Annotated in this window: 52 protein-coding genes and 5 pseudogenes (1 of these 57 only partly in view); 20 read left to right on the forward strand and 37 right to left on the reverse strand. The window is 68.5% G+C overall.

What is annotated here, in order from left to right; translation table 11 throughout:
• Positions 1 to 449 precede the first annotated feature (449 nt).
• A pseudogene (locus ACH4FX_RS37900) lies at positions 450 to 918 on the forward strand (leucine zipper domain-containing protein); the annotation flags it as partial.
• Between the two features lie 258 nt (positions 919 to 1,176).
• Here ACH4FX_RS37900 and ACH4FX_RS37905 read toward each other — a convergent pair.
• The 6 genes from ACH4FX_RS37905 to ACH4FX_RS37930 all read right to left on the reverse strand — a co-directional run bounded on the left by ACH4FX_RS37905 (position 1,177) and on the right by ACH4FX_RS37930 (position 5,061).
• The gene (locus ACH4FX_RS37905) at positions 1,177 to 1,449 is read right to left on the reverse strand and encodes a hypothetical protein (RefSeq protein WP_398486044.1); all 273 of its coding nucleotides are present in this window, start codon (positions 1,447 to 1,449) and stop codon (positions 1,177 to 1,179) included.
• Entirely contained in the window at positions 1,446 to 2,888 is a 1,443-nt protein-coding gene (locus ACH4FX_RS37910) for a PP2C family protein-serine/threonine phosphatase (RefSeq protein WP_398486045.1), read from the reverse strand. The genes ACH4FX_RS37905 and ACH4FX_RS37910 overlap by 4 nt, the downstream gene beginning before the upstream one ends.
• Positions 2,889 to 2,907: 19 nt before the next feature.
• The gene (locus ACH4FX_RS37915; protein ID WP_398486046.1) at positions 2,908 to 3,534 is read right to left on the reverse strand and encodes a hypothetical protein; all 627 of its coding nucleotides are present in this window, start codon (positions 3,532 to 3,534) and stop codon (positions 2,908 to 2,910) included.
• Positions 3,531 to 3,911 (reverse strand): STAS domain-containing protein, encoded by a 381-nt coding sequence (locus ACH4FX_RS37920; protein ID WP_398486047.1) that lies wholly within the window; start codon positions 3,909 to 3,911, stop codon positions 3,531 to 3,533. The genes ACH4FX_RS37915 and ACH4FX_RS37920 overlap by 4 nt, the downstream gene beginning before the upstream one ends.
• Before the next feature lie 297 nt (positions 3,912 to 4,208).
• Entirely contained in the window at positions 4,209 to 4,487 is a 279-nt protein-coding gene (locus tag ACH4FX_RS37925; RefSeq protein WP_398486048.1) for a hypothetical protein, read from the reverse strand.
• 7 nt (positions 4,488 to 4,494) lie between these two features.
• Positions 4,495 to 5,061, reverse strand: a complete 567-nt coding sequence (locus ACH4FX_RS37930) for a DUF5994 family protein (RefSeq protein WP_398486049.1) — start codon at positions 5,059 to 5,061, stop codon at positions 4,495 to 4,497.
• A gap of 472 nt (positions 5,062 to 5,533) precedes the next feature.
• Here ACH4FX_RS37930 and ACH4FX_RS37935 point away from each other — a divergent pair, with 472 nt between their 5' ends.
• Positions 5,534 to 5,920 carry a DUF5994 family protein gene (locus ACH4FX_RS37935; protein ID WP_398486050.1) on the forward strand — a complete coding sequence of 129 codons (387 nt, stop codon included), beginning with the start codon at positions 5,534 to 5,536 and terminating at the stop codon, positions 5,918 to 5,920.
• A 729-nt stretch (positions 5,921 to 6,649) separates the two neighbouring features.
• Here ACH4FX_RS37935 and ACH4FX_RS37940 read toward each other — a convergent pair.
• Complete coding sequence (locus ACH4FX_RS37940) at positions 6,650 to 7,138, reverse strand: Asp23/Gls24 family envelope stress response protein (protein ID WP_398486051.1); 489 nt, start codon at positions 7,136 to 7,138, stop codon at positions 6,650 to 6,652.
• Positions 7,139 to 7,336: 198 nt separating this feature from the next.
• Positions 7,337 to 8,410, reverse strand: coding sequence for a fatty acid desaturase family protein (locus ACH4FX_RS37945; protein WP_398486052.1), 1,074 nt, complete (start codon positions 8,408 to 8,410; stop codon positions 7,337 to 7,339).
• A gap of 1,568 nt (positions 8,411 to 9,978) precedes the next feature.
• Here ACH4FX_RS37945 and ACH4FX_RS37950 point away from each other — a divergent pair.
• Positions 9,979 to 10,131 carry a hypothetical protein gene (locus ACH4FX_RS37950; RefSeq protein ID WP_398486053.1) on the forward strand — a complete coding sequence of 51 codons (153 nt, stop codon included), beginning with the start codon at positions 9,979 to 9,981 and terminating at the stop codon, positions 10,129 to 10,131.
• A gap of 238 nt (positions 10,132 to 10,369) precedes the next feature.
• On the forward strand, positions 10,370 to 11,857 hold the full coding sequence (locus tag ACH4FX_RS37955; RefSeq protein WP_398486054.1) for a UDP-N-acetylmuramoyl-L-alanyl-D-glutamate--2,6-diaminopimelate ligase: 1,488 nt from the start codon (positions 10,370 to 10,372) through the stop codon (positions 11,855 to 11,857).
• Positions 11,858 to 12,536: 679 nt separating this feature from the next.
• On the opposite strand, the gene ACH4FX_RS37960 is transcribed toward ACH4FX_RS37955, so the two are convergent.
• The 5 genes from ACH4FX_RS37960 to ACH4FX_RS37980 form a co-directional block, all read right to left on the reverse strand.
• Entirely contained in the window at positions 12,537 to 12,857 is a 321-nt protein-coding gene (locus tag ACH4FX_RS37960) for a hypothetical protein (protein WP_398486055.1), read from the reverse strand.
• 771 nt (positions 12,858 to 13,628) lie between these two features.
• A complete protein-coding gene (locus ACH4FX_RS37965; RefSeq protein ID WP_398486056.1) occupies positions 13,629 to 14,447 on the reverse strand; it encodes an acetylxylan esterase in 819 nt (272 codons plus the stop codon).
• Between the two features lie 150 nt (positions 14,448 to 14,597).
• On the reverse strand, positions 14,598 to 15,248 hold the full coding sequence (locus tag ACH4FX_RS37970; protein WP_398486057.1) for a 3-oxoacid CoA-transferase subunit B: 651 nt from the start codon (positions 15,246 to 15,248) through the stop codon (positions 14,598 to 14,600).
• A complete protein-coding gene (locus ACH4FX_RS37975) occupies positions 15,245 to 16,003 on the reverse strand; it encodes a CoA transferase subunit A (RefSeq protein ID WP_398486058.1) in 759 nt (252 codons plus the stop codon). Before ACH4FX_RS37975 ends, ACH4FX_RS37970 begins: the two co-directional genes overlap by 4 nt.
• Positions 16,004 to 16,198: 195 nt before the next feature.
• Positions 16,199 to 16,999 (reverse strand): esterase/lipase family protein, encoded by an 801-nt coding sequence (locus tag ACH4FX_RS37980; protein WP_398486059.1) that lies wholly within the window; start codon positions 16,997 to 16,999, stop codon positions 16,199 to 16,201.
• Positions 17,000 to 17,530: 531 nt separating this feature from the next.
• Between ACH4FX_RS37980 and ACH4FX_RS37985 the strand changes: the two genes are divergently transcribed.
• The 5 genes and pseudogenes from ACH4FX_RS37985 (at position 17,531) to ACH4FX_RS38005 (ending at position 23,816) form a co-directional block, all read left to right on the forward strand.
• Positions 17,531 to 18,439: a 3-hydroxyacyl-CoA dehydrogenase family protein gene (locus ACH4FX_RS37985; RefSeq protein WP_398486060.1), complete on the forward strand. Its 909-nt coding sequence runs from the start codon at positions 17,531 to 17,533 to the stop codon at positions 18,437 to 18,439.
• A gap of 134 nt (positions 18,440 to 18,573) precedes the next feature.
• Positions 18,574 to 20,451, forward strand: a complete 1,878-nt coding sequence (locus tag ACH4FX_RS37990; RefSeq protein ID WP_398486061.1) for a helix-turn-helix domain-containing protein — start codon at positions 18,574 to 18,576, stop codon at positions 20,449 to 20,451.
• 124 nt (positions 20,452 to 20,575) lie between these two features.
• Positions 20,576 to 21,949: pseudogene (locus ACH4FX_RS37995) on the forward strand (tannase/feruloyl esterase family alpha/beta hydrolase); the annotation flags it as partial.
• A gap of 4 nt (positions 21,950 to 21,953) precedes the next feature.
• Entirely contained in the window at positions 21,954 to 22,235 is a 282-nt protein-coding gene (locus tag ACH4FX_RS38000; protein WP_398486115.1) for a tannase/feruloyl esterase family alpha/beta hydrolase, read from the forward strand.
• Between the two features lie 204 nt (positions 22,236 to 22,439).
• The gene (locus tag ACH4FX_RS38005; protein WP_398486062.1) at positions 22,440 to 23,816 is read left to right on the forward strand and encodes an MFS transporter; all 1,377 of its coding nucleotides are present in this window, start codon (positions 22,440 to 22,442) and stop codon (positions 23,814 to 23,816) included.
• A gap of 528 nt (positions 23,817 to 24,344) precedes the next feature.
• Here the strand turns inward: ACH4FX_RS38005 and ACH4FX_RS38010 are convergent.
• Entirely contained in the window at positions 24,345 to 24,476 is a 132-nt protein-coding gene (locus tag ACH4FX_RS38010) for a hypothetical protein (RefSeq protein WP_398486063.1), read from the reverse strand.
• Between the two features lie 129 nt (positions 24,477 to 24,605).
• On the opposite strand from ACH4FX_RS38010, the gene ACH4FX_RS38015 reads away from it, so the two are divergent.
• On the forward strand, positions 24,606 to 24,851 hold the full coding sequence (locus ACH4FX_RS38015) for a hypothetical protein (protein WP_398486064.1): 246 nt from the start codon (positions 24,606 to 24,608) through the stop codon (positions 24,849 to 24,851).
• 6 nt (positions 24,852 to 24,857) lie between these two features.
• On the opposite strand, the pseudogene ACH4FX_RS38020 reads toward ACH4FX_RS38015, so the two are convergent.
• The 6 genes and pseudogenes from ACH4FX_RS38020 to ACH4FX_RS38045 all read right to left on the reverse strand — a co-directional run.
• A pseudogene (locus ACH4FX_RS38020) lies at positions 24,858 to 26,015 on the reverse strand (IS110 family transposase); the annotation flags it as partial.
• A 113-nt stretch (positions 26,016 to 26,128) separates the two neighbouring features.
• Complete coding sequence (locus tag ACH4FX_RS38025) at positions 26,129 to 26,734, reverse strand: hypothetical protein (protein WP_398486065.1); 606 nt, start codon at positions 26,732 to 26,734, stop codon at positions 26,129 to 26,131.
• 216 nt (positions 26,735 to 26,950) lie between these two features.
• A pseudogene (locus ACH4FX_RS38030) lies at positions 26,951 to 27,292 on the reverse strand (hypothetical protein); the annotation flags it as partial.
• 255 nt (positions 27,293 to 27,547) lie between these two features.
• Complete coding sequence (locus tag ACH4FX_RS38035; RefSeq protein ID WP_398486066.1) at positions 27,548 to 28,213, reverse strand: hypothetical protein; 666 nt, start codon at positions 28,211 to 28,213, stop codon at positions 27,548 to 27,550.
• A gap of 49 nt (positions 28,214 to 28,262) precedes the next feature.
• Positions 28,263 to 29,180, reverse strand: a complete 918-nt coding sequence (locus ACH4FX_RS38040) for a hypothetical protein (RefSeq protein ID WP_398486067.1) — start codon at positions 29,178 to 29,180, stop codon at positions 28,263 to 28,265.
• 2 nt (positions 29,181 to 29,182) lie between these two features.
• On the reverse strand, positions 29,183 to 30,847 hold the full coding sequence (locus ACH4FX_RS38045; protein ID WP_398486068.1) for a hypothetical protein: 1,665 nt from the start codon (positions 30,845 to 30,847) through the stop codon (positions 29,183 to 29,185).
• 170 nt (positions 30,848 to 31,017) lie between these two features.
• Between ACH4FX_RS38045 and ACH4FX_RS38050 the strand changes: the two genes are divergently transcribed.
• Entirely contained in the window at positions 31,018 to 31,740 is a 723-nt protein-coding gene (locus tag ACH4FX_RS38050; protein WP_398486069.1) for an NUDIX hydrolase, read from the forward strand.
• 351 nt (positions 31,741 to 32,091) lie between these two features.
• Here the strand turns inward: ACH4FX_RS38050 and ACH4FX_RS38055 are convergent, their stop codons facing one another.
• From ACH4FX_RS38055 to ACH4FX_RS38065, 3 genes and pseudogenes are all read right to left on the reverse strand, one after another.
• Complete coding sequence (locus tag ACH4FX_RS38055) at positions 32,092 to 32,352, reverse strand: hypothetical protein (protein WP_398486070.1); 261 nt, start codon at positions 32,350 to 32,352, stop codon at positions 32,092 to 32,094.
• Positions 32,349 to 32,554 (reverse strand): annotated as a pseudogene (locus ACH4FX_RS38060) (DUF5999 family protein). The gene ACH4FX_RS38055 and the pseudogene ACH4FX_RS38060 overlap by 4 nt, the downstream one beginning before the upstream one ends.
• Before the next feature lie 241 nt (positions 32,555 to 32,795).
• The gene (locus ACH4FX_RS38065) at positions 32,796 to 33,539 is read right to left on the reverse strand and encodes a LuxR C-terminal-related transcriptional regulator (protein ID WP_398486071.1); all 744 of its coding nucleotides are present in this window, start codon (positions 33,537 to 33,539) and stop codon (positions 32,796 to 32,798) included.
• Positions 33,540 to 34,363: 824 nt separating this feature from the next.
• Between ACH4FX_RS38065 and ACH4FX_RS38070 the strand changes: the two genes are divergently transcribed.
• The 4 genes from ACH4FX_RS38070 (at position 34,364) to ACH4FX_RS38085 (ending at position 38,646) form a co-directional block, all read left to right on the forward strand.
• Complete coding sequence (locus ACH4FX_RS38070; RefSeq protein WP_398486072.1) at positions 34,364 to 34,651, forward strand: CBS domain-containing protein; 288 nt, start codon at positions 34,364 to 34,366, stop codon at positions 34,649 to 34,651.
• 285 nt (positions 34,652 to 34,936) lie between these two features.
• Entirely contained in the window at positions 34,937 to 35,341 is a 405-nt protein-coding gene (locus ACH4FX_RS38075; protein ID WP_398486073.1) for a hypothetical protein, read from the forward strand.
• 15 nt (positions 35,342 to 35,356) lie between these two features.
• Entirely contained in the window at positions 35,357 to 37,567 is a 2,211-nt protein-coding gene (locus ACH4FX_RS38080; RefSeq protein WP_398486074.1) for a hypothetical protein, read from the forward strand.
• Positions 37,567 to 38,646, forward strand: a complete 1,080-nt coding sequence (locus ACH4FX_RS38085) for a hypothetical protein (protein WP_398486075.1) — start codon at positions 37,567 to 37,569, stop codon at positions 38,644 to 38,646. The genes ACH4FX_RS38080 and ACH4FX_RS38085 overlap by 1 nt, the downstream gene beginning before the upstream one ends.
• A 476-nt stretch (positions 38,647 to 39,122) precedes the next feature.
• Here the strand turns inward: ACH4FX_RS38085 and ACH4FX_RS38090 are convergent, their stop codons facing one another.
• Together ACH4FX_RS38090 and ACH4FX_RS38095 are read right to left on the reverse strand one after the other, a co-directional pair.
• Positions 39,123 to 40,232 (reverse strand): SPFH domain-containing protein, encoded by a 1,110-nt coding sequence (locus tag ACH4FX_RS38090; protein ID WP_398486076.1) that lies wholly within the window; start codon positions 40,230 to 40,232, stop codon positions 39,123 to 39,125.
• A gap of 30 nt (positions 40,233 to 40,262) precedes the next feature.
• Positions 40,263 to 40,700, reverse strand: a complete 438-nt coding sequence (locus ACH4FX_RS38095) for an NfeD family protein (RefSeq protein WP_398486077.1) — start codon at positions 40,698 to 40,700, stop codon at positions 40,263 to 40,265.
• Between the two features lie 338 nt (positions 40,701 to 41,038).
• Here ACH4FX_RS38095 and ACH4FX_RS38100 point away from each other — a divergent pair, with 338 nt between their 5' ends.
• The gene (locus ACH4FX_RS38100; RefSeq protein ID WP_398486078.1) at positions 41,039 to 41,524 is read left to right on the forward strand and encodes a hypothetical protein; all 486 of its coding nucleotides are present in this window, start codon (positions 41,039 to 41,041) and stop codon (positions 41,522 to 41,524) included.
• Positions 41,525 to 41,674: 150 nt separating this feature from the next.
• Here ACH4FX_RS38100 and ACH4FX_RS38105 read toward each other — a convergent pair whose 3' ends face one another.
• The 4 genes from ACH4FX_RS38105 to nhaA all read right to left on the reverse strand — a co-directional run bounded on the left by ACH4FX_RS38105 (position 41,675) and on the right by nhaA (position 45,785).
• Positions 41,675 to 42,040, reverse strand: a complete 366-nt coding sequence (locus ACH4FX_RS38105; RefSeq protein ID WP_398486079.1) for an STAS domain-containing protein — start codon at positions 42,038 to 42,040, stop codon at positions 41,675 to 41,677.
• 138 nt (positions 42,041 to 42,178) lie between these two features.
• The gene (locus ACH4FX_RS38110; RefSeq protein WP_398486080.1) at positions 42,179 to 43,618 is read right to left on the reverse strand and encodes a flotillin family protein; all 1,440 of its coding nucleotides are present in this window, start codon (positions 43,616 to 43,618) and stop codon (positions 42,179 to 42,181) included.
• A gap of 69 nt (positions 43,619 to 43,687) precedes the next feature.
• Entirely contained in the window at positions 43,688 to 44,191 is a 504-nt protein-coding gene (locus tag ACH4FX_RS38115; protein WP_398486081.1) for a hypothetical protein, read from the reverse strand.
• 277 nt (positions 44,192 to 44,468) lie between these two features.
• A complete protein-coding gene (gene nhaA / locus ACH4FX_RS38120; protein WP_398486082.1) occupies positions 44,469 to 45,785 on the reverse strand; it encodes a Na+/H+ antiporter NhaA in 1,317 nt (438 codons plus the stop codon).
• A gap of 401 nt (positions 45,786 to 46,186) precedes the next feature.
• On the opposite strand from nhaA, the gene ACH4FX_RS38125 reads away from it, so the two are divergent.
• Positions 46,187 to 46,516 (forward strand): hypothetical protein, encoded by a 330-nt coding sequence (locus ACH4FX_RS38125; RefSeq protein ID WP_398486083.1) that lies wholly within the window; start codon positions 46,187 to 46,189, stop codon positions 46,514 to 46,516.
• A 113-nt stretch (positions 46,517 to 46,629) separates the two neighbouring features.
• On the opposite strand, the gene ACH4FX_RS38130 is transcribed toward ACH4FX_RS38125, so the two are convergent.
• The 4 genes from ACH4FX_RS38130 to ACH4FX_RS38145 form a co-directional block, all read right to left on the reverse strand.
• The gene (locus ACH4FX_RS38130; RefSeq protein ID WP_398486084.1) at positions 46,630 to 47,487 is read right to left on the reverse strand and encodes an HK97 gp10 family phage protein; all 858 of its coding nucleotides are present in this window, start codon (positions 47,485 to 47,487) and stop codon (positions 46,630 to 46,632) included.
• Positions 47,484 to 47,888: a DUF6093 family protein gene (locus ACH4FX_RS38135; RefSeq protein ID WP_398486085.1), complete on the reverse strand. Its 405-nt coding sequence runs from the start codon at positions 47,886 to 47,888 to the stop codon at positions 47,484 to 47,486. Before ACH4FX_RS38135 ends, ACH4FX_RS38130 begins: the two co-directional genes overlap by 4 nt.
• Positions 47,881 to 48,249 carry a hypothetical protein gene (locus ACH4FX_RS38140; protein ID WP_398486086.1) on the reverse strand — a complete coding sequence of 123 codons (369 nt, stop codon included), beginning with the start codon at positions 48,247 to 48,249 and terminating at the stop codon, positions 47,881 to 47,883. Before ACH4FX_RS38140 ends, ACH4FX_RS38135 begins: the two co-directional genes overlap by 8 nt.
• Positions 48,250 to 48,681: 432 nt before the next feature.
• Positions 48,682 to 49,170, reverse strand: a complete 489-nt coding sequence (locus ACH4FX_RS38145; protein ID WP_398486087.1) for a MarR family transcriptional regulator — start codon at positions 49,168 to 49,170, stop codon at positions 48,682 to 48,684.
• A gap of 240 nt (positions 49,171 to 49,410) precedes the next feature.
• On the opposite strand from ACH4FX_RS38145, the gene ACH4FX_RS38150 reads away from it, so the two are divergent.
• From ACH4FX_RS38150 to ACH4FX_RS38160, 3 genes are all read left to right on the forward strand, one after another.
• Positions 49,411 to 50,907, forward strand: a complete 1,497-nt coding sequence (locus ACH4FX_RS38150) for an MFS transporter (protein WP_398486088.1) — start codon at positions 49,411 to 49,413, stop codon at positions 50,905 to 50,907.
• Between the two features lie 1,526 nt (positions 50,908 to 52,433).
• Entirely contained in the window at positions 52,434 to 53,423 is a 990-nt protein-coding gene (locus ACH4FX_RS38155) for a hypothetical protein (protein ID WP_398486089.1), read from the forward strand.
• The gene (locus ACH4FX_RS38160) at positions 53,416 to 53,907 is read left to right on the forward strand and encodes a hypothetical protein (protein WP_398486090.1); all 492 of its coding nucleotides are present in this window, start codon (positions 53,416 to 53,418) and stop codon (positions 53,905 to 53,907) included. Before ACH4FX_RS38155 ends, ACH4FX_RS38160 begins: the two co-directional genes overlap by 8 nt.
• Positions 53,908 to 53,978: 71 nt before the next feature.
• Here ACH4FX_RS38160 and ACH4FX_RS38165 read toward each other — a convergent pair whose 3' ends face one another.
• The 4 genes from ACH4FX_RS38165 to ACH4FX_RS38180 all read right to left on the reverse strand — a co-directional run.
• A complete protein-coding gene (locus ACH4FX_RS38165) occupies positions 53,979 to 54,410 on the reverse strand; it encodes a hypothetical protein (protein ID WP_398486091.1) in 432 nt (143 codons plus the stop codon).
• Between the two features lie 442 nt (positions 54,411 to 54,852).
• A complete protein-coding gene (locus ACH4FX_RS38170) occupies positions 54,853 to 55,470 on the reverse strand; it encodes an ATP-binding cassette domain-containing protein (protein ID WP_398486092.1) in 618 nt (205 codons plus the stop codon).
• On the reverse strand, positions 55,389 to 55,568 hold the full coding sequence (locus ACH4FX_RS38175) for an ATP-binding cassette domain-containing protein (protein ID WP_398486116.1): 180 nt from the start codon (positions 55,566 to 55,568) through the stop codon (positions 55,389 to 55,391). Before ACH4FX_RS38175 ends, ACH4FX_RS38170 begins: the two co-directional genes overlap by 82 nt.
• Positions 55,492 to 55,989, reverse strand: partial view of a hypothetical protein gene (locus ACH4FX_RS38180; protein ID WP_398486118.1) — the final stretch only. It continues 867 nt past the right edge of the window; only the last 498 of its 1,365 coding nucleotides appear in the window; the start codon falls outside the window, past its right edge — the gene reads right to left on this strand; the stop codon is at positions 55,492 to 55,494. Before ACH4FX_RS38180 ends, ACH4FX_RS38175 begins: the two co-directional genes overlap by 77 nt.

Consider the following 55,989-nt stretch of genomic DNA (forward strand, 5'->3'; position numbering starts at 1 on the left):
CGTCTTCGATGCGGGCCACGACCTCGCGGAGGAAGTACCTGACGAGATGGCCGCCGTCATCCTGCCGTTCCTGGCCGCGCACCGGTAACCGCCGCTCCTCCCGGCCGCCGGGGCAAAGACCCCGGCAGCCGCAACGGCGACCGCAAACAGCCTCCTCGCCCCGGGAACACCACCAAGACACACCGTCCGATCCTGACCACCCATGAAACACGCCGGAGGCGAAACCGACCGGGGCACTATTGCCGCCGACCTCCGTGTTCCGTCGGCTGATCAGCGGTGGGGCCAGGAATCGGGCTGGCTCCGGGCGGTGTGGAGGGAACCGAGCAGATCGAGGGACTGGGCACCAGGTGTATTGATCACGAGCGTTGTTGACACTGACGGGGCTTGATCATGGCGAAGACCCCGGTGTGGTGGAGGTGTCTAGGCTGCACCGCACAACGGAGGTTTTCGTGTCCCACCGTAATGTCCGGCTGACGGTTTTCGGCAGGCGGCTGCTGGTCGAGCGGGTCCGCTCCGGTCGGCCCGTGGCTCATGTCGCCGCGGAGATGGGCGTCTCGCGGCCGACGGCTCATAAGTGGGTCCGCCGCTGGCGGTTGGAGGGCGAGGCCGGTCTTCAGGGCCGCTCCAGCCGTCCGCACACGACACCGCACCGTACCCCGGCCCGGACAGAGGACCAGGTCTGCCGGCTGCGGACCGAGCGCAAGCTGGGGCCCGCCCGCATCGGCCCGAACCTTAAGCCTGCCCGTCTCGACCGTGCACCGGATTCTGGCCCGTCACCGGCTGAACCGCCTCGCCTGCATCGACCGGCCCACCGGCCAGGTCATCCGCCGCTGTGAACGGGCACAGCCCGGCGAGCTGGTCCATGTCGATGTGAAAAAGCTCGGCCGGATCCCCGACGGCGGCGGACACCGCACCCTGTACTACCTCCCCGCCGGGCCCCAGCGAACATTCTCAGCGACCCGGTTGAACGCCTTCTCGTTCTCGATGGTCTTGAGCAGGTCATCGCGGACGGGGGCGCGGAGGAGGGCCCGCCTCGGCACCGTCGTCGGCCACCCGCATCAGGCCGGGCTTTAACTCTGCCTGTAGTGCGTGGGGTGGCGGCGACTACCCTGTCTTCCAGCAGGCGGGAACATTCCCGGGGCAAGCGGCCGACTCCTCCTGGGCCCCGCGTACTCGTCAGCGTTTGAATGCCTTCCTGGCCTTGGCGGCGGCTTGCTTGAGGTTCCCCATCGAGCGGTCCGACCGGCCTTCGCGCTGCGTCTGCCTGTTGCGGGCGGTCCGGCCGAGGGTCTCCTTGATCCTGCCTTTGGCTGTCTGGGCTTTGTTCCTGATGGCTCGTCCCATGTCCATGGTGGTCCTCGTCTGTGGTGTGGTGACTGTCGCTTCGGGGATCGTGGATGTGCGCGTTGCGGAGAAGCGGTCCGTGGCCTCGTCCGGTGGCGAGTTCATGTGTGCTGTTGTGGGCGGGGGCCGCTGGTGTGGGTGGTGCCCGACGCGCCGACGGGTGCACCGTCGGCTTCCAAGAGGGTGGCGCTGAGAGCGAGGAGGGCCACGTCGTCCGCCGGGCCGACGGGGAAGGTCGCCACCAGGGCGGCGAGGTCGTCGATGACGGCGGCTGCGCGGGGTGCCGTACTGGTGGCTGCGTGGTGGGCGAGGTGCGCGGCCAGGCTTTCCTCGTCGAAACGGGCGCCGTGGGAGGTGCGCGAGGCGGTCAGGCCGTCGCTGTGCAGCAGGAGTGCCTCGCCCGGTGCCAGGCGCAACGTCCGGGAGACGATCGGGGCGCCGTCGAGTGCACCGAGAAGCATGCCGCCGGACAGCTGTATCGGTTCGGCACGGGGGCGCAGTCCCTGGCGGGCCGGACGCAGGTGGTACGCGGGAGGGTGGCCGCCTCCGGACAGGGTGATGGTGAACCCGCCTGCGGGGTCGGGATCCAAGGTGCCGAAGATCAGGGTGCACAGGCGGACACCGGCGGTCGGGTCCGCCAGCAGAGCCGTGTTCAGCGTCTCCAGCACGGTGCGCGGGTCGGGCTCCAGCAGCGCCGTGGAGCGAAGAGTGTGGCGGATCATCGAGGTGAGCGCGGCCGCCGTCGTACCTCTGCCGCTCACGTCACCGAGGCAGAACGCCCACCGGCCGGCGCCCAGGGGGAAGATGTCGTAGAAGTCGCCGCCGATGTCGTGGACGGAGGCAGTCGTGTAGTGGCAGGCGGCCTGGAGGCCCGGTACGTGGGGCAGGGCCGGGGGCAGCAGGGAACTCTGCAGAGCCGTGGCGAATGCGGCGGTCCGGGCCCGGTCCTGCTCGGCCCGGTCGCGTACCGCGCGTGCGACCTCCAGTACTTCGCGTTCCCTGCGCAACATGCGCAACGCTGACAGTCGCAGCTCCAGTTGGTCCATGACCAGCGTGGCCAGGTCGGTCAGCGCGGCGGCCTGCTCGGGGGTGATCCGGCGGGGCCGGGTGTCCAGGATCTCGACGGCGCCGAGCCGGTGGCCGTCGGCAGTGGTGATCGGTGCCGCGGCGTAGAAGCGGGTGCCGGCGGGGCCGGCCACCATCGGGTGCCCCCGGGTCAGGGCATCGTGATGGGTGTCGGGGATGACCAGGGGAGCGTCGGAGAGGATCGCCGAGCTGCTCAAACTCGCGTCCCGGCCGGCCTGGGTGGCGCCTTTGAGCCCGTAGGCGGCCTTGAACCAGACCCGGTCGGTGTCCACGATCGTCACTGTCGCCATCGGCACGTCGAAGAGGCGTCCGGCCAGCGCGGCGATCCGGTCGAACGCCCCGTCCGGTGGGATGCCCAGGATGTCGTAACGGCGTGCCGCCGCGATACGTCGCGCTTCCCGTTTCCGGCTGCCCTCGGAGGCGGCTTCGGGCTTCCCAGCCTGTTCGTCGTCCGGCATGCGCCCACCTCGCTTCGGGTCACTCGGGGCGCTGCGTACGGGCGTCGTGCGCGAGTCCGTGGCGCTCCCCCAGGGGCAGCACCAGTGCCCGCAGCGCCGCGGGGCCGGACGGCCTTCGGACCTGTCCGATGTCCTGCCACCCCCATGCCCGGAAGGCACTGTGGGTGGCGTGGTCGGCCTGATCCACCAACGTCGCGCCGAGCGAGGCGTGGTTGTCCGCGAGCAACCGTGCCTGCAGCCGCCGGGCGAGGCCGGAGGCGTGTCCGTGCGGGTGGACCACGATCTCCGTAACGGCGAAGGTGTGCCCGGAGGAGGTCAGCTGCTCGACGGACCGGGGAAGGCCGCCCTCGAAGCCGATCCACCAAGCCCCGTCGCGTGCGACGGGGAAGCCGAAGGCGCAGCCTGCCAGGGTGGGTGTCTCGGCGACCAGGAGGGAAAAGCCCGGGCGTCGCCCGGAGTCCGCGAGGCGGCGAAGGAAATCCTCCCTACGGCGGTACGTCTCGCCGGACGCGGCCTCCGCAGACTCCACGTACAGGTCCGCCAGGTCCTCCCGGAGTGCCTCGGCCTGCCAGCGGCTCAGGTGGCGCAGGCGCACCGCCTCCGGGGCGGACCGCTCCTGGCCCGGCCCGGGGCCGGAGGCCGTCACGGTGCACCTGCCGGAAGGGGAGCGGGCCAAGGCGCCGACGTGTTCTCGTGGTGACTCGCGGGAACACCGCTCAGCAACAGGCCGGAGTCACTGTGCGAGAGGATGCGTCGCAGAGCGAGCGGCGGATGATGCAGTCGCAGGGTTCCGCCTCTCCGCTTGGCCTGCGCGGCAGCGTGCAGGAAGGCGTTGAGGCCGCTCACATCACAGAAGGTGACGGCAGTCAGGTCGACATCGATGGTGCGCATACCGCCGTACAGGCATTCCCGCAGGGACGCGCTGACCAGAGGCGCCGTCGCCAGGTCGATCTCACCGGCCAGCGTGAGCAGCGCACGGCTTTGCTTGTCGTGCCGGTAAACGTTCAGAGCGGGCAGGGACATGGCGCCTCCGGTTCCGGGCGTCCTGGCCGGGACGGGTGGCGGCGGTGCGGGCCGTGGTCCCGGCAGGTGTGTGCGCTCAGCAGCAACGCGCCGTCGGGGTCTGGAACGTCGACGTCCTGATGTGAGGGTAGCCCCGGGCCCAGCGGCCCGGGAGCGGGGAGGGGCATCAAAACCCGTACGCCGAGAGGAGGTGAGGCATGACGGTGACGGGGCGGTCAAGGCCGGGCAAGCGGTCGCTGCCGCGAGAACGGCACGGCAGGCCCGGTCACGGCCCGCCGCGTTGCGCTGTTCTTCCTGTCAGGGCCTCCGGCCCTTGAAGGATCCGGTGGTCCTGCGCCGCGGGCGCAGGCGTCCGCGGCCTCCGTCCCTGTGGTCCCGGCGGGCGTGAACGGGGGGAGGGACGGTGGTGACCTGCTGCCGCCGGGCCGGGTTGCGGGAGCCGCGGCGGTCCGGAAGGCGGCGGCTGTATCGGTGCAGCGCGATCCGGTCGTCGTGCTGGGCGTTCAGAAGATGGATCACGAATGCTCCCAGAGCGGTCATCGCGAGTATGACGGTGACGGTGAGGCCGGTGCCCATGGCCGCGTCACCTCCCGTCGGTCGTGGAAACGGGTGCGGCCATGGCGCCGCCTTCCGCTTCCCATGTCTCGGTGGGGCCCGGCGGGGCCGCAACGGCAGAGGCCGCGGGGTGACGGGCCGGCGCGGCCGCCATGAGTTCGCTGCCCGTTCGGGCGGTGTGCGGATCCGAAGCGGCGTCCATGAGCCGTGCGGCGGCGGCCGCGCCGGTCTCCGGAGGGACGATCAGCAGGTCCCAGCGCCCGACGCGGTAGGAGAGCAACAGGAGTTGATGGGGGTCCTGCTCGTCGGTGAACCAGCCCACCTTGATCACACGGTCGTTGGCAGGGATCTTGCGTGGCACGACCGGCCAGTGCGTCGGATTGACCGTGATGCGCGTGATGCGGCCCCACAGCGGTTCCAGCTGTTCGGCCAGGGCGGGAAGCTCACGTGCGAGGTCACGTGAGCGTGGCCACCAGGCACCGTCGAGCAGCCTGGTCTGCGAGCCCGAGGGCTTGAGGGAGAGCCGGACCGGCGGATGGACGGAGGGGCCGGCGGTCGGCGCCGCCGGCGAGGGGCGTTCGGTGATCACCGTCATGGTGTCGACCCGTCCCCGGGCCTGGCGTGCCCGGCCCGGTGCTTGGAACCGAGAGAGATACCGGCAAGGAAGCCGGTCAGAAAATGCTCTCGATGCTCCCAGCGTACTCCGCCGGCAGTGCCGACCACGACTGCCGGCCGCTGGAGCCCTGGGCAGAGAGCCTGACCAGGGAAGTGGTGGTTCAAGAGTAGGCTGGTTACACCGAGGGCTCCTCGTACGCGGGCTCCGTTTCCCGTGTCGTTCTCGGCGAAGCACCACACCGGGGCTGCCCCGGGCGAGGTCGCGTGATGACCGCTAACACACTCGGTCCACCGGTGATCGGCAAACGGGCCTTCCGGCCATGGGCGCCTCGGCAACTGCTGCCGCATTCGGGTGTGGACGGTGCGCCATGACCGCTGACCCTCTGCTACCCGTGATGCTGCCGGACGGCGCCCGAGCCCATCAGGCGGGCTCAGGGGTAGCCGTACTGAGGATGGAGACGACTCCTCGCCGCGACGGGACCTTCGACGGCACGTGGTGGCCGAGATCCCGGGATCTCGAAACCGAGCTGCCCGGCTTGGTGCGCGTGTTGACCGAGCGGTTGGGCCCCCTCGCACGTCTCGGAATGGATGCGAGCGCCTGGGACGCGCACCCGCACCACTTGGTCGTCGACGGTCACCTGATCCGCATCGACTGGTCCGAGGTCGGCGACGGCACGATGCTCGTCACCCGCGGGCGGCAGGACATCTTCTCCTTCCTGATGCTCCCGCCACAGGCCGACGCGTCCGCGGCGCGCGCAGCCATGGCCATGGCTGTCCAGGACGGCAACAGCACATCGGCCGCGGAGATCTTTGCCGCCACTGGACTCATTCCCGCTTGAGAAGCGGAGCCTTGGTCTGCCAACGGCCCGCTCCACCACCGGAGATGAGCGGGCCGACGACAAGGCGGGCAGTTCCCGGAACCGACCTGGGCGTGAGCGTGCCCGGTCCCCTCCTGCGGGACCGGGCACGTGTTCGTCGGGGCACCCGCAGTGTCTCCGGTTCGTCACGGCGGCGGGGCCGGATCAGATGCTCGGTGGCAAGGGTCTCCTTGGCGGCACGGATGGTGTCGAGCAGGTTGGTCTTGCGGCCCCGCGGTCGGCCGCTCATTTCGGGCGGCAGACCTCGACGACCTGAGGAGGCCGGGTATGTTCGTGCCAGCTTCCAAGGGCACAGCGGAATGTACCGCGCGTAGAGTCTCGGGGGCGTCAACGGCCAGGGCCGGAACCGCCTGTCGGCGAGAGCCCGGGCCAGCCGGGAGTCTCGGCGTCGGTCACGAGCGGCACGGTGTTGTGCCGGACGACGTGAACGCGGTCCAACTGCACGGAGCGACGCTGGATGGGGTCGGCCGTCGGGGTGGGGAACCGCCACGTGCCGGCCGGGACGCGCGCCCGGGTGGTGGTGGGGGCTCGTGTGTGTCGGGCCCGAGCGCGCTGGGCCGCCCGTCGAACAGGACGTGGTGTGGGACTGGCGTCCCGCGTACCGGACGTCCTGGAGTGCGGCGACGGACGGGACGTCTTCGGTTCTGCCTTCTGACAGCACGTTTTCCCGCAGCGGGGCTACGCCGGTTGTCAGTGGACTCGGTCTTCGGTGTTTTCCGCGGTGTCGTCGTCGGGCAGGTGAACGTCGTTGACGGAGATGTTGATCTCGACGACTTCCAGGCCGGTCATCTGTTCCAGGGCTGAGGACACGTTGTCGCGGACGTCGGCGGCGATGGTGGGGATGCTGCCCCCGTACTCGACGACCACGTCCAGGTCGATGGCTGTCTGCCGTTCACCGACTTCGACCTTGACCCCGCGGCTGAAGTTCGAGCCGCCTCCGGGGACTTTGTCGCGCATCGCACCGAAGGTACGGGCGAGGCCGCCGCCCAGTGCGTGGATGCCGGGCACTTCGCGGGCCGCCATTCCGGCGATCTTCTCCACCACTCCGTCCGCGATGGTGGTCTTTCCCCGGGGTGAGGACAACTGGGCGGGGCCGGTCCGCCCGGATGGTGTCATCGCGTTGTCCGGGCGGCGGGGCTCAGCGGGTTTGTGCGTGCTCGGGCTGATCGGCTCCGTCATGCGAAGCCACCTCCTTGGGTGGTCCCCCGGCTCTCATGCTCCAACGGTCGGGTACGCCGTACACCCCGAGTACCGGCCAACGCAGCATCTATGCAAGCTGTTGACGATGCCCCCGGGGCGTCGCGCCCCCGTCCGGTGCACCTGCGGCTTTGAGGTCCGGCGCGCTGTTCATGACGGCGCCGGACGACAGAGTCGCCACTACCCGGTGGGCGTGTCAGGGGCGGTCCGGGTCCCCTGACGGATCGGGGTGCCGGCGTGATGCAGGCTTTTGAGGACCTGCCGGTAGGAGGCGAACAGACCGGCCTCCAGGTAGTCGATGCCCGCCTCCTGGCAGTACCGGCGGACGATGGGCTGCGCCTTGCGCAGGTGCGGGCTGGGCATGTTCGGAAACAGATGGTGTTCGATCTGGTAGTTCAGGCCGCCCAGTGCGATGTCGGTGAACCAGCCGCCGCGTACGTTGCGGGAGGTGAGGACCTGGCGGCGCAGGAAATCGAGGCGTTCGGGGCCGGTCAGGGTGGGCATGCCCTTGTGGTTGGGAGCGAAGATGGAGCCCAGGTAGGCGCCGAACAGACACTGGTGGACCGCCAGGAAGGCCACCGCCATGCCGGGCGGGAGCACCACGAACAGCGCCGTCAGGTAGAGCGCGAAGTGCGCGAACAGCAGGGTTCCTTCCAGGCCCCGGCACTTGAGCGAGCGGTTGGTCAGTGCCCTGACGCCGGCCACGTGCAGGTTGAAGGCTTCCAGAAGGATCAGCGGGAAGAACAGGAACGCCTGGGCGCGGCCGAGCAGCCGGGGAAGTCCGGTGGCGGCGCGTGCCTGGGTCTGGGACCAGACCAGCAGGTCCGGTACGACGTCCGGGTCCAGTTCTTCATGGTTGGGATGGGCGTGGTGGCGGGTGTGCTTGTCCTGCCACCATCCGTAGCCCATGCCGATGCCCAGATTCGCAGCCCCCCGGCCGGAGCGTTCACTGGCCCGGCGCAGGCGGAACACCTGCCGGTGGGCCACATCGTGGGTGACGAGGGCCACCTGGCCGAAGACCAGGGCCAGGAACGCGGCCACGGCCAGGCTCCACCAGCTGTCGCCGACCAGGGCGAAAGCGACCCAACCGGCGGTGTAGAGCGCGGCCACCGAGGCGACCCGCACTGCGTAGTAGGCAGGCCGCCGTTCCAGCAGGCCGGCCGCCGCGATCTTCTTGGAGAGCCGGGCGAAGTCGCTGCCTTCCTTACGCGGGGGCGGCGGCAGAACCTGGTTCAGCGGGATGTCAGAACTCATACAGCCAATCTCGCCGGCCCGACGGGCCGGCTGTGCTCACGGAAAACGACGGGGCCGGACGCTGCTCGCGGAGCGACGCCACGGAGCACCGGCGGCGGGCCGCATGGACGTGCCGCAGGCGCACCGGAAGACGGGTCACCACGCTGAGCGAGGTCCGTGAACTCGTGGAAAGAGTGTCGGGATTGGGGCACTTGGCCTACCGGGCGGATCCTCACGCTGCCGGGGGTTGGTGCCTCTGCGTCCACCGTACCCCTCCCCGCCCTCCTTGAACAGACGCGACTCCGGCCATGTACTCACACATAGCAAGGGGCAGGAACGGGCGTGCGGTCACCTCCCCGAAGGGGAGGAAGACCGAAGGCCGCGCGGTCAACCACTGGCCCGCCGCACGCGCAGGCCGCCTTCGCGTAGGCCGTGGTGGAAGATTCCGTAGAGCAGCACGGCCGCGGCCACCACCAGAGAGGCTGGAGGAAGCCGAAGCCGGCCAGGGCGATGAAGACGAGACGGAGCAGAACGGGCATGCTGTCCTCCGCAGCGGCACGCGCGCTCTTGAGCGTTTGAGGCCGCGGCACGCACGGTAGTCGTTCGCGTGGTCGCGAACGGTATCGCAGCCGAACGTACCGGCAGCCGGCCGGCTCGCCCACGCCGAAGAAACACCTGCGGCGCCAGAGCGGACACGAAGTGCGGAACAGATCTCGCGCACTGTCCACCCAACCGGGCACCGGCCAGCGATACCACCGCCGAAGACCGCCCCGCGACAAAACCATCCCACTGTGCTGGCAGCGACGACTCAACGCCCGCCCTCCAGCCGGTTCGTGGCGGTCGCTGACGCTCGGTACGGGAAATGCGCAGCTCCAGGGCGTTGATGAGTATTTTCATACGGGGCTCCTCGGCTGCTCGAAGAAGTCGGCGGTGACTTGCACGTTGCAGGTCGGGGGCGGCGGGAGGGCTTGTTGGCTCCGGCGGCCTCTGGCGATTGGCGGCGGTCTCCGTCGGTACTGATGCTGACTTTCCTGATGGTGCGTGAGCTACTAGACTGGTTACTCAGCGTGACGAACTCAGGATGTGCTGAGGCGCTGCGGGTGGCGCAAGGGGCGGCGGACGCGGGGCGCGATCCTTGTACGCGGCGGCGTCTCGGACGGTGCGTGGTCAAGGTGAGGCGACTCGACGGGGCGGGAGCCGGCGGTTGGCCGACGCTTGGGTGAAGTGTCGTGTTCGGCGAAGCCGTTCTCCGTGCTTGAAGTTGCGGAGGAAGGCCTCGTACCGGTCGCGGAGTGAGGTGACCGCGCAGGCCGGGCAGGGTGCTGGTGTGTCCGGCGGAGTCGGCCCGGCCCGGCTGCCCGAGGGCCATCTGGGCGACATTCACGGCGGCGCCCACGTCACCGAGCATGAGCTGGGCCTCGCCCTGACGAGCGAGATGGATGCCCGCGCTGCGGGCCTCGGCGCTCGTGCCGTACGGGGTCCTTGTGTCGTAGGTCAACCAGCCTCGGCCAGCCCGTCGTCGGGCTGCTCGGCCTCCGGATGCAGCGGAGGCGGGCTTCGAGCCGCTCGGCGGGACGTACACTCGGCTCATGGGACGCATCAATGACATGAGGGATGGCCTGCCGCAGGCCACCTCCGTGGTGCGCCCGAACGCTGGGGGCGCGGAGGGCGCCGGGCCGTTGACGGCGGCTGACGCCGGGGTGCCGAAAACCGGCCGCCTTGCGTTGCACGGCCACGGCTAGCGACGCTTAACGCGCCCCTGCCCCGGCATATTCCTCCAGGAACGCCGCGAGGCTGTCAGGCCAGCCCGCCGCTTGCGTCCGGCTCGTCTCGGACTTGCCTCAGCCGCATGTTCCACCATCACCTGTTTCATGTCACCACCACCCGTTCCACGTCATCACCGCAGTCTCGGCGCTCCGCCGGCTCTGTTGCCTGGCTTTGGCCGCACGATGGGGCCTGGCCGCCTTCGAAGGGTTCATTGTGAAGCTGAGCGAGTTGCTGGCCGGGCAGGAGTACCAGGTCCTCCGGGGTGATCCGGAGAGGGCCCGGATCACCGGGGGAGTGGTCTTCGACGCTGACCGGGTCACACCGGGTTCGCTGTTCATCGCGGTCCCCGGCCACCGTGAGGGTGGCCCCTGTGCCGTAGCCCCGGCCCTTGCCCGTGGCGCCGCGGCAGTGCTCGTGGACGGCGGCGTTCCGGCTGTACCGGAGTCGGTGTGGGCCGGGGCGGCGGATGTGTGTGCCGTTCGGGTTGCCAACAGCCGTGTGGTGGCGGCGATCGTCGCCTCCCGGTACTTCGGGGAGCCGGGGCGGCGGATGGACATGGTGGCGATCACCGGCACCAACGGGAAGACCTCGGTGTCGTACATGGTCGAGTCGGTGCTGCGGATTTCCGAGGGTGCCAAGGTGGGGGTCATCGGGACAGCCGGAAGCCGGGTCGGCGACGAGCCGATCCCGATGCCGCGGTCGGTGCTGACCACGCCCGAATCACCGGATCTGCAGTACCTGCTGGGGTACATGCGTGACGCCGGGGCCGGCAGTGTGGTGTTGGAGGCCACGTCCATGGGTCTGCTCACACACCGGGTGGACCGTACGTTCATCGATGTCGGGGTGTTCACCAACCTGACGCGAGACCACCTGGACGACCACGGAACGATGGAGAACTACCGGGACGCCAAGCTCCGCTTGTTCCAGGGCCTGTGCCGGCGTGCGGTGGTCAACGCCGACGACGCTGTGGGCGCGGGGATCCAGACGCTGATGCCCGGCGCGGTGACCACGTACGCCCTTGACGCGCAGGCGGACTATCACGCGACCGACCTGGCCGCGGACGCCTCCGGAACACGGTTCATCCTGCACCACAACGGCCGCAAGTACCCGGCTGCAATCCCTGTCCCGGGCCGGTTCTCGGTGGCCAACGCGCTCGCCACCGTGGCGGCCTGCCACATCCTGGGGCACGACCTGGACGCACTGGTGGCCGCGCTCGAACAGACGCCAGCGGTCCCCGGACGCTTCGAACGCTTCCAGACCCCGCGCGGCACCCTGGTGATCGTGGACTACGCCCACTCACCGGACTCTCTGAACAAGGTCTTGACCACCATCCGCGGCTTCGCCCCCGGCCGGGTCGTCACCGTCTTCGGCTGCGGCGGGGACCGGGACACCACCAAGCGGGCCGAGATGGGAAAGATCGCCGGAACCCTCTCCGACCTGTGCGTCCTCACCTCGGACAACCCACGCAACGAGGACCCCCAGGCCATACTGGACCAGATCACCCCCGGCCTCACGGTGACCGGCGCGCCCTTCGAACGATTCACCGACCGCCGCCAGGCGATCTCCTTCGCCCTCTCCGCGGCGGCCCCGGACGACATCGTCCTGATCGCCGGAAAGGGCAGCGAGCCGTACCAGATCGTCGGTGAAGAACTGCTTCCCTTCAGCGATATGGCAACCGTGCACGAGCTCACGGGGGCGTGACGTCCGGTTCCGCCCTGGCGCGGCCAGACGCCGGCCTGCGCGATGCTCTTCTGCGTTGCCCGCGCCGCGCAGGATGCCGCGGAGCCCGTCCGACAGGACGCCGACGGCAGTCAGGAACGAAACTTCCACCGGCGCTGAGTGGAGAGCCCGTGTAGTCGACTGCCGCTTCTTCTTGGGGCCCGCCCTCCGTCAGGGCAGGGAGCATCTGCTGTGCGGCTGGCGCAGGTTCCGCCTCAGGGGCACCCCGCATACGCGTACGTGTGGGGGCGGTGCGTCAGGTGGGTCGTGGGTCTGGGCCCGATCAGGTCCCTGGTCGGTGAGCGAGGGTCGGGCCTGCCCATGTAGAGGGCAAGGCCGCCGTGAAGAAGTGGCGCCTGCGCAAAGCTGTAACGGCAGCTGGCCGACGCGGAGCGGGCTGCCACGTCCGCCAAGCAGTCGGCGACCGAGGCCCGCGTCACGGTCACCACCCACATCGCGTCCCTCGGCGCTCGGAACGCAGCCCTGGCCGACACCATCGCAGTCACTCGGAAGCAGGCCGCCGATCTGGCGGCCGACGTCAAGGACCGGCTTGCGGCAAAACAGGATGACGGACGCTGCGGTCGGTGACGACGGTGTGGAAAAGCCCTGATTGCTCTTCCACGCCCCGTAGCAGGGGCTGTTCGACGACGCCCAGCGCGCGTCAGAGCCGGGCCAGCGCGTCGCCTGGCCGGGTCGGCTTCGGATCCACGCCGAGCAGATCAAGGTGGAACTGCCCGCCGGGGAAGCCGGGGGCGAGCAGGCGCGCGGCATGGACGGCGAACGCCGTCTTGCCGAGGCCGGAGAAGGTCCCTGTTGGGGCCGCCACCGCGGCAGTCGTCGCGGTCGGTATGGCCGTTCCCACTCCGCTCACCGCCCCGGCGTCCTCGGCTGCCCCGACGGGCCGGCCCTCGGACACGCAGGCCACCACCGAGGTCCACACCGTCGAGGTGAACGACACCGCGGCGACGCGGGAGGCCGTCACCGAACGAGCCGAAGTGCTGATCACCGCTCGGCGGCCGGTTGCGCAGGGTGTATTACGCCGCTTCCCAGGCGTTCTCCGTCTCCCTCACCGAGAAGCAGGTGAACGAGTACTACTCGGACAGCCACGTCGACTCGACCGCCAGCGACCGCACCTACCAGGTCGCCGGGCATGTTTCCCGGCAGCAACGGCCCGTCCGGGGGCCGCCGCCCAACCGGCCGCCCCCGGCGGCATTCGGCTGTCGCCGCCCTGGGGCCTGGACCGGATCGACCAGCGCAAGCTGCCGCTGGACGGTGTCCATGCCTTCTCCGGGACGGGAGCCGGGGTGGGCGCTTACATCATCGGCACCGGAGCCCGGTTGGACCACCAGGAGTTCCGGCGCGGCCGGGCGCATGGCGCGTACGACGCCATAAGGCAGCGTCCCGGCGGCACCGACTGCCACGGCCACGGCCGGGGCAACCGGGGCCGCGGCGCTCCACCTCGCCGGCCACCCCGAGGCGACGCCGGCCGCACTGGACAAGGCGCTCATCGACGCCGCCACCAAGGGCCGGGTCAAGAACCCGGGGCAGGACTCCCGCAACCGGCTGCCGTACACCGGCCCGTCCGGCAGCACGGCCGACGGGAAGGGGCGATGAGAGCGCAAGACGTCGCCGGGGGACCGGTGGCGAGACCGGCCGGCCAGTGGCGGCCGCCGCCGGACCGGGTGCGGGGGCGTGCCGGAGCCTGGTCAGCCAGGCTCCGGCTACGTCGGACTCTCCGCCGGGTGGTGTGCGGTCAGAGACCGGGGACGGCCTTGGCGCGGGGGTTGCGCTCGAAGACCGACCAGAACGACGACGAGCAGTAGGTGCAGTCGGGCCCGAAGTACATGCCCCGGGCCTGTTCGTCGCGCATGAGATGGAAGCGGAACCATGCGGTGACGGGGCCGTGCAGGCCGGGGATGCCGTAGTGGTCGGCGCCGCGTTGTTCGGCGTAGACGGCAGGCACCTGGGTGGCCTGGCTGTAGGTTCTGCGGACTGTCGAGGGTGACACGATGGTGTCGTTCTGACCGGCGTAGAACACCGCCGGGCCCCGCACCCGGCTGCCGCTGCTGAACGCAAGGGGATAGATCGGTGCGATCGTGTCCACCCGGGGGTCGGCCCCGGCGTCGACCGCCGCCCCGCCGCCGAAGGAATGACCGGTTGCCCCCACGTTGGCCAGGTCGACCTTGCCCTGGTAGGGGCTGCCCGCCCGGCTGTTCTCGGATGTCAGGTAGTCCAGCCCGCGCAGCATGGGCCCTCCGGTGCCCGCGTTGCCCTCCGCCGCGGCGACGATGAAGCCGTGCGAGGCGAGGTGGTTCAGCAGCGGGGCATACCGGTCGAGACCGGAGCGGGCTCCGTTGTTCCACAGGATGACCGGGTGCGTGGTACAGCCCAAGGTGCCCAGATCGGCCGGCCGGAAGACGGTCGTGCCTCGGCCGTTGGAAGCGGAACTGACGGCGAACGGGCCGGGGGCGGCCCACTGGCCGTTGACCGACGGACAGGCCGAGGCCGCCGCACCGGTCGCGGTTGTGGCCGTGGCGCCGCTCGCCACCGTCAGGGCCAGGGCTGCGAGCACCGTGCCGATGGCGCGTGGCGGCTCATGCGACGGCGTTTCAGGACGCGGGGGAGCGAAGGCATGATTCTCCTCTGGTTGCAGAAGTGCTGACTGACGCAGGATTCGACGCATCCGCGTGTGGTGTTCGGCGGCTCATCCGGCCCGTGTGCTTCAGCAGGCAGCCGAAACATGGTCGAGGAGTACGGGTGCGGCTGTGCTGTCGATGATGTCTTCGACGGTGGTGCCAGGGGCGGTTTCGACCAGGGCCAGGCCGTTGGGCGTCACATCGAGGACGCCGAGGTCGGTGATGACGCGGTGGACGCACCGTTCGCCGGTGAGGGGCAGCTCGCACTCTTCCAGGATCTTCGGGCTGCCGTCCTTGGCGGTGTGCTCCATGAGGACGATGACGCGGCGGGCGCCGTGGACGAGGTCCATCGCGCCTCCCATGCCCTTGACCATCTTGCCGGGGATCATCCAGTTGGCGAGGTCGCCGTGTGCGGAGACCTGCATGGCGCCGAGGACCGCGGTGTCGATGTGGCCGCCGCGGACCATGCCGAAGGACAGGGCCGAGTCGAAGAAGGCGGACCCGGGCAGGACGGTGACGGTCTCCTTGCCGGCGTTGATCAGGTCGGGATCGACCTCGTCTTCGTACGGGTAGGGGCCGGTGCCCAGGATGCCGTTCTCGGAGTGCAGGACGACGTGCACGCCGGGCGGGAGGCGACCGGGGATGAGCGTGGGCAGGCCGATGCCGAGGTTGACGTAGCAGCCGTCGGCGAGTTCGGCGGCGGCTCGGGCTGCCATCTGCTCGCGGGACCAGGTCATCGGGAACGTACCGTCCTTTTCTCGATCGGCTTGTCGGCCGCCTGAGCCGGGGTGAGCTGTAGGACACGTTGGACGAAGATGCCGGGCACGCGGATGTGGTCGGCGGCCAGTTCGCCGGGTTCGACCAGCTCCTCGACCTCGGCGATCGTCGTCCGGCCGGCCATGGCCGCGAGCGGATTGAAGTTGGCGGCTGCCTGGCGGAAGACAAGGTTGCCGTGCCGGTCGCCGCGCCAGGCCCGGACGAGGGCGTAGTCGGTGGTGATGGCGTGCTCCAGGACGTACGTGCGCCCGGCGAAGATCCTGGTCTCCTTGGGCGGAGAGGCGATGGCGACCGTTCCGTCGGGTGCGTGGCGCCAGGGCAGTCCGCCGACGGCGACCTGCGTGCCGACCCCCGCCGGAGTGTAGAAGGCCGGAATGCCCGTGCCGCCGGCCCGCAGTCGCTCGGCGAGCGTTCCCTGGGGCACCAGTTCCACCTCCAGCTCCCCGTTCAGGTACTGGCGGGCGAACTCCTTGTTCTCACCGACGTAGGAGCCGATGACGCGGGATATGCGGCCTGAACCCAGGAGGATCCCCAGGCCGCGCCCATCCACGCCGCAGTTGTTGGACACCACTTCGAGGTCGTCGGCGCCTTGCTCGTGGAGCGCCCGGATGAGTGTGCCGGGTACGCCGCTCAGGCCGAACCCGCCGACGGCCAGAGTCGCTCCGGCAGGGATGTCGGCCACTGCTTGCATGGCCGAAGCCATCGTCTTGTCCATGGAGGAGAAAAGGCCTTTCGTATGCCGCGCGCCCCGCGGACCGGCCGCACCAACGTTCGCTGTGCCGGCCCGTCGTGGAGGGCGCGGAAGTCAAGGTCGGCGTGGAGACGGGGCGGACCGGTCGGTGTGTGCCGGGCGTCGCCAGGTGCGGCGCCCGGCACGGCCGGTGCACGCCCTCCTCGATCGGGTGGTGAATCAGTCGTTCTCGTGCGCGGTGATGAACGACCGCATCTTCGTCAGCGCCGTGGCGTTCTTGATGATCGTGAAGTGGCTGGGCGCCATCGGCCCGCTCATCAGGTAGTTCTCGTCCGCGCCGGCCAGCTTCGCGGTATCGGTGGGGGTGGCGTTGTAGTCCCCGGTCGACCTGATCGTGAGGTAGTCGACCTTGTCGTTGGCCGGGACCTCGGAGGGGCTGTTGAGTGCCCTGAGAAACGGGGTGTTCGGGGAGGCGAACTGCTGGCAGGACACGTACCACTGACAACCGTTGTTGGTGGTGCCGTGCTGCGGCCCGGCGAAGCCGATGTACTGGGAGACCTTGTCCGCGCCGTCGAGGTTCTTGATGTAGTACCGGGCGGCCAGGGTGGAGGCGGACCACGTGGCGAGGACGACCTTGTCGGCCCCGGTCTGGCTGCGCACCTGATCGACCTTGGCCGAGAGCTCCCGCGCGGCCTTGGCCAGGTCCTGCGTCATCGAGCTGCTGTCGGTCCAGGTGAACAGCCGGTTCGCGGGCCAGCCGTTGGACTGCAGGTCGGACTTCATGGTGCTCATGTTGGCCGGCGAGCCGGTCATGCCCGGAATCATGATCACGGGGTCGTGCCCGGCCGCGGCGGCGGCCGACCGGGGCGCTGCGGTGGATGCCTGGGAGGCCAGGCCCAGCAGGCTCGTGGTCAGCACGGCCGCGAGCGAGGCGCTGAGCCGCCGCCGCGCAGGGGCCGGCCGCCGGTTGCCGGTGTGGGTCGATGCCGTCCCGCTGGGCCTCGTGGATGCAAACAGCATGGGGATGCTCCTTACCCGTCGTACGGTCACCGAGCGCTGATGTGCGGCTCGCGCTCAGCAGGACGCCGACAGGCCGTGTGGGGTGGTGTGACACAGAGCACGCTAGAACCACCGGCCGCAGCAGGCAGATGGGCACAGCGCACGTCTTTCGCTCCCCGCAGTGTCTGCTCCAGCCATTACGTTTCGGCCGTACGGGCCGGGATGCGCGCGATCCGCCACCCTGGCCGCGCGGGCATGCCGAGTATGCACTCGGCACACGCCTGATGCTCCGCATATGTGCGCTGTTCCTCTCGCAGAGCTGTGTGGAGGCGGCATACCGTCATGGCGACTCAACAGGGGAACTGCCATCGGCCGACAGGTTGTCCTGGGTGCCGTCTGCCGTGCGCGCAGTCGTCCGGGCCACCGACGCGTGGACCACGTTCTGCTGCGGCTTCGGCTGCCGCCTGCTGCGACCGCCCTGCGCCGTCGGCTCTCAGGCGCTGCGAAAGCACACGTCACCGCATACATCCGCCCACCCTTGGAGGACAGGCAATGACCCGGTTCGGAATCATCGGCGGCGGGCTCATGGGGCACGGGATCGCTGTTGCTCTCGCCCAGGCAGGGCACCGTGCCGTCGTGTACGACGCGGACCCCGCCACCCTGGCCTCACTCGATGAGCGCATCGTGCGGGCACTCGAACGCCGCGACATGCCGCCGGGCGATGTCGGGCTGGTCACCGCACGCATCACAGCAGCGAAATCCCTGCCGGACCTGGTGTTGCGCATAGAGGCCGTGATCGAAGCCGTCCCCGAGCGCCTCGATGTCAAACATCAGGTCCTGGAGGCGCTGGAAGGGAGGATCCCGGCCGCGATGCCGGTGTGGTCGAACACCTCGGTGCTCTCGCTCACCGAGGTGGCCAAGGGCATGCAGCACCCCCAACGGCTGGTGGGAGTGCACTGGTGGAATCCGCCCTACGTCATTCCGCTGGTCGAGGTCGCACCAGGCGCGGAAACGGACCAACGGTTCGTACAGGAGGCGTGCGAGATGCTGAACGGAATGGGCAAGACGACCGTGCGCCTGCACCGCGATGTCCCGGGATTCATCGGCAATCGGCTCCAGTTCGCGCTGATACGGGAGGCACTGCATCTCTTGGAGCAGGAAGTCTGCGATCCGGTGACGATCGACACGGTCATGCGGATGAGTCTGGGCCTGCGCTGGTCGGCGGTGGGCCCCATGGAGAACGCGGATTTCATCGGACTGGACCTGACCAGGAACATCCTCGACAGCTTGGCGCCCCACTTGTCGGCCGAGGTCACCTTCCCCGCTCTCGAAAAGCCCCTCAGCGCCGGTTATCGAGGCTGTGCCTCCGGAGGCGGGCTATTGACCTGGCCGCCCGGGCGGGGCGAAGAAGTCGCACAGCGCCTGGAGAACGGCATTCGCCGCAACCTCGTCGAACCGTGAAGCGTCCAAGCCGGCCGCCGGCGGCGATGACACGGCAGTGAGGAGGGCGGCTCACCCGACTTCGCCACGGTGCCTCATCAACGATGCAACGCCATACTTGACGGGCTCTGGAAGCACAGCTCGATGGAGGGCCGATGGCGAAAACGTACGACAGGTCTTTCCTGGAACTGCTGCTCAACGACGCCGACCTGGAATCCTTCGACGAGGTGCTGGCGCTGGCCCGCGCCGAAGGAGAGCCGGTCGGCCGCCTGAAAGCGCTGGAGGAGGAGCGGGCAATCGCGCTCCGTCTACGGGAGAAGCTTTTGCGGCACCGCCGCAACGAGGCGGAACTCCAACTGCTCAACGACACCGCGAACGACCTGGCCTCCTTGAGAGCCCTGGACCCCATTCTCCAAGCGATCGCCGACCGGGCACGGCGGCTGCTGGACTGCGACCTGGCCTACATCAGCCTCAGCGACCGGGGCCGCGGCGACAGCTACATCAAGGCGGCCGCCGGCAACATCTCCGGTCTGTTGCGTGAACTGCGGTTGCCGGTGGGCACCGGCGTCGGAGGGATCGTGGCGCGGACCGGCGAGCCGTACTTCGTCGCTTCCTATCTCACCGACGATTCCTTCACCCACACCTGTGAGATCGACAAAACCGTCGCAGCGGAGCGGATCGAGTCCTTGTTGGGGGTGCCGGTCAAACTCAACCAGCAGGTGATCGGCGTCCTGCTGGCCGCACACCGCAGCCAGCGCGAATTCAGCAGCCGGGACATCAGTGTCCTGGTGATGCTCGGTTCACATGCCGCTGTGGCCATAGAGAACAGCCGCTTGCTCAGCGCCGCCCAAGAGGCCGTCGCGGAGCTGCGGGTCGCCAACGACACGATCAGCTCCCACATGGCGGACCTCGAACGCACCGCAGAGTTCCACGAACGCCTCACCCGCCTGGTCATCCGAGGCAACGGCGTCGAGGAAGTCGTCCAGGCGACCGCGGCCGCGGTCGCCGGCACGGTGGTAGTCCTCGACGAGGAGGGCAACCTCGTGGCCCGGTCCTGCGGTCCGAACGCTGTGTCGACCGACGGACTCGGCCGGCTCAGCGCGGACGCCTGGCAGGCCGGACACACCGTGGTCCGCGCGACCTGGTGCGCCGTCCCGCTGATCACCGAGTCCGAACCCCTCGGCACGATCGTCCTGAGTGCCACCGCGCAGGTCGATGCCACCGACCGGCGCATCCTGGAGAGGGCCGCCCTGGTGGCCTCGCTCGTGCTCGTCACCCGCAGACGCATGGCGGAGGCAGAAGCCCGCGTACGCGGTGAACTGCTGGGGGACTTGCTGGCCGCGCACAGCAAGGACCACGACCTCCTGCGGCACCGGGCCGCGCTGCTCGGCGTCGACCTCACCACCTGCCGCACCGCGGTGGTGGCCCGGGTCGACGACGAACCACGCGAACGCGTCTACGCCAGGGCCGCGGCCGTCGCCCGGCGCTCCCAGGGCCTGGCGACCTTCCGGGGCAACACCGTCATCCTGCTGCTGCCAGGCGATGACCCCCAGGCCCTGGCGCGCCGCGCCGTCGACGAACTCGCGCGGACCTCACGCCACCCCGTCACCGCCGGGACCGCGCGAGCCGCGGACATCAGCCGGATCGCCGCCGCCTTCCGTGAGGCGGACAACTGTCTGCACGCCCTGGTCGCCCTCGGCAGGACCGGCGAAATCGCCGACACCCGCGGACTCGGATTCGTGGGAGCGCTCTTCAGCGGAGAGCCGGCCACTGCCTCATTCATCGAATCCGTCATCGGTCCGGTCATCGAATACGACCGCACTCACCACTCCGACCTGGTACACACCCTCGACACGTACTGCCGCACCGGTCGGCACGCCCGCAACACCGCACACGAGCTGCACCTGCACGTGAACACCGTCACCCAGCGCCTGGGCCGGGTGAGCCGGCTTCTCGGAGCCACCTGGCGTGACCCCGAACGGCTCCTGGAGATCCAGGTCGCCCTGCGGCTGCTGAAAGTCAGCAAGTCTTAGCAGCCCGCCCGCGGACCGGCACACCCCGCAGGCGGCCCCTGTGTGCGCCCGGCCCATACCGCCCTTGCGGCAAGCTCCGTAACCTTTGCGCCTCGCGACACGAGGCATAAGCGACGGAGACGCCATGAAGAAGACCATCGCCGCAACAGGGCTCGTCTGCACTCTGGTCAGCGGCACGCTCCTGTCCCCGGCACACGCCGCACAGCGACCAACCGACTGCCACAGCCTGCGCGGCCTGCGGCTGCCCGCCTCGGCGATCGGGCTGCCCACCACGGGCGGCGAGGTGAGCGCGGCGAACACCATCGCGCCAACCGGCGGCGGAGCTGCGGCGACCGGCGCGTACTGCCGTGTCGACGCCGTCATCCATCCCGTAGACCCGCGGGCTCCCGATATCACCCTGCGCGTCGCTCTTCCCCAGCAGTGGAACAGGAAGTCGATGATGTTCGGCGGCGGAGGCTACGACGGCACCGTCCCCGATGTCACGGGCAACGTCCCCTTCGGCCCGACCGGCCGGCCGCACCCGCTCAGCCGCGGCTACGCCACCTACGCCGGCGACTCCGGCCACCAGGCGGCGCCGGACTTCACACCGGTCACCTCCCTTGACGGCTCTTTCGGCCTCAACGACGAAGCCGTACGCAATTTCGCCGGCGACGCACTGAAAAAGACCCACGACGCCGCCCGTTACATCATCCGCACGTACTACGGCACCGACCCTGCCCACACCTACTTCGCCGGCGGCTCCAGCGGCGGACGCGAAGCACTCGCCGTCGCCCAGCGATGGCCCACCGACTTCGACGGCGTCATCGCCGCCTACCCCGCCTGGAACGCCGCCGCACTCAACCTTTTCTTCGGCTACGAAGCCCAGCTCCTCTCCCGCCCAGGGGCCTTCCTCAATCCAGCGAAACAGGACCTTCTGTACCGCGGCGTGATCAGGTCCTGCGACGGCGTCGACGGCTTGCGCGACGGTGTCATCTCCAACGAACCAGGCTGCCGCTTCCAGCCCCGCACTCTGCGCTGCCCGGGCGGCAAGGACACCGCAGACACCTGTCTGTCGGATCAGCAGATCCACGCCGCCGAGCTGCTCTCCTCTCCACTGCGATGGAAATACCGCCTGGCCAGCGGCGAAAACAGCTATCCCGGCTTCCCCTTCCTCTCCGGCGCCGACATGACCACCCCACTGCTGGGCATGGGCACCCGCGCCCCCGGCCACCCGATGCCGAAGAACAGCGGCTACGGCCTCCAGTTCTGGGACCAATGGGTGCGGTACTTCGTCACCCGCGACCCGGCGCACAATTCGCTGGACATCGACCCCCGCCGTCCCGGCGCCTGGCAGCAACGCATCAGCCGTCTCTCCGCCCTGCAGGACGTCAACGACCCCGACCTGCACCGCTTCGCCGAGGCAGGCGGAAAACTCCTCCTCCTGCACGGCACCGCGGACGAACTCGTCAGCCACCGCTCCACCATCGACTACTTCCAGCGCGTCCAAAAACGTATGGGCCCGCATGCCACCGGCGCCTTCGCCCGTCTCTATCTCATCCCCGGCGCCAACCACGTCAACGTCGACGCGTCCTTCGCGGGCGAGCTACGACTCGCTGAGTGCCCTGGAAGACTGGACGGAAGACGGCAAGGCACCCTCACGGCCTGTCGTCACCGACGCCGGCCCCGCCGGAAACGCCCGCACCCGGCCGCTGTGCGCCTTCCCCTCCTGGCCGGAATACCGCGGCCACGGCAATCCCGCCTCCGCACACAGCTTCACCTGCCACGGCGCGCGGCCACGGGCATGATCCCGTCCGGTCGTCCCTTGACCACGGGGCGCTCAGCGGCACAGTGCGCAGCGCAGCGACCACGCACGATCCGGTATGGCTGCGGTGAGGACATCCCCGCAGGATCAATGTCCGCTCCGCACATGACGGACGGCGGGGCGCGGGACCCACTCTGGTGCAAGACCGCAGACAACTTCGGCCACCGTCCCGAAAGTGGTGCTACACATGTCGTCTCCGCCTCCAGTACAGTCCCCTGCTCCCAGGGACCTGAAGAAGATTGTGGCCGCCAGCCTCATCGGCACCACCATCGAGTGGTACGACTTCTTCCTCTACGGCGCCGCCTCCGCACTCGTGTTCAACAAACTTTTCTTCCCTGATTCCGACCCTCTGGTCGGCACGCTCCTGTCGTTCCTGACCTACGCCGTCGGCTTTGCCGCCCGCCCCATCGGCGCCCTGGTCTTCGGCCACTTCGGCGACCGCCTGGGCCGCAAGAAACTCCTGGTGTACAGCCTGCTGATGATGGGCGGCGCGACCTTCCTGATCGGTCTGCTCCCCATCCACGCCACGGTCGGCTCGGCCGCCCCCCTCCTGCTCACCGTGCTGCGCCTGGCCCAGGGTTTTGCCCTGGGAGGTGAATGGGGCGGCGCGGTGCTGTTGGTGGCGGAGCACGGAGACGCCCAACGGCGCGGCTTTTGGGCCTCGTGGCCGCAGACGGGGGCGCCGGCCGGGCAACTGCTGGCCACGGGCGTTCTCGCCGTGCTGACGGCGACACTGTCGGACGCGGCGTTCCATTCCTGGGGATGGCGGGTGCCGTTCCTGCTGTCCGGCGCGCTGGTACTCGTCGGACTGTGGATCCGGCTCTCCGTCGATGAATCGCCCGTGTTCACATCCGCCCTCGCAGCAGCCGAACGCCGCAAGGCCGAACGAGCCACTCGCGAGAAGCCGCCCATACTCGCCGTCCTGCGCGACCACTGGCGCGATGTCCTCATTGCCATGGGCACCCGCATGGCGGAGAACATCTCTTACTACGTCGTCACCGCATTCATCCTCGTGTACGCAACCGAGCACGCCGACACGAGCAAACAGACCGCACTCAACGCCGTCCTGATCGCATCAGCCATCCACTTCGTGACCATCCCTCTGTGGGGCGCCCTCTCCGACAAGATCGGACGTCGCCCCGTCTACCTCATCGGCGCCCTCGGCATGGGAATCTGGATCTACCCGTTCTTCACCCTCGCCGACCGGCAGTCCCTCACGGCAATGACCACAGCCGTCACCGTGGCCCTGCTCTTCCACGGCGCGATGTACGCTCCGCAGGCGGCATTCTTCTCCGAATTGTTCGCCACCCGCATGCGCTACTCCGGAGCATCGATCGGCGCTCAGTTCTCGTCCGTGGCCGCCGGCGCCCCGGCCCCGCTCATCGCCACCGCCCTGCTCGCCGAGTACGACAGCGCCGTGCCCGTCGCCCTCTACGTCATGGCCGCTGTCCTGCTCACCGTGATCGCCCTCGGCTGCGCCAACGAGACCCGTCACCGAGATCTTTCGGACCCGTACGAGACCGAGCCGGCATCTGCCGGTGACCAACCGGTTCGTACGGCGTGAAACCCTGGCGGGCAGCATGCCGCCGTACACGTGGAGGCCGTCGCGAGGCCGGTGATCTCTTCCAGCCCCGGCGTCGCCTCGGCCGGCACCTGCCTGGCCAGCCCGGGGCGCGCCGGGACTCGTCACAAACTCCCACCTCGAAGCCGCTCATGACGCGGCCCCGGAGGCGCGGGTGACGCGGTCGGCCGACAGAGGCAGCGGGCGCTTCGCCAAAGCGGCACGGGCCTGGTTGGAGGCCTCACGCCGATTTCGTCGGGGACCAGCCAGTGCAGGAATGGCCAACCCAGGTGCAGCGGCGTGGACGCGAACCGATGGTCCGGGTTGGTTGAGCGCGTCTGTCGTGCGGAGTGGGTGCGTCGTCGGTGGACATGAGATCTCCCGGGGCGGGGCTCAGCAAGAGCGGCTGGTGGCGGCTTTGGGCGCCGGTGCCGGGCGGGTGGCGGCGAGCGCGCGGGCCGGGGGCCGGCCGAAGGTGGCGGCCAGGTCGCGGCGGCCGTCGGCGATCAGGCGCCCCCGCGCGTCGTGGAGTCACAGCGGGCAGTCCTCGCGGGCGACGAGGCTGCGGGACTCCAGCGAGCGGAGGGTGCTGCCGGCGATCCGCAGATCATTGCGGCGCAGGTACGGCTTGCCGTCGACGATCGTCACCTCGCCGCGCGCCACCGCGCGCAGCGTGGCCTCCTGCGCGGCAGAGAAGGCGGGCGGCTGCTGCGGGGGCCCCTATGTGTTTGGTCAAGGGGCGAGGGCCGTAGGTTCGTGTGGTCGAGGGTGAGTGCAAAGGGGTTGGGGCGCATGAGCGAGAGCCAGATCACGATCAAGCTCACGAGCGATCAGGCATTGGTGTTGTCGGACTGGCTGGAGAAGCTCCAGATGACGGACCTCAGTCGTGTCATCGACGATCCGGCAGTGTGGTCACCGATCCATCGAATCGCCGGAACGTTGGACAAGACGCTTCCTGAGCTGTTCTCGGCGGACTATGGCCAGCGGCTTGAGGCGGCTCGTCAGCGGCTTCGGGCGGAGAACGACTGGGCGAGCTAACTCCTCAGCTGGTCGCGGGGTTGGTGGTGGGTAGAAGGTGCCGTCGCGGAGCATCGCGAAGAGGACGTCGGCCCGGCAGCGGGCGAGGCAGAGGAGCGCCTGGGTGTGGTGCTTGCCCTCCTTGATCTTCTTGTCGTAGTAGGTGCGGGAGGCGGGGTCGGAGAGCGCGGCGAACGCGGAGAGGAAGAACGCCCTCTTGAGCTGCTTGTTTCCGCGTCTCGACTGCTGTTCGCCACGAATCGAGGAGCCCGAACTGCGGGTCGTCGGGGCGAGTCCGGCATAGGTGGCGAGGTGGGCGGCGGAGGGGAACCTGGTGCCGTCCCCGACGTCGATGAGGAAGCGGGCGGCGGTCCTGGCCCCGACTCCTGGCATCGAGGTCAGGACTGCGGAAAGAGGGTGGGCCGCCAGCAGTTCTTCGAGCCGTTTGGCCAGCAGACGGCGCTGTTCGAGCATGCCGGCCAGCGACCGGGCGAGGCTCGGGACGATCAGCGAGGCGGCGTCGGTGCCGGGAACGACGACGGTCTGCTCGTCGAGCGCGGTGAAGATCTCGTTGGTCAGGCGGTCCGCCATCCGGGGCGCTTTCGGGCGTATCGCGGTGGAGATCCGCCGACGTCCGGCCTGGCGGATCTGGGCCGGGGAACCGAACCGTTCGAGCAAGGCCAGGACGGCCGGGTGCTGCATGCGCGGGCCCAGGACCCGTTCCAGATGCGGGTGGACCTGCGTGAACAGGCCGCGGAGCCGGTTGGAGAGCCGGTTGGCCTCGGCGACCGCCTCGTCGTAAGCGTCGATCGCGCGGAGGGTGTGAGGCATGGAGCGGGCCGCGTCAGCGATGATGAACGCGTCGCGGGCGTCGGTCTTGGCCTCGCCGGGATACAGATCGGCGATCCGCCGCATCGTCAGCCCCGGCAGATAGGCAACATCGCAGCCCAGAACGCGGGCGACGGCCAGCGGCAGGGCCCCGATCGAGGCCGGCTGGTCGACGATGACGAGCACGTGGCCGTGCTTGGCCTTCAGCTTGGTGAAGACCTCGCGGAGCTTGGGCTCGCTGTTGGGCAGCCTCCGGTCGAAGGCTTTCTTCCCGGCCGATGTGAGGGCGGTGGCGTGATGTTCGCCCTTGCCGACGTCCAGGCCGAGGAAGACGTCGATGCTGCTGATGTCGATCATGCCGAGCGTCCTTCGGTGGTGCTGTTCACCCGGCCTTGCCACGGCGCCGATCGCCACATCCACATTACGAAGAGCCTCCCGACCTGGGGAAAGGCCGGTGGTCATGCCCCTCATCAGCGGTCTATCAGCGCCTCCGGAGCTGGTGACACCACCCCCCGGGCCATGCACTCGACAAGGGGAGGTAGCCATGCCGACTCCGAAGGCCGGTCGCCCCGTTGCGGGGCCACGAAAAAGGTAATGGGGGACTCGCCCCGGCGGCGCCGTCCGGTGACGAAGAGTTCGGCAGCCGCCAGCGCGTCCGGGGCGCCGAGTGCGGTCAGGTCCTGGACGACGGTGAGGCGGCTGGTGGCCATCTCCAGGGCCTGCCGGTAGGTCAGCAGAGGGCCGTCGCCCTTGGCGGGAACGCCGACACGGGTGTCGTCGAGGATGTCCTCGGCGTCCAAGAGATGGTCGCCTGCGTCGGTGGCCAGGTGGGCGAGCTGCCGGACTCGCGCATACACGGTGCGGATCTGCGGACTGAGGTATACCCGCTGGGCGTTGAGGCCGTCGACGATATCCAGCGCCGACCGGGCCAGATGCTGGGGGGAGATGGCCTGGTCGGTGAGGGCGGTCGCGGGACTGGAACTGTCCAATCGCAGGCGGGAGAGGGCGTCGTTGTGACGGGCGAAGCCCGCTCCAAGAAGCAGGAGTTGCTCGGCCGGGTCGGCGGGGGTGGTCATCTTCGGCGGGAAAGCTCCGTTCGATGCGGGACCTGTGGCGGCGTATGGGGCAGCCGCGTGAACGTTGGCGTGGCGGCGGGGCGTTCGCGTGCGTCACCGGCGTGGCGCGGACGGCTTTGTGGCGGCCCCGGGGACGGCCTTCGCCTTCGCGGGGGCGGGCTACTGGCTCTGCGGCTGTTTTGCGCGAGCGCGTTGATCTCGATCAGCGCCCGGCCGTGGATGGAGCTCGGCGACGTCCTTCTGTGGCGTCACCCATGCCGCGATCTCCGCGTTAAGCAGGGCCGCGGCGTACCGGCGGGCCGTCTCGAAGATGCCGTCCCTGGTCTCGGGCGGGCCCTCGACGGTGCCCTTGAGCTGGGCGGCGACGGCGGTGAAGCCATGATCGCGGCGGATGTTGAGCGGAGTGCGGTCGGCGGGGAAGGCGAGCCAGGCCATGATGTCGGTGATCGGCCGCTCGTCGAGGGGGGCGGCCAGCAGCGACTGCGAGAGGATGTGGGAACCGGCTTTCGACCAGAAGTCCCTTTTCTGCGAGGCGTCCCCGGAGGCGGAGGCGAAGTGGCGCCTGACGGGCAAAAGCCCATGTCAGGCGCCTTTTTCGTGGGCTCAGAAGAGACCCAGTTTCTTCGGCGAGTACGACACCAGCAGGTTCTTCGTCTGCTGTGGTACAAGGCTCATGGTGGTGCTGACCTGCTGCGATGCTTGCTGTGAGCGCCGTTCGGGCAGCGATGGTCCGTGTATGGTCCGGATCTTGGCTTCTGCCACTGATATGTGAGGTGTGTAGGGAGGGAGAGAGGGAGCGCTTGCCGGATGACGTCAGGGCTGGGATACCGGGAGTGCGGGGGAGCTGTTCATCCAGGCCGCATCGAACTGCTGCAGGGCAATGGAGTACAGGAGGCCAGGCGCACGGGCGTACAGGCACGGAGAGTTCCTGCCGTGAGCGGAGTTGCTGTAGAAGGTGAGGTAGGCAGCCCGGTCCGTTGCGATCACACGGCAGGTGTTGGGCAGATTGAAGCTTTTCAGCTCGAAGTTCCGTTGTGTGCGGGACACCTGGGTCAGGTAGTCCATGTTCGTCCGGACCTGGCTCCTGAGCAGATCCGGTGAGAAGCCGGGATCGAACCGGCGCAGGTCCTGTGAGCGCCGGTCGAGCCAGGAGTCACCTTGGATGCGTGGGTCGGGGAGCAGGACCTGGACGCTCTCCGGAGACAGTTCGCCTGCCCACAGAGGGGAGAATGCCTCACGGGTGAGCACGTTTCCGCGCCCCGCCAGGACCTTGATCCAGCGAGCCCGGCCCAGGTCGCGTGTGATGTCCTGCTCGGCGGACGATTGATGACGGTACACACGGCCGAGTCCTGTGCCGGTGCACCAGGAGCAGGCGGTGACCAGCCACCACAGCGGGCGGGAGCCGCGCAGGAGGCCGAGGACGAGCAGGATCGCGCTGGCTGCCAGGGAACTGAGTATCCCGAACAGAAATTCAGTCATACGAGCCATCTCCCTGAGCTTGGACGACCTCGATCTTTGGCCTTTGTGGTCAGCAGAGGTAGGGGAGGAGTCGTCGCAGAATGTGTGCGGCGTTACGGGACGCGAGCTCGTGATATCCGTGACCCTTTTGTGCGTCGGCGTTGTCGGACACGCCCCGGATCACGATCCAGCCGGGATTGACTCCGCTGTGGACGGAGTTCTCCTGCCAGTACTGGCTGAGTCCGCCGGCTTCCATGTCGACTGCCAGAACCTTCTCGTGGTAGCTCGTGAGATAGCGCCGAATGTCACTTTCGCGATCGGCGATGACGGCTTCGCCGGACCCGATCACGCCCGGGTAGACCTCGAACTCCTGCTCGGCGTACTCGGGGAGCCGGCCGTGGATGCGTGCCGGGGTTCCGTGATCTGTGAAAAAGGCGTTCACCGCGTGGACGGCCGGTGCCGGCGCCTGCCGGTGCTCCCCACGGCGGTGGACGTCCCCGTGCGGATTGATCTTGCGATTCTCGTAATAGACGATGTCGGTGGAGACGATGACGTTGCCAATACGGGCGTGCTCGTCGTGAATCCCGCCACCGACGCCGACCAGGACCCACAAGCGCGGGTTGTAGTGCCGGCGCAGATTCTCCAGGGCAGCCATCGCCGATCGCTGCCCCTGGCTCTGGCTCTGGGTGGCCACGATGCGGATGGTCGAGTCCGGTGTGGTGTGCTTGCCGCGGTAGAAGTACAGTCCGCCAGGCTCCTTGCGGCGCTCCAGTTGCAACTCGTCGACCACAGAGCGCAGTTCCTCGCTGAGGATCGTGACCACTCCGACGTCCCACGTGGTGGTCCGTTCATCGGCGTTTCCGCCGCCGACGGGAGTTCCGTTGTCATGGGGGCGGTCGGTTGCGGAGACGCGGGCGTGTTCGCCGACGGCGTTGTTGCTGAACGTGTTGTTGTCGCCGTGGCTGATGATGCCTCGATTAGTGATCATTGTCATCCTTCATTGCGAGAGTTGTCGAAGGCCGCCGACTGGTTCACCGAGACGCTGACCTGGGCTGCGTCTCCGATGGCGTTGCCGTTGAAAGTGTTGTCGCCGAGGTTGAAGATGCCGCTGTTGATGATCTTGAGCGCGCGGTCGTTGAACTCGGACGTGTCCACTCCTCTGGCGCACAGGAAGTCGTCGGCGGCATGAAGCAGCCGCTGCTCGATCGTCTTCAGCCGGCCCAGAATGTCGCTCTTTTCCAACTGGACTTTGGGCCATGCCTGGGACGAGATTTCCCGTATGCTGACCCGACTGCCGGTCAAGACGTTGCGGATTGGTACAGAGGTGAGGTCGCTAGGGAGCACGGCAGCCTTGCCCAGAGCGTAGATGTAGCGGACGATCCGCCATGAGCGCTCGATCTCCACGGGTAGTGTGACCAATTCGCGGAAGGCCGCCAGGGCGACGGCTGTGATTCCGTGGTGGCCGAACTCCTCGGTGCGCTGGAAGGACCTCGGTGTATGGGCCAGGACGCATGCTGCTGTGGAGATGATCAAAGTGCGTCCCTGAAGGCTTACGTGCAACAGGACGGTCGCTACGAACTCCGCCCCCTCCGTGGGTGTTGTGACTTCGAGGAAGTGGTGTTGCCTGGTTCCAGACGCGTTGATGATGGCGCGCAGGTCAGCCTCATCGAACTTCTGTGGGGGGAGGGAACGGTCCACCGCCACATCGGTTTCGGCCACGTAGACCCGGTCGCGGACCTGCGCGGGAAGCCGGACGTCCTGGCTGTCGGTATTCAGCAGCTGAACCGCTTTGCGCAGGTACTCGACCAGCTCGTGTGCTTGGAAGGGAGGTACGGGGTGTTCGCGTTCATGGAGCGGTGCTTTGTCGTCGCCGGGGCGCAGTAACTGGATGCTCATCGGCGGATTCCACTGGTAGACGAGTTGGCCGGCCCCCACGAACGGTGACTCGTCCCCGAAGAGCGTGAACATGGTGAGGTCGTCCTCGCCCTCCTCTTCGTCCTCCCTGTGGCGGGGGCGGCGGTATACGGCGCAGATATGGTGCTGCTGTATGTCCGCCGCTCGTTGCCGGCCGGACAGGCGTCCTGGCCGGAGAGTCGGCGCGCGCAAGATGTGGTTGAGCATCACCTGACGCGTGGCTCCGACGCCCAGGCACATGAGCGCTATGCCCGCGGCCACGTGGAGAGCCGTCGTGGCGCGGTCCGGATGGACAAGTGCGACAGTCAGGCCGGTCAGTGCCAGGGAGAATGCTGCGACACCGAAACGTTTGCTGAGCGCGCGCGTCTTCTCTGGGTACCTCTGAGGGAAGAAGAGCCTGAAGAGGCGCTCATGGCCTCGCGCCGACCTCAAGCCGCGTCGTTTGGGTTTCTTCCGTCTTGGTATCGGGTCCCGGTCGACGTTCCGGAGCAGTATGGCGATGCGGAACAGCAACAGCAGGGCCAGGCCGCAGGTGATGAGGATGGCGGTGGGCAGGGCACCCGTTAAAGCCGGAATGATCACGGACCCCACCAGCGTCATGCGGAGGAGCGCCGTCAGAGTGGCGGCCCGCCACGCGTGGTGCATGACGGGAACGATGTCGAACCCGTAGGACGGGGCGACCCTTCGGTGTGGAGCGGTGCACACCTTGTCGATCACGAGATCGCGGAATCGTTCGTCCACGTACACACCGGTGCATAAGTGGCGAGTGGCAGCGGTGGGTTCACCGACCGCTGCCTTGGTGGGGGGGCGCATGGAAAGTGATCATGCTCTGCCCTTGTTTCACGGAGTTATGGTCCATGGGACCATAAGCGCTGAGGGTGTTTAAGTCAATGTGACCTTTAGGGGTTCTGGTGGATGACTGGCTGCAAGACTCCGCTGAGGTGGAGGCGTCGTGGGTGACCGTGGACTTGGCGATCTTCACTCTCAGGGGCGATCAGCTGATGGTGCTCCTGATCGAGCGCGGGGTGGAGCCCTTCCTTGGTCGGCCTGCGCTACCCGGCGGCTACGTCCAGAAGGGCGAGACCTTGCGCGAGGGAGCGCTGCGTGAACTCTGGGAGGAGGCCGGGATCGACGGTAGTCGGCTGCACCTGGAGCAGCTTGGCGCCTACGGAGACCCTCGACGCGATCCGAGGGGAAGAGTGGTCACGATCGCCTATCTCGCCCTAGGGCCCGACCTTCCTGTTCCCGTGGGCGGTACGGACGCCAGGCGTGCATACTGGGCTTCTGTGTCGGAACTCGCGGTTTCCGCGGAGGGGTTGGCGTTCGATCACTCGGACATCCTCGCGGACGCACTGGAGGAGATCCGCAGAAAGCTCGAGTACACCGCTGTCGCCACGGCCTTCTGCGGAGAACTTTTCACCCTGAGTGAGCTGCGCACGGTGTACGAAGTGGTCTGGGGGCAGGACCTGGACCCGAGCAACTTCCGTCGCAAAGTACTCAACACCACGGGGTTCGTGCAGCCCACGGGGAAGCAGCGGATGCCCCCCACCGGGCGTCCAGCCGCCCTCTACCGTCGGGGAAGTGCATGGCTTCTCACCCCGCCATTGCTGCGCGGCAATGGGCAGACTGCGTAGCCGGTCTCGGGTGCTGAATGCCCAGACGGCACCACGGTAAGACCGTCATGAACTTTGTCCCCGACCGCCAGCAGCCCCTGGGAGTCGGCAGCATCCCCTGCCTGCCGTGGCTGACTGTGGCGGGGAGCTGCCGTCTGGGACGGGACAAATGGGTTTTCCCAGGGCCACCAGGTAGCTGTATGAGTACTGGGACGTGTTCTGCGAGGCACCCAGGGTTCGCAGGAAGAACGGTCACTCGTTCAGTCCCGTGGGCGAGCCAGGCTGGGCAGCGCGCTCTCGTCCAGACAGGCCACGCGGCTGTCACTGCCCAGATGCCACAGCACCGCGGCCCACGGCAAATGCCGGGCCGGTTCACCCTCGCCTGCACGACTGCGAAGGGCGCCGTTGTGCTGGATCAAGTGTGGCGAGCGAGAGGATCAAGTATATGGTGAGCGCCCTCAGCAGGTGGGCGCCGAACCAGGTGTCGATGCGGTGGATGCCGGCGAAGGCGCCCGTGATGGCGGGGGAGACGTACATGGTGTGCGGGGCCCGTAGCGCGGTGGCGGGGGCCTCGTACGGTTGCCAGGCGGTTCCCTTGAGCAGCCGTGATTGGGGGTTGAGGCGGTAGGTCACGTTACCTTGCCTGCCACTTCACGGTGGCCGGGCCGGCAGGGGCGGATGACGCGGCCGTCGGGCAGCAGGTCTCCAGTGTCCTCGAAGTGCACGACACCGTTGCACAACAGGCTCCAGCCCTGTTCCGGGTGGGACGCGATCAGTGGGCGGCGTCCCGGTCGGTGGCGTCAGCCGTCGGGCAGGGCGGCTGGTGCTGGCACATGAGCAGTCCTTTCACGACGCGTTGACGGCCGTTAAATCAGGCCGTGCCGACTGGGGCCATGCAGCGGCCCTCGTTGCTGCCGCAGCCGATGCAGCCCTCCCCCTCCGGCGGGTTCTGGTCGTCCGGCTCGCTGGCGTTTGTGCTCGGTCATGGGGTTCCTCGCGGCGTGGATGGAGGGATGGGGAGTGGATGCCGCTCGGTGCGCAGGGTGTGATCGCTCCGGCGTACCGAGCGGACGTTTTCAGGCCGCCCGGCCGGTGCGGGCAGGGTCGGCCGGGCCGGAGCCGGACGCGGTCTCGTGGAGGAGGCGGTGCTGCTCGCAGATGCGCATCGCGTCGAAGCGGTCCTCGGCCCCCAGCTTGCTGAGCAGCTGCGCCATCCGGGCCTTGACCTGGTCGTAGGACTGGCCGGTCTGCTCGGCGATCTCGGTCAGCGTCAGGCCAGCAGCTGCATCCCGCAGCAGACGTTGCTCGCCGTCGCTCAGCGTGGGGGCTTGCCCCTCGGACGTGCCGGGGTCGACGTGCCGGTCGCGGAAGGCGACGCGGGCCAGGGCCGCGCGGTGTCCGTAGACGCCGAGCTTGCGGCGCAGCGAGACCAGGTAGGTGCGCACGCTCGACGGGGCCAGGAACAGCGCCTCGGCGATCTCCTGGTTCTTCTTGCCCTGTGCGACCAGGATGAGCAGTTGCTTCTCCCGCGGGGTGACGTGCGCGGGGTTGGGGGTTGTCATCGGCTCCTTCTCCTTGGAGCGTGTGTGGCACCGGTGCGTGAGGGGGCGGGTGCCGGTGGTGGGGGAGGGGTGCGGCGCCCAGGCCGATTCGACGGTGCAGCCGCCGGTCAGGGTGGCTACGAGCTGGGAAGCCAGCACCCAGCGCACATCCGGGGACTCGTAGAGCCGGGTTACCTCCGTGGCCGGGACGGGCAGCGGTCGGCCGGGGCGGTAGAGCCGTCCGAAGATGCCGTCGAGGAGCGGTTCGCGTACGCGCACGGTGACCCATGTCCCGCAGGCGCGGGCACGGCTCGGTGACCTTCTCCACGCAGTTGCCGCGGCAGACGGGCGGGTGGACGGTCAGCTCGCCGTCCGGCCAGTCCGGCCAGTCCGGCCAGTCCGGCCAGTCCGGCCAGTCCGGCCAGTCCGGCCAGTCCGGCCGGTCCGCGCGGCCGTCTTCCAGCAGCCACCTGATGCCCTGCTCGTTGCGGTCGGTCGGCTGGCGGCACACCTGGCAGCGCAGGCGCCGCATCGCGTACCGCTGGCGCACCGAGTGCACCTTGGCAAACAGCGGGCTGCCGGCGCCCTGGTTGACCTGGCGCCGGACCCACAGCACACCGCGCCGGTCCCGGTCGTGCAGCTGCTCATCCGCGAAGGCGATTCCGTTCCCGTCCCGAGTGGGGATGACGGGGGCGGGGAGCTCGTGCTCGGCGCTCCAGCGGCTGACGTATGGGACCAGGCCCGGCGGCCAGGGGACGCCGGTGGTGGGTTCTGCTGGTGCGGTTACGGGGATGGTCATGGCGGGCTCGTTCTCTTGTGTCCATGGAGGAGTACGGGGCTGGGGGCGAGCAGGCTCACGGGCCGACGCGGCGCAGCCACGCCTCGGGCTGCTGGATCTCTTCGGCGGTCGGCACCAGGCACAGCTCGTGCCAGACCTTGTTGAACCGCGCCACGTCACCGACACCGGCCACGGCCGCGGCAACGAACCGGGCCCCGTCGGCGCGCGGGTCCAGGGCGGTCCAGGCGGTTCCGTCGCGGCTGGGGTGTGCTGCTGTGCGCGGCGGTCCTGCTCGCGACAGAGCCGCTGATGCAGCCGGTAGTTCGTGCCCTCCTATGCCGTCCAGCATCCGAGCCTGTCGCAGTGCCTGCGCCATGACGAGGTCATCTGCCGCCCGGAGGACCTGCGGGAGATGACGGTGATCGAATGGCTGCCGGACCGCACGCGGCCGCCGATGGTGGGGCCGGAATGCACCGTGGTGCAGGCTGCCGCGTCAATGGCCCGCCACTGCAGTGCACTGGTGGCTGTCGTGACCAGAGAAGGACGGAGAACCCATCTGCTGGGCGTGATCACCGCAACCCGGATGACCGAGTACTTCACGGAGAACACGTGAACGGCCCTGCGCCGCCCCATGGCTCCCCGCTGCTACGCCACGGCCGGGACGGCGTCGGCCCGTACGGTCGCCGTCCGGTCTGCGACCGTCTTGTCGCACCCGGGCGGTGACCACGGAGGTCCACCAGCCGCGGGCGGTGCGCCACTGCGTGCAGCTGTCCTGGGCTGCGGTGTTAAGGGCCTGTGAAACACCTACCGCCGACGGCCACAGCCCGGCTGCGGCATGAGAGAAGAACGAAGGCCAGGGATTCGACTGGCCGGAACCGATGAACAGGAGGGGAAAACCATGACCGCGAATCCGCCGGTGGCCACGGTGTCCGCGCAAGGGGACGGGGCGGTGAGCCGTTCGGGGCTGCTCGGTACGACCACCATCGATGACCCTGGTGCCCTGAAGAAGGCCGGCGCGGGGGCGCTGGAACTGGCCGGTGAGCTGAAGTCCAAGGAGCACATCGCCGACGGGGCACTGCACATCGGCGGCCAGGACCTCATTGGCGACTCCTGGGGCGGGGAATTGGGCAACGCCATGTTCGAGGCGAAGGAGCTATGGGCCAAACAGTCGGCCGCGCTGGTGCAGACCTGCCGTGACCTGCACGAGCAGTGCACCACCACGGCGGACAACTACACCACCACCGAGACGGCGAACGCCGAGTCCATGCACGCGGTGTCCAAGACCCGTTCCCCCTTCGGCTGAGACAGAAGAACACACATGATTACGTACGAGCAGCTCTACAACGTCCCTGTCTCCAGCCTCTCCTGGGCGGCCGACCAGTGGGACATCATGATCAACAAGCTCAAGGCGATGGACGAGGCGTGCACCAATGAGGTCGTCAAGCCCTTCGGCAAAGCCGGCTGGACCAGCTTCGACGGCACCTCCGCCATCGCCCAGGTCCGCGTCGCCGCCGTCGACCAGGAGTTCAGTGACGCCCTCCAGGAGGCCAAGGGCATCCGCGGCGTCCTGCACGACGCCTACGAGGAGCTGAAAAAGCACCAGGACGACCTGCGCCGGATAGCCGACGAGGACGCCAAACGCGACGGCCTGTTCGTCAGTGCAAAGGGCGAGATCACACCGCGCCATGACCTGTCACAGGACAGCGGCGCACAGCACGACCCGGACGGCCAGGAAGCGATCGCCGCACAGAACCGCAAGATCGAAGCCCTCAAGGCCCGCATCGAAAAAGTCCTCAACGGCGCGGCAGAAACCGACCGGGCCGCCGCAACCGCGCTGCGCCACAACCTCGGCAACGGCAACGCGGACTTCAACGGCAAGGCCGTCACCTCCATCGACGCCGACGAGGCCGCCCGCGCCTCGGGCCTGCTGGGCAAGCTGGACAAGGACGGCAAGCTCTCGCAGCACGACCTCAACGAGCTCGAACGTGTCATGGAGCACAACCAGCATGACCCCGAGTTCAACCAGATGCTGCTGAACAAGCTCGGGCCGAAGAAGACGCTGGAACTCGCCGAAGAGCTGGACCGGATCCACGGCGACGAAGACGTCTACCAGGTGCACCGCAAGCAGTACGCGACCATCCAGCAGTCGCTGGCCAACGGCATCGGCGCCGCCAACCAGGACCAGGGCTTCTCCGAGCAGTGGCGCAAGGACATGCGCGCGCTGGGCACCGAGCAGATCGGCGATGCTGCCGACAACCGGCACACGCTCGGCTACCAGGCGCTGACGGGCCTGCTCAAGCACGGCGACGGAAGCCGGTTCCCGGCCCACATGACCACCGGCCTGACCGATGACATCATCGAGGCCGAGCGGAAGAACCCGGGGCTGTGGGACGAGCACGACCAGGTCACCCGTGGCACGGACATCGACGCGGTAGCTGTCCAGGACCCGGTGGACGACATGCTGGGCATCATGAGCAAGGACCCGGACACCGCCACCCGGTATCTCGACCCCGCCCACGACGGCGGCAAGAACCGGCTGGAGTACCTGCTCGACAAGCGCGACTGGCCCAACCTCGAAGTCATGGAAACCACCGGCCGCGGGGATGTGCTGGATACCAAGCAGGTCGAGGCCACCAACTCCCGTACCGGACTGGGCAACGTCCTGGAGGCCGCCACCACAGGCGCCCAGCCCGGACACGAACACACCAGGTACGGCGGCCACGCGGCAGGCCAGGCCCGCATCATGCACGACACCATCGAACGCCTGGACAGTGACAGCGGCGGCGAGAAGATCCCCCACAACATGCAGCAACCCTTGGCCCGTGCCCTGTCGGACTACACCGAAGACACCCACAACATCATCGCCGGAGGCCACGAGAAGTACTACGGGACGACCGCAGAGGGGAGGCCGGACGCCTGGCACAAGGAAGGGGAGGACAAGTACCACATCGGCGTTCCCGAAAGCAGCGTGCTACGCGTCATGCGCGGAGTGTCCGACGACCCCAAGAATTACGCACAGATCTACGAGGCGGAACGTTTCTACGCGGCCGAACAAATGGGCAAGTCACCCACCCAGCCGGGCGGCGCGCACTCGGACTGGGAGACTCCGGCGCGTGACGCGGGCAACGTGCTCGGTGCTTACAACGCCATCGGCACCGACGTCATCCTCGACGACCGGGACGGCAAAAAGCAGTGGGCCGACGACACGGCGAAATACGTCTACCACGGTGCCGGCATACCCCTGACCGCGGTTCCCGTTGTCGGCGACACCGCTCAGCGTCTGCTCGACCAGACCACTTACGACTGGTCGAAAGACGTCAAGGCATCCGCCGACGCCAAAGCCATCAGCGACGGCGCGGAGAAGAACGCCGCCGGCGTCGACGGCACCTACGACCTCATCGACCGGTGGGCCGCGGTGCGCGGCCAGGACACGGAGAGCAATTCCATCCGCCAGATCAAGCAAGAGGCCGAGCAAAGTTACGCCACCTCCCGCTCCTCGGCCCTCGGCGTTCTCCGAGGGGAGCACTGATGCGCGTCCTTGTGGACCTCGCGCGGGGGAAGGCGTTTCGCGTGGTGGCGGTGCTACTGGCTGTGCTCGCTGTAGCGGCAGGCGCCATTTTTGCCACTGGAACCTACGACCGGTGGCGGGACGGGAGGGCGGTGTCACGGGCGTGTGAGGGCATCGTCGCACAAGGGGAGCTGAAGGAATTCCTCGGCGTGGACGGAAGGCTTACCTCTGACCGGGATTGGGCGAGTTCGGACCGTGCCGACCGCAAGTGCGTCATCTACGCTCCCGATGGGGAGAAGGAAGGGCATGCCTGGCTCAAGGTGACCCTCGGCCAGGGCAGGCCGAGTCAGCAGCTGCTGACCGACCTCGGACGCAACGAAAGTTATTCCGTCACAGCATTCGTGTCTCCCATCGGCAACGGCTGGCGCGGCGTGTTCGGCAACTTCTCCACCCCGGATGACAGGGCAACCGTCGTCATGCCGTGTGGCGGCAAGGCGGCAGAGGACCTTGTCGTCAACCTGCAGGCACAGCCCCGGAACAGGGGCGCCGGGAAGAGCGATGAGCGACGGGCTCGTTTCGCGCGCATCGCCACACAGACCGCCGTGAAGGCGGCTGAGGAGGTCGGCTGCAAGGCACCGCCCGGGCGGGAGATCGAACGGGTTCCGGATGTCCCGCCACTGGTGTCGATGACGCCGAGGGGGAAAGCGACCGGGACATGTGCGGGAATCAACGCTCCGGTGCTTGAGAGCGCCGCCGATCCGCTCGCCCCCATCGAGGATTGTTTCGTTCTTGATGAGAAGGGCGAGCCGTCATTCCGACTGGCTGCCTACTACGGCCCCTTCGTACAGAACGGACGTGTGGACACCTCGGTCCGCGGAGACACGTTCACCGCACCAGCAGGGCACTCAGACGGCGTGTACTGGACCTCGACGTCTTGCCCCAAACAAGGTGGCACGGCCTTCTATACCGCAGAGACGCTGCGTACGTCCGGAGCGTTTACCAAACCCGACTCCGCCGTCCAGCAGGCGGCGCTCGCCCACTTCGCCAAACGATCAGCCCAGGCCCACGGTTGCAGCTTGAGCTTCACGGTCCCCGACTGAGTCTGAACGCTCATCCACCGGCCCGCAGCAAGGTACCCATCGCTGAGCCGGTAGGTCCCCTCCGGGGCTGTGGGCCGGCATGGTGCCGTTGCCACCCCGACGACGACAGCGTCGGGGCGGCAACGAGACCCGCGAGACCTGCCCAAGCCGCTGGCGGAAACGTCGTGGTCTCCATTTTCGCGCTTTGCAATAGCCGAGCCAGTTGATGTGTGACGGCATGCAGCATGCGGCAACGCCGCCAGCAGGAGCTCGGACCCATATTGAGCCGCCGCGGGCTGGAACAGTCCGAGATCTCGGCCTTCCTGCTGACAGCGACCGGTTCGGTGCTCGTCTCGCCGGTAGGCGTCGTCGGCGCTGGAGACGCCAGCCGAGGCCTCTCGCCGGGCCCCGGCGAGAGGCGCTACCGTGCCTGAAACGCCCATACCGGCCGAGATCCTTAGAAACTCGCGGAATCCTTGCCGAGAGCCGGGGTGGGCTCAGCCGCCGGACGTCCGCTCCCGGCGTGGCATCTGAGGTGACTTTGCGGCCTCGGCCTCGGCCTTGGCATCGCTGACCGCGGCATCGGCCTGCTTCACGGCCTCGTCGGCGGCCGTGACGGCGTCGAGCGAGAACGCCGAAGGTGTCTCAAGTGCCGGTGATTCACCTTCGTCCGACGTGCCGCCAGCGCCGGTGGTCGCCGTTTCCTCTGGCTGCGCAGATGTGGAAGGGCCCGTCGCCGACTGATCACCGAACGCACGGGTGACGGTCCGGACGGCCTCGGTCAGCTCTCCCGGGATCACCCAGAACGTGTTGTTGTCGCTGCTCGCCAAGTGCGGGAGGGTTTCCAGGTACTTGTAGGCCAGGACCTTGGGATCTGCGTTGTTGCGGTGGACGGCCTGGAAGACGCGCTCCACCGCTTTTGCTTCGCCGTCCGCCCGCAAGATCATGGCCTGTTGCGTGCCCTGGGCCTCCAGGATGTCCTTCTGCTTGGTGCCTTCCGCGGTGAGGATCTTGGCCTGCCGTTCCCCTTCGGCGTGCAGGATGGCCGCGCGCTTGTCCCGCTCGGCCCGCATCTGCTTCTCCATCGCTTCCTTGATGGTGTGCGGCGGATCGATGGCCTTGATCTCGACGCGGTTGACCCGGATGCCCCACTTGCCGGTGGCTTCGTCGAGGACGGCGCGGAGCCGGGCGTTGATCTCCTCGCGGGAGGTGAGCGTCTCCTCCAGGTCCATGCTGCCGATGACGTTGCGCAGTGTGGTCACCGTGAGCTGGTCGATCGCCTGCAGGTAGTCGGCGACCTCGTAGGCCGCCGCCCGCGGGTCGGTGATCTGGTAGTAGAGCACGGTGTCGATATTGACCACGAGGTTGTCCTCGGTGATCACCGGCTTGGGGGCGGACGAGTAGACCTGCTCGCGCACGTCGAGTTTGGTGTTGACGCGGTCCGCGACCGGCACGACCAGGTTCAGGCCGGGCTGCAGCGTCCGGCGGTACCGGCCGAACCGCTCGATGTTGTAGCGGCGCGCCTGCGGAACGATGCGAACAGTGGAGGCCAGCAGGAAGATGACAACAAGAGCCGCCACGAGAAGGGGGATGACAACGGGATCCACGGTGTCCTCCGTCGCTATGGGTACGGCCGTTTATGGAAGGAGCTCGCGGGGGTAGACGACGGCCGTGGCGCCTTCGATCTCCATGACATCCACGAGCGCGCCCACCGGGATCACCAGGCTCTCGTCGAGGGAACGGGCGGACCACTCTTCGCCCGAGAGTTTGATCAGGCCGCGGGTCGCGGTGACCTCTTGCATGACCTCGGCCCGTTTGCCGATCAGCGCGTCACTGCCCTCGCGTATGAGGGGCTGCTGTGCCATATACCGCAGCGCGACAGGACGAACGATGACGAGGCCGGCCGCCGACGCTGCTGCGAGGGCCACGAGCTGGCCGAGCGTGCCGATGCCCAGACCAGCGACTACGGCGGCAACCAACGCAGCGCCCGCCAGCAGGCCGAAGACCAAGGTAAGGGTGAAGAACTCCGCGGCACCCAGCGCCGCGGCGGCGAGCAGCCATACGAACCACGGCATCGAATCGCCCTCCCTATAAGGGCCTTTCTTTACCAAGCTACCTCCCAAAACGCCGGGCAGACAGATACGTCAGCTGCGGTTGTTGATCGTTGCGTGGTATGCGCTGGTCAGCGGGGGCACTTCGGCGAACAATCAGCGTGATCATGAACGAACGCCGCGGGCCGGACGGGCGTCTCAGACGCCTCCGTACGTGCGTCGGACAAAATCTTCGATTCCGGTGAGATAATGGCCGTAGACGCTTCTGTACGGGAGGCGCGGTGATGTGTGCCTGGCCGGGAGCCTTGTGGCGGTGCCGTCGGTCCCCGCTTCGGCGCCGCTCGGATGTCCTTGAGGGATGCGTGGCGTTGTTGCTGGCACTCTCTTTTCTCTCCGGCGCTCCGCTGTCCGGGCTCGCCGCGAGCAGGGCCATGGAAGAAGCCGCGGTGCGTGAGCGGTCGCAGACTTACCGGGTCACGGGCGAGGTGCTGGATGCTCCGGCTGTCCGGGCGGACTACCTCGCTCAGCACGTCCAGGTGCCGGTGCGCTGGACAGCGCGCGATGGTTCGGTGCATACCGGGCTGGCACCGGCCAGCCGCGCGCAGAAGGCCGGCACGACGATGGAGATCTGGGCCAATGACGCTGCGGAGCTGGTGCCGAAACCGCCCAGTGAACATGTGAGTGCCGTCTGTGCCGCCTTTTACGGCATCGGGGTCGCCATGGGCGTCGGCCTACTGCTGCTGCTTGCCTGGTGGGGGGCGCGGGCACGGTTCGAGCAGCGGCGTCTGGCCGAATGGGAGCGTGAGTGGGCCCGCTATGGGCCGCGCTGGAGCCGGGGACGCACATAAAAACTCCGACTCGCTTCCCATTCACGACGCCGCGGCGCAGCGTCTTTCTTCGGGTGCAAGGCCAGGTGCACAAATGCCGGTGCCGCCGGGGCTTTACGCGCGCATTAGCCGCGGCCTCGCCCGCACCATTTCCATGGTGCGGGCGCCGGGCTAGGCCCGCCCGCGCTGATGTGCTGGTGTCATTCCTCGATCGTGGTGAGGGCGTCCACTCCGGCGTGGCGCAGGGGCCGTTGCAGGTTGCGTCGTGCGCCGCGGATGGTGAGCAGGGTAGTTTCCGGTCGGCGGGAGAGCGCGCAGGAGGGCGTAGGCGCACGCGAGGTCGATATGGGTGAGTTCGCTCATCTCCAGCACCCACTCGGGGGCTTCGCGCAGCCGCTGGGACAAAAGTTCCACTTCGAGCTGGCGCAGAGCGTCGGTATGCAGTTCGCCGGAGAAGGCGAGCACGGCGAGATCACCGGTGATGGTGAAGGCCACCGGCGGCCTGGGCATCGGGGCGGGGTGAGCTGGGTCTGTCACGGTGACCTCCTAGGCCATCTGCCGCGCCCTTGGTCGCATTTCCATCGTCCTACGGCTCTCCTGCACCGGGCCTCTTCGGACCCGGTGCAGGAGGCCGTCACTTGCTAGTGCGGCGGTGTCCGCGGTGCGGGCGCCGGCTCAGTCGGTGATCTTGATTTTGCTGTTCGCCGGGGCCGGCTGGGCAGCGGCCTCGCCGCCCTTGCGGGCTGTCGCGCGCCGGGAGAAGTCCTTGAGGAGTTCGCCGAGGTCGACTCCGGTGGTCGAGCTGAGGAGTTCGACGCCCTGGGCGACGTTGTCGGTGACCGTACGCGAGAGCCGGCTCGCGCCGTCGGTGGAGATCACCGTCATCTTGTCGACGGCGCTCAGCGGCTCGGACGCCTTGGCGACGACCTGCGGCAGCACCTCGGCCAGCATCTGGATGACGGCCGCGTCCCCGTACTGGGCGAACGCGTCGGCCTTCTTCCACATCGCCTCCGCTTCGGCCGCGCCCCTGGCGGCGATGGCGGCGGCCTCGGCCTCGCCCTCGATGCGTACGGCGTCGGCAAGCGCCGCGCGGTGGGCCTTTTCGCCCTCACCGGTCAGCCGGGAGCGTTCGGCGTCCGCCTCGGCCTGCTTGACCAGGGCCACCCGGCGCGCCTCGGCCTCCTGCTCGGCCTGGTAGCGCGCGGCATCGGCGGGCTTGCGGACCTGGGTGTCGAGCTCACGGTCGGTCAGCGCGGCCTGCCGCTCGGCGACCTTCTCCTGCTCGCTGAGGACCTCCTGGCGGCGTGCGGCCTCGGCCAGCGGACCGGCCGCGTCGGCCTTGGCGGCAGCGGCCTCGGTCTCCACGCGGATCTCGGCCTGCTTGAGGGCGAAGGTCCGCTCCGCGACGGCGATTTCCTCGGCCGCCTTGAGCCGGGCCTGCTCGGAGGCGCGGCGCGCGTTGGCCTCGGCGATGTCGGCCTCCTGCTTGGCGCGAGCGGCCTCGGGCCGCCCCAGATCCTCCAGGTAGGAGCCCTCGGTGGTGATGTCCTGAATCTGGAAAGCGTCCAGCACCAGACCCTGGCCCGACAGGCTCGTCTCGGCCTCCTCGGCGACCTGGCCGGCGAAGGCGGCACGGTCGCGGATGATGTCCTCGACCGACATCCGGCCGACGATGGCCCGCAGCGCCCCGGAGAGCACTTCCTGGGTGAAGCCGACGATGCCGTCCTGCTGCTGCAGGAACCGCTGCGCCGCGGCGCGGATGGCGTCCTCGTTGCCGCCGACCTTGACGATGGCGACGCCTTCGAGGTTGGCCTTGACGCCGCGCAGGGTGACGGCGCCGCGCACGGCGATGGGGATGTGCCGGCTGGACAGGTCGAGCGTGAACCGCTGCTGGACGAAGGGAACGACGAAGACGCCGCCGCCGACCACGACCTTCTGGCCACTGTTGTCGATGGAGATGCGGCCGGTCTGCGGGTCGGTGGACTTCTTGCCCCGCCGTCCGGTGATGATGAACGCTTCGCTGGGCCCGGCGACCTTGTACCGCGTGATCACGACAAGGGCCAGCAGGACCAGGAGTACGACGACTCCCACCACAGCGATGAGAACTGGACTCATGAGAAATCCCCCCTGCCACCCGGGGGACGGCAGATCGAATCGGACTGTTGGGAAAAGGACTGGTGCGGGTCAGCGTTCGACGGGACGGACGGCGACCGCAGTGCTCGACAGGTTGGCTTCCACCCAGATCTCGGTGCCGCGCATCACGGGCATCGTGCTCTTGGCCGCCAGCTTCACCGGCTGGCCGGCCACCCGTACCAGCACCTCGCCGTAGCCTTCGGCCGGGATCGCGGTGATGACCGAACCCGCGGCACCGACCAGGTCGTCGCCCCGCGGGGTGACCGCACTCTGCTCGCGCATCAGCGCACGGCTGAGTTTCCACGTCAGCCAGCCCGCGACGGCGCCGGTGGCGGCACCGATCGCGGTGGCCGCGCCGGCCCCCAGCTCGCTGGTGCCCAGCACGATGGCGCCGGTGAAACCGAGCATCGAGACGAACCCGGCCACGACCGGCAGCGACAGCCACCCGTCGAGCAGACCATCCAGGCCGAAGAGCCCTTCAAGTATGCCGTCGAAGATCAGTGAGAGCGCCAGCAGAGCGATGCCCACAATGCCGAGTCCGAGAAAGAACGCCATCTCACCCGCCCCTCCTGTTGCAGGAACTCCCTGGATGCGGCCATGGTCCTGCGGGCTCCACCCCAGCCGCATTGCCAGAACCCGGCAATCTTTACGGTCTCTTAATGCCGACCCGTGGTCGGCGCACCGGCCTGGTGACGCACCGGCCTGGTGACGCACCGGCCTGGTGACGCACCGGCCGCTGGCGTCCCCGCAGCCGGTCTGCCCGCCGGCGCGCAAAGGCCGCTTACAGGGCAGGGCGGGCCCGGCGAGACCTGCGGGCGCATGCAGGGCTGCGTCAGTGGTTCTTGGTGGCACGGCTGCGCCCGGGGCTTACCCGCTGGTAGATATCGGGAACACCGTCGGCGTCGTCATCCCGCATCTCGGCCTCCCATAGACGGCGGTAGATCTCGTTGCGCCGCTTGATCAGCACAGCGGCCACCGCAGCGGCAACCAGGGAGCCGAGCAGGACCGCGGCCTTGATGTGCCCAGCCCCGGCCGGATCGGCGAAGGCCAGCTCGCCGACCAGCAGCGCGACGGTGAAGCCGATTCCGCCCAGCACCGCCACGGCGAACACGTCCGCCCACGCCAGGTCCGGGTTCAGCCGGGCCCGGGTGAACCGGGCCGCCAGGTAGGTACCAGCGAAGATCCCCACCGTTTTGCCGACCACCAGCCCCAGCACCACGCCCAGCGGCTCCGGTCGGGTGAAGACCTCACCCATCGCCCCGGCCGAGAGCCCCACTCCCGTGGCGAACAGTGCGAACAACGGCACCGCCACCCCGGCCGAGACCGGCCGCAGCACATGCGCCGTGCGCTCCCCGGGGGAGGCTTTCTCCCCCGCATCGCGGGTGGTGCGCAGGAGCAGGCCCATCGCCACCCCGGCCACCGTCGCGTGCACCCCGCCCAGGTACATCAGCGCCCAGATCACCACGCCCAGCGGCACGTACCACCACCAGCCGCGCACCCGGAGCCGTTGCAGCAGGTAGAAGACGGCCAGCCCGACAAAGGCCCCGGCCAGCGCATACACATTCAGGTCGCTGGTGAAGAAGACCGCGATCACCAGGATCGCCCCCAGATCGTCGACCACGGCCAGCGTCAGCAGGAAGGCCCGCAGGGCGGAGGGCAGGTGGGTGGAGAGCACCGCAAGAACGGCAAGAGCGAAGGCGATGTCGGTGGCCATCGGCACCGCCCACCCCGCCCCGGAACCCCCAGCGACGCCGGTGACGGCCCAGTAGCAGGCGGCCGGCACCGCCATACCGCACACCGCGGCGACCACCGGCAGGGCCGCGGTGGCCGGGGTCCGCAGCTCACCGACCACGAGCTCACGTTTGAGTTCGATCCCGGCAACCAGGAAGAAGACGGTCAGCAGCCCGTCCGCACTCCAGTGACCCACGGACAGGGCCAAGCCGAGCGCCGGTATGCCGAAGTGGAAGTCGCGTATGGACTCATAGACGCCGCTGAACGGAGAATTCGCCCACACCAGCGCCACCACGGCCGCCGCCAGCAGCACCAGCCCTCCGACCGTCTCCGTACGCAGAGCCCGGGCCACCTGCACCCGCTCCGGCCACGGCAGCAGACCAAGAAAAACGGAACGCTCACGGCGGGCAGTACGCATCCGGGACCTCCGGGGCATCGCTGTGCGGGCACACAAGCCCCTGCACCGCCGACCAGACTTCCCGGCACACCGCGCGTCCTTGACGCGTTCTTTACACCCTATCCGCCGCTACGCGGCACCGCCCAGGCGGACCGCAGGGCAGCGGGGGCACCGAAGCCAGGTCGCACGCCTTCCCACGCGGGCGTGCTCCGGAGAAGGAGGCCCGGGGCCGCCCTCGCACTTTGACGTCTCGGAGTGACGACTGGCGGAGTGAGGACTGGCTTACCACCGATGGCGTTGCCCGGGTTGCCGGGGGAATGGGGCCATGTGCGCCACCGTGGTAGATGAGACGTGACAGGCCTCCTCACGCACAGAAGTCCTTCGTTAGCAAGGCCGACTACGGCTGTTGGCGGAGCGGGGCAGTGAACTCCGAGAACTCCGAGAAGATGCAGAGCGCGCTGTCCGAGGTGAAGCAGGCGAAGCGCGACAGGAACCGCGCCGCGAACGCCGCCAACTCCACGGTCTACCGCGAAGACATCCGGCGCTTGGCCAGGGCTATCGACCAGCATCGAGCCGCACGTCTGGAGACGCGGGAGGACGCCGATCAGCATGACCGGGAGCCGTGGCAGGTTCTCGAAGACCTCACCGTCCCGAACGGGCCGGGGGAGCCGCCCAAACCGCTGCGGGTGCTTCTGGACGAGATATGCCCCCTGCGGCGGAGCCCGCGTCGTCCGTGCCGGCGTCGCCCTTGAGTTCGCGCGCCCACACATCGACGCCTGGCGCGTCGATCGGCCACCGCCAGTCGCCGGTCGCGGTGCGTTCGAGGACCGTACGTCGTACCCGGTCGGCCATCCACTCCGCCTGATCAGTACGGGCAGCGACGACTGCCACCTGGTACAGGAGTTCCGAGTCCTCGGACGCGTCGGCCAGGGGCGCACCGCCGACGGGGCCGCCTTGCGGATACAGCGCCAGGTACGGCACCTCTGCCGGCCGGCCTTCGACGAGCGGCAGCTTTCCGAGCCCGCACGGCCTGCCGGTCACTTCGGCCAGCGTTTGCCGGAAGGCTTGGGACATGGCAGCGCGGTCGATCATTGGTTGTTTCCGGGAATCCTCTGCCGGTGGTTTCGGTGGCCAGGGCGCCGTACCGGCACAGTCCGACGGTGTCCCAGTCCGGCACGCCTGGTGTGGTGATCACGGGCAGAGTGCGTTCGCCGTCCTCGTCCAGGACCTCGGCGATCACGACGGCCCGGGCGAGCATCCCCAGCTCCCAGTCGCCGAAGACCTCCGCCAAGGCCGCTTCGATCTCTTCGGCCAGTTCGTTGGGCAGCGACCTCTTCACCGCGTCGTTCAACTCCCGCACGAGAACAGGCCCGGCCTGGTCAACGGCCGCGCCCAAATGTGGGAAGGATGGTTGCGCGTAGTGTCGGCCGAGGCTGTCGGCGCCGACAAACCCGAACTCCAGCCGCCGCGCCTGCGCCGCAGTGGTGCCCACCTCGGCGACGACCACAGGGCCCGTGCCCTGCACGTCGGAGCGCCAGGAGGCCCGATACTTGCCGGTGATCACGCGCGGTCCCGGGCGGCCGGAGGCGTTGTGCTGCACCTGCTCGACCAGCGCCTGGGCACGGTGCCGCATCACGGCGTTCATCGCGGCCTGCGTCTGGGCGGCCCTTCGTTCCAGGGCGGCGGCCAGCGCCGCGGGGTCGGTGAACGCGCCACCGTTCATGCGCCTGCCCTGCGGTTGTGCTCCGTGCGCAGCACGGGAACCGAGGACACCTCGCCGAGCGCCGCGACGCGGTAGATACGGCCGACGGGCTGCTTGTCACGGGCCTCGACCATCTTCACGGTGTCGTCCTCCCGCATCTCGGGCGCATCGAGCGGCAGCAGCAGCCGGTACCCGGCCCGCACCTCTTCGACCCACGCACCTTCGTGGCCGCCCTTGCTGCGGATCCGTTCCTGATGCCCGTACAGCCCGGTCTTGCCCGAGTGCACCTCCAGCGGAGGAGCGGGCACGAGGGCGCCCGTCCGCGGGTCCAGCACATCCTCACCGACCTCACGGGTGACGAGCACCGTGTCCGGCATCAGGTGCCGCTCGGCGAACCGGGCGAGACCGCGCAGATCAAGCACTCAGCACCCACTCCCGAAGCTGCGCCAGGACCCCGCGCGTCAGCTCCCCCGGCGCGCCGTCGAGATCATCACGGGCGAGTACGGCTTCATCGAGCTTGCGCCAGTCCACCGCGTCCAGGAATCCGACCACGACCTGCCGCACAGCCGCCGGCTCGATCACCACGTCTGCCAGACCCTCGAACCGCACACCGTTCCAGCCCTGGGCCACGTACAGCGTCACCTCGGGTCCCTCGGCCACGGTCTGCGTGATCCGGTACGCCTCCACCGACGAGGCGACATCGCGGCCGTCGATCTCGATGACGGCGGGCTGCTCGGGTGCGGCGGAGATACGGACGTGGTGGTGCTGATCGGACGTGCTCATGGGCCGGAGCCTAGGTGAGCGGAGACAACGCCTGTTCTGCCGGTTCAGTGGGGTCATTGGGCAGCTGTGAGGACGCAGTCGGTGGACCACTGGCTGACCTCTGTTTGGACTGGCCTACCCTTTGAAAAGCCTTCACCGTTCGAACCGTGCGATACCTCGGAGTTGCCTTCGCTGAGGCCGCTCAGCGGCTCATCGAAGGACTGACCGTACCGTCGGTGGCAGGAGGGCTGCGCCGCTCCTCGTCTCGTTCGGAGTCGGCCATCAGGGCTCCGACGATCACTGCGAGCAGAATGGCCTTCGAGCGCCTGGCCCTGGACGGCGTCGCTGGGATGCAAGGTCTTCGGGCGCCAGGTCACTTTCTCCGACTCCGTGCAAAAAGCCGTGGCGGATGCGGGGCCGTGGTCGACCGGCCCCGTCGAGTCGGCGCGGCGGTTATCTCTCGGTGCGGGGGGCGGCCTCGGCCAGGGAGGCTTGCATGGCCTGGTGGAGGTCGTTGAGGAAGTGCTGGAACTGCTCGATGGTCTCGGGCGGGTAGGCATTGATGACGGCTTGGAGGCGCTGGGCGACGGGGGTGAAGAACTCGGCGGCCAGCAGGCGTGCCTGTTCGCCGGCGCGCAGGGTGACGGTGCGGCGGTCGGTGCGTTCGCGGGTGCGCAGGATGTGGCCGGCCTGTTCCATGCGGTTGAGCAGGGCCGAGGTGGCGTTGGGGGAGAGCTGGATGCGCTCACTCAGACGGGCGGGGGTGAGCGGCTCTCCGGCGTGCTCGCAGTTGGCGACCTCGATCAGGGCCGCGGCATCGGTGGCGTGCAGGTCCAGCCACCGGGCGAAGAGCCGCCGCAGGTCGGCGTAGTCCGCTCCGTAGATCCTCAACTGATCCAGCAGGCGATCTTGGACAGTCGGCTCGTCCTTGGTCTGTTCCATCACCGGCTGATTGTCTCCGTGTCCGCTGGCCGTCTGTGTGCTGAGCGTCACCACGGTAACCCGCCCCCCTTTTGATTCCATCATGGAATTATTCTACTGTGGATTTATGGCGGGGTGCGGCATGCCTCGCCCCTACTGCGCCACGCCAGCCGGTCCGCAACGCTCCGGCACCGGCATCGCCGCGCCCTTGCGGCCTGCCCGCATCCCTGTTTCCCGCTTGACCGAAAGGCTGGTTTCCCCATGTCCGCATCCGCGCCCCCCGTGGCGGATCCCCGGCGCTGGAAGGCGCTGGTGTTCATATGCCTGGCCCAGCTGATGGTCGTCCTCGACGGCACGATCATGAACATTGCCCTGCCCTCCGCCCAGCAGGCGCTCGGCTTCTCCGACGGCAGCCGCCAGTGGGTCGTGACCGCCTACGCCCTCGCCTTCGGCGGGCTGCTGCTGTTCGGCGGCCGGATCGCCGACCTGTGGGGCCGCAAGCAAGCCTTCGTCACCGGCGTGCTCGGCTTCGCCGCCGCCTCCGCCCTCGGCGGCGCCGCGGTCAACACCGCCATGCTGCTCGGCGCCCGCGCCCTGCAGGGTGCCTTCGCCGCCCTGCTGGCCCCGGCCGCGCTCTCCCTGATCTCCGTGATGTTCACCGAGACCAAGGAACGCGCCAAGGCGTTCGGCATCTACGGCGCCCTGGCCGGCGGCGGCGCCGCGATCGGTCTGCTGCTCGGCGGCGCACTGACCGAGTACCTCAACTGGCGCTGGACGCTGTACGTCAACATCGTCTTCGCCGTCGCCGCCGCGACCGGCGCGCTGAAGGCAGTACGTGTCTCCGAAGGCGACCGGCACCGGGCGCGGCTGGACGTGCCCGGAGTGCTGCTGGCCACCTCCGGCCTGGTCAGCATCGTGTTCGGCCTGAGCAAGGCGGAGACCGACGGCTGGAGCGCGTCCACCCCCCTCGCACTGCTCGGCGCCGGCGTCGTGCTGCTGGCCGCCTTCGTCTTCGTCGAGAACCGCGTCAAAGCCCCGCTGCTGCCCCCGCGAGTGCTGCTCAACCGCAACCGCGGCGGCGCTTACCTCGCCCTGGGCCTGGCCGTCGTCGGCATGTTCGGCCTGCTGCTCTTCCTCACCTTCTACCTCCAGGTCGTACGCGGCTACCGCCCGCTGACCGCCGGTCTGGCGTTCCTGCCCATGACGGTCGGCATGATGATCGGCTCGGTCGGCCTCGGCACCCGCCTCGCCCCGCGTGTACCGGCCCGCCTGCTCATGGCCCCGGGCCTGCTGCTGGCCGCCGCCGGACTGGCCCTGCTGGCGCAGATCACCCCCACCAGTTCCTACGCCGCCATCGTCGCGCCGGGCATGTTCGTCATGGGCCTGGGGCTCGGCCTGACCTTCATGCCCGCCATCAGCCTGGCCACCGTCGCCGTACGCCCCCAGGACGCCGGCGTCGCCTCCGCGATGGTCAGCACCTCCCAGCAGATCGGCGGCGCCATCGGCACCGCCCTGCTCAACACCCTCGCCACCAGCTCCACCAACGACTACTTCCGCACCCACCACCCCGCCGGACCGACCGCCCGGCAGACCGCCATGGACGCACTGGTCCACGGCTTCTCCACCGCCATCTGGTGGGCCGCAGGCATCCTCACCCTTGCCGCCGCCATCGCCGCTGTCCTCATCACCCACCGGCCCACCAGCAGCAAAACGGCCACCGCGCCCCAGGGCGAGCAGACCCCCGCCGACACCCGCTGACACGCCACCGCTCACTCCGCCCGAATCGATCAGTCGAATCGCCCCCCTACACACAGCGGAGCCGGTCACGGACGGTGGCCCGCACACGGTGGACGGGCCGACAGCCCGACCGGACGAGCGACCAGCACACCTTGAAAGGTAGGACCGCTCTGAGTTCTCTGAACGGCAAGACCGCGCGGCCACCCGCACCAGCTGTGGCACCGGCCGGCCACGAAACTGCCCACCAGAACCGCCACCACGAATACCGGAGCGACCCCGTCAGACACCGGCCGAGCACACACAGGGCTCAACCGACGCATCCGCTGGGGCGACCCGAAGGGATAGATCCATACCGCCACGCCCGCCCTTCGGCTGAGTCCCTCCACCTGGCTGTCGAGTCGTTGCGGCAAGGGAACCGCCGGGCTGACATAGAACTGCGTGGTCCGCTCGCGGAGTGGCTGGAGGACGCAGCAGCTGGGGACGACGAGGGAGTGATCAGCCCATATGCGGTAGACGTCGCCCGAGCAGTACTGGATGATCGATAGGGTTCCTGAGCAGCTCGACGTGGTTTCGTGCCGACCTTGTGGTGAGCGGCTCGGCTGAACACCTCGCCAGTGGGCAGGACTCTGCCCACGTCGTGACGGTTGGCAGGGTGGCGGATCTCCGAGCCCGGTGGCCAGCCTGGACTGGGCCGGGACGATTTCGGTGCACTGGTCGGAGCCCCGCTCCTCGCACACAGTTCTCTGAATCCTCTGCGGATACGGGCAGGTGTGCGCTTGTTGGCTACGACGGCTCTGGTGTGGCTGCGGCATGAGTGGCCGGCTGGGCGTGAGCTTGGCTGACGTAACGTGCCAAGCACCCATCCATCCGAGCTGCTGGCTGCTCTCGGACCCAGCTCCGCCCCGGTACCGGGGCGGAGCTTCGTCGCAAGGTGTGTCTCCGCGAATCATGCATCGACGCCGATGCCCCAGAGCTCGCGGGAGGACCTTTAGCCGCCCTACGTGTCATCGCGGCAGCGGCGTCTTGCCGGCGGGGCTTCAGGTTATCGACGACGTTCGGCTTGCTCGTGCTGGCTGTGACGAGATCGTTGCGTACCCGGATACAACCGTGTTTGAGGTCACGCCCGTTAAGCCCCGATAAGGACGTACATCCCAGTTGGCGCGCCTTGTCGGGCAATCACCACGGGCCGCAGGAAGGGGGGAGCGACATCCAACCGTTCAACCCCGCCCCCCCGGGTGCATGTGGGCAGGGTTAGAAGGGACACGTCTTGTTAGGTATGTCCAGAAGAAGACACATGGTATCGCGCATAGCCGTTGGCGCTGCCATGCTGCTGCTCACGAGCGCCGGCGCGGCGAGCGCGGCGGACACGGGCAACGCCGCCCAGCGAACGCCGCACCTTCCAGCCGTCCTGCCGCGGGCCCCGAAGTGAAGTCGGCCGCTGCTGCCGGTTCTCGCCCAGTGTCGGGCAAGAACCCCACGGCCGCGCCGTCGACGAGGAAAGACGCTGCCGGGTTCCAGCGGGACAGAAGGTCCAGCTGAAGAACACGGTGACCGACGCCGACGGCGACAAGTCCAATCTCACGTTCGAGGTGTGGACGGCGGATGCGGCAGGAAAGCCAAAGACGAAGGCGAAGATTGCCGACAACGAGTACGGCGTCATCGTCTCCCCCGATGTCGCCTCCGGGTCAACCGTCACGGTGGACGTCCCGGCGGGCAAGCTGTCCATGAACACCAACTACGTGTTCCACACGTCCGCGTACGACGGCAGCCTGTACGAGACCAATTGGTCGCCCTGGGCGAAGTTCCGGGTGGAGCTGCCCGTCGACCTGACGCTGCCCACCCCCGACTACACCGCGCCGGACCCCAGCTCGTTCGATGTGCCGCCGACCCCGCACCAGACCAAACCGCTCGGTGCCATGGCGTCGCTGAAGGGCAAGTCGGCGGCAGCTGCTGAGCAGTGCGGCCCGGTCGACGACAACGGACGACGGGTGTGCTTCGGCACGCCGGTCCCCAAGGACAAGGCTCCCAAGAAGGTCGCCAAGGCGACTACCACTGCGGCGGAAAACGTCCCCTGGTGCAACACGGACTTCACCAGCATCCTTGCCACACGGCACGACGAATGTGACGTGCGAGTCGTACCCGTTGTGATCAGCATGGACGGTGTCCCCCAAGCCACCGCCTACTTCACGTTCCTACGTCTGCTCCGACTCGACGGACAGAACAGGTTCACCGAACACCTCACCATCGAACCCGCGCAGCAGATCCCGCTGGACTTCGCCGAGATCAACCTGAAGCTCACCGAGCACCTGTGCCAGGGGTCATGCAATCCCGTCGAGCCCGGCCCCGACGCCTGGACCGCAAAGACCTGGTGGACACCCGGCGACATGCACTCCACATCGCTGACGACGCCGTACCGGTGGGACGCGTCGGTCGCCGGCCAGAAGTACCTGTACAAGCCCGACGTCAAGATCGACGCGGACATTCTGCCGTCATCCGGGGTCTTTGTCGGCGCTCAAGCCCTTGTGCTACATGGGTGACGAGGCGCAGAACACCCGCAGCCGTGGCCGCATCTGCCCCACCGGATGGGCGAAGGAGAACGGTGACGCCAGCGCCCTGGTCGACGCCGCCGACGAGCTGAACTGCGACGAGTTCTCCTTCGCGTCGACGTACAACAGCGGCGGCATGTCAACGGCCGAGGGCGGCCTGAACCCTGCCCTGCTGCCCGGCGGCACCACTCCCACCGGCAAGACGTGCTTGAGCACGTACGCGAAGAAGCTGGGCTCGGCGGTGCGCCTGTTCAGCCTCAACGGCGCCGACCCGACGTTCAAGGAGGTGTGCGGCCGGTCGGCGATCTCCGGCATGCACAACAAGGAGTCCATGGGCTCGCACTTCGCAAAGTTCATGCGTGAGATGCGGATCACGGACAAGGACGCGTACTGGCTGGACACCCGCATGACCCCGGGCAACACCTGCCTGTACGCCAGCGCCGCGCCCGTTATCTGCAAGCTGACGGCCAAGTAGCCCCCCGGCCGCCAACACGACCGGTCTCGCCCCGTACGCGCGGGGTGAGGACCGGTCGTGTTGGTGGTGTCTCAGACCATGGGGACCAGGAGCGCAGGAAGGTCGCCGGCTTGAACGGCCTCCTGCTCGATGGACAGGCCGCAGTAGTTGCCGACGGCGGTGAACACCGCTGTGGGCAACCGGGGCCCGTGCTCCTCGTAGTACGCCATCACGGCGTCTTCGCCCACGTCCCCGATGGCCGGGAACACCGCTCCCGCTGCCCGGAGCGCCGCCGCCAGTGCGGAGGATTCCCCGGTGCCCTCGCCGAAATCAGCCTGCAGGATGCGCCCGTCACCCGGCGCATGGATGATCTGGGACGGAGGGCTCCACCGGTTCATCGTCACGCAGACGAACTCCTCGTCCGGTCCGGGTCGCATCGACTCGACTTTTCGGTAGCCGGTGTACCACGTCGCCATGCCCCAGTCTTCCAGCACGTACACCCAGTCGCCGCACGTCCCGTACATAACGGGATTGATGTGGGGGACGGCCTGCCCGGCCGCCCTACCGGCACGTCGAGATCCTTGTACGGGACGCGCTCGGCAAGCTCGTCGAGGTCGGCGCCCAGCGAGATGAGGAACTCATCCGCGTCGAGTCCGCGGGCGCAGGTCAGGGAAATCCCGCCGAGCATTCCAGGCAGAGCGGCGGACTTCTGCGTGGTGCTGTGTGCGCCTATCCAGGCGATCCCGTTAGACACGTTCGTCACACTAGTGAAGTGAACCGCTCCGCGTGGACCGGAGGTTCTGGCCTCGCACTGTCACAAGGCGGGCTACCCCAAGTTGGCCCCTAACACGATCAATCTCTTCGATCGAAGACGCTTCACCTCAGGACCATTGAACTTAGACCAGCCCGGGGCGCCCAGCGCAGCAGCTGACACCTGGCCCGGGCGTAGCCGGATTGGCCGTTACCTCATATGACCGTTGGGCCTTTCTGAAGGGGAACAGGGTGCTCGGCGTCTGCCGCAAACTGGGCACGCTGAATCTCATATATGGCCCGGAGCCTGCCGTCAGGGGCCGTGTCCGGGTCCATCAGGTCAGCGAAGGTGCCGGATTCGGCGACCCGACCGTCCTGCAGGAGGTAGATCAGGTCGGCGGAGCGTACGGAGTGCAGGCGGTGGGTGATGAGGACGACGGTCTGCCCGCCGGCTGTCAGAGCCCGGATGTTGGCGAACGCCTGCTGTTCGGCCTTGGCGTCGAGGGCGGCGGTCGGCTCGTCCACGACGAGCACCTGGCCGTCGCGGAAGTGGGCGCGGGCGATGCCGAGTTTCTGCCACTGCCCGCCCGACAGGCTGTGGCCGTCCTGGTAGCTGCGGGCCAGCAGCGTGTCCCAGCCGCTCGACAGGTCCTCGATCAGGTCTTCGGCGTCCGTGTGCTGGACGGCCGCGGTCAGCCGTTCCTCGGTTCCCTCGACATCGGTGCGGCCGATCGCGACGTTCAGGCGGGCGGTCAGCGGCCAGTGGTAGAAGTCCTGGGAGACGTTGGCGATGCGGGAGAACCAGGCCCGCCGGTCGATCTCACTGGTCGGCACGCCCCGACGAGGACCTGGCCGTCATCGGGGACGTAGAGGCCGGCGAGGAGTTTGGCGGCGGTGGTCTTGCCGGAGCCGTTCTCCCCGACCAGCGCCACCGTCGCCCCGGCCGGGATACGGAGGTCTACGCCGTCGAGGGTGGGCTTGTTGTCCTTGCCCGGGTAGGTGAAGACAACGTTCTCGAAGCGGATCTTGCCGATGTGCTCGGGTACGGGGCGCCCGCGGGTGGGGATGGCGCGCCGTTCGGCTTCGTTTTGGATGTGCTCCAGGTCGCCGACGAAAAGGCTCTCTTCGTTGAGGTAGTTGATCTGGCGGACGAGGCTGGTCAGGGAGCTGGTGGCGGTGCGGATGGCGATGATGGCGGTGCCGCCGACCGCCAGCGGCATGGCGCCGGTCCACAGCAGCAGGCCGAGCACGCCGAAGGTCGCCGCGTAGGCGTTGCCGGTCAGGGCGGAGGCGAGGACCGGTGCGGGCGGCGAGGCGGGCGAGGCGCGCGTGCTCCTGCTCGGCGGTCTCGGA

It is taken from the genome of Streptomyces sp. NPDC018019 (assembly GCF_044327805.1).
GTDB lineage: Bacteria > Actinomycetota > Actinomycetes > Streptomycetales > Streptomycetaceae > Streptomyces.

What these genes read in the sequence shown, in the direction of transcription:
- ACH4FX_RS37930 (WP_398486049.1), bottom strand. Translation starts at nt 5,061, where the DNA reads ATGACGGTGATCACCGAACGCCCCTCGCCGGCGGCGCCGACCGCCGGC.
- ACH4FX_RS37980 (WP_398486059.1), bottom strand. Translation starts at nt 16,999, where the DNA reads ATGCTGTTTGCATCCACGAGGCCCAGCGGGACGGCATCGACCCACACC.
- ACH4FX_RS37945 (WP_398486052.1), bottom strand. Translation starts at nt 8,410, where the DNA reads ATGAGTTCTGACATCCCGCTGAACCAGGTTCTGCCGCCGCCCCCGCGT.
- ACH4FX_RS38025 (WP_398486065.1), bottom strand. Translation starts at nt 26,734, where the DNA reads ATGACCACCCCCGCCGACCCGGCCGAGCAACTCCTGCTTCTTGGAGCG.
- nhaA (WP_398486082.1), bottom strand. Translation starts at nt 45,785, where the DNA reads ATGCGTACTGCCCGCCGTGAGCGTTCCGTTTTTCTTGGTCTGCTGCCG.
- ACH4FX_RS38085 (WP_398486075.1), top strand. Translation starts at nt 37,567, where the DNA reads ATGCGCGTCCTTGTGGACCTCGCGCGGGGGAAGGCGTTTCGCGTGGTG.
- ACH4FX_RS37975 (WP_398486058.1), bottom strand. Translation starts at nt 16,003, where the DNA reads ATGGACAAGACGATGGCTTCGGCCATGCAAGCAGTGGCCGACATCCCT.
- ACH4FX_RS37990 (WP_398486061.1), top strand. Translation starts at nt 18,574, where the DNA reads ATGGCGAAAACGTACGACAGGTCTTTCCTGGAACTGCTGCTCAACGAC.
- ACH4FX_RS38000 (WP_398486115.1), top strand. Translation starts at nt 21,954, where the DNA reads ATGCCACCGGCGCCTTCGCCCGTCTCTATCTCATCCCCGGCGCCAACC.
- ACH4FX_RS37905 (WP_398486044.1), bottom strand. Translation starts at nt 1,449, where the DNA reads ATGAACTCGCCACCGGACGAGGCCACGGACCGCTTCTCCGCAACGCGC.
- ACH4FX_RS38110 (WP_398486080.1), bottom strand. Translation starts at nt 43,618, where the DNA reads ATGAGTCCAGTTCTCATCGCTGTGGTGGGAGTCGTCGTACTCCTGGTC.
- ACH4FX_RS38040 (WP_398486067.1), bottom strand. Translation starts at nt 29,180, where the DNA reads ATGATCACTAATCGAGGCATCATCAGCCACGGCGACAACAACACGTTC.
- ACH4FX_RS37935 (WP_398486050.1), top strand. Translation starts at nt 5,534, where the DNA reads ATGGAGACGACTCCTCGCCGCGACGGGACCTTCGACGGCACGTGGTGG.
- ACH4FX_RS38005 (WP_398486062.1), top strand. Translation starts at nt 22,440, where the DNA reads ATGTCGTCTCCGCCTCCAGTACAGTCCCCTGCTCCCAGGGACCTGAAG.
- ACH4FX_RS38015 (WP_398486064.1), top strand. Translation starts at nt 24,606, where the DNA reads ATGAGCGAGAGCCAGATCACGATCAAGCTCACGAGCGATCAGGCATTG.
- ACH4FX_RS37950 (WP_398486053.1), top strand. Translation starts at nt 9,979, where the DNA reads ATGGGACGCATCAATGACATGAGGGATGGCCTGCCGCAGGCCACCTCC.
- ACH4FX_RS37910 (WP_398486045.1), bottom strand. Translation starts at nt 2,888, where the DNA reads ATGCCGGACGACGAACAGGCTGGGAAGCCCGAAGCCGCCTCCGAGGGC.
- ACH4FX_RS38080 (WP_398486074.1), top strand. Translation starts at nt 35,357, where the DNA reads ATGATTACGTACGAGCAGCTCTACAACGTCCCTGTCTCCAGCCTCTCC.
- ACH4FX_RS37920 (WP_398486047.1), bottom strand. Translation starts at nt 3,911, where the DNA reads ATGTCCCTGCCCGCTCTGAACGTTTACCGGCACGACAAGCAAAGCCGT.
- ACH4FX_RS38145 (WP_398486087.1), bottom strand. Translation starts at nt 49,170, where the DNA reads ATGGAACAGACCAAGGACGAGCCGACTGTCCAAGATCGCCTGCTGGAT.
- ACH4FX_RS37925 (WP_398486048.1), bottom strand. Translation starts at nt 4,487, where the DNA reads ATGGGCACCGGCCTCACCGTCACCGTCATACTCGCGATGACCGCTCTG.
- ACH4FX_RS38075 (WP_398486073.1), top strand. Translation starts at nt 34,937, where the DNA reads ATGACCGCGAATCCGCCGGTGGCCACGGTGTCCGCGCAAGGGGACGGG.
- ACH4FX_RS38140 (WP_398486086.1), bottom strand. Translation starts at nt 48,249, where the DNA reads ATGAGCACGTCCGATCAGCACCACCACGTCCGTATCTCCGCCGCACCC.
- ACH4FX_RS38130 (WP_398486084.1), bottom strand. Translation starts at nt 47,487, where the DNA reads ATGAACGGTGGCGCGTTCACCGACCCCGCGGCGCTGGCCGCCGCCCTG.
- ACH4FX_RS37940 (WP_398486051.1), bottom strand. Translation starts at nt 7,138, where the DNA reads ATGACGGAGCCGATCAGCCCGAGCACGCACAAACCCGCTGAGCCCCGC.
- ACH4FX_RS38115 (WP_398486081.1), bottom strand. Translation starts at nt 44,191, where the DNA reads ATGGCGTTCTTTCTCGGACTCGGCATTGTGGGCATCGCTCTGCTGGCG.
- ACH4FX_RS38035 (WP_398486066.1), bottom strand. Translation starts at nt 28,213, where the DNA reads ATGACTGAATTTCTGTTCGGGATACTCAGTTCCCTGGCAGCCAGCGCG.
- ACH4FX_RS37970 (WP_398486057.1), bottom strand. Translation starts at nt 15,248, where the DNA reads ATGACCTGGTCCCGCGAGCAGATGGCAGCCCGAGCCGCCGCCGAACTC.
- ACH4FX_RS38150 (WP_398486088.1), top strand. Translation starts at nt 49,411, where the DNA reads ATGTCCGCATCCGCGCCCCCCGTGGCGGATCCCCGGCGCTGGAAGGCG.
- ACH4FX_RS37985 (WP_398486060.1), top strand. Translation starts at nt 17,531, where the DNA reads ATGACCCGGTTCGGAATCATCGGCGGCGGGCTCATGGGGCACGGGATC.
- ACH4FX_RS38095 (WP_398486077.1), bottom strand. Translation starts at nt 40,700, where the DNA reads ATGCCGTGGTTCGTATGGCTGCTCGCCGCCGCGGCGCTGGGTGCCGCG.
- ACH4FX_RS38160 (WP_398486090.1), top strand. Translation starts at nt 53,416, where the DNA reads ATGGGTGACGAGGCGCAGAACACCCGCAGCCGTGGCCGCATCTGCCCC.
- ACH4FX_RS38165 (WP_398486091.1), bottom strand. Translation starts at nt 54,410, where the DNA reads ATGTACGGGACGTGCGGCGACTGGGTGTACGTGCTGGAAGACTGGGGC.